We start from the raw sequence: 41,992 nt of genomic DNA, 5'->3' as shown, positions 1-41,992 counted from the left end.
AGTGAGATCCAGGACCTTATCTGAAAGACACGTTTGAGACTGCAAATCTCGGTATTTTTGCAGGATAACGTGCTTTTTTTATGCAACTACAGGGATAATTTACCGCAGTCGAAGCGGTGCTGATGGATTACTAGAAACTGTAAACCATCTTTCCGTAAATAAAACGACCACGCGGATCGTGCTGGCTCTGCACATAACCGTATAGATCGGAATCGCCGTCGCCGATGGCAAAGGGCGGCTCTTCGTCCAGGGCGTTGTCGGCGCCGAGACTCAACACCATATTCTGGAAACCGGTGTAGCGGGCCTGCAGGTTCAGCGTCACAAAAGCATCCACGGTGCGCGAGGAGTTGGTGTCGTAATCCAGGGTGCCGTCGAAGTCGATATCCGGGGTGTCTTCGAACTCGCCGATATAGTTCAGCCCCGCGGTGAATGCGAAGGTATCCCACGCCCAGTCCGCAGATGTGGACCAGCGATGCTGCGGGTACTCATATTCGCCAGCCAGGTCGCGGGTCAGGAAATTTTCGCCGGACGAGTCCAGCTCCACCCGCTCGAACTCCCGCAGGTAGGAGTAATCCAGGCGCAGGCCCAGATCGCCGCCGGCCAACTGCAGTCCTGAGTAGACCAGGCTGAGGTCGACGCCGGATACATTCTGCTCGCCGATATTGATAAAGCTGCTGTTGATGGACTGCAGCGAACCGAGGGAGTCCCCCGGCAGGGGTGCGGAGCGCACACATACGGTGCTGTTCTGGTCGTTACAGAACTGGCTGTACAGGTAGCCGAAGGGCACCTCGTCGATCTTGCCCTCCTGGGTGATTTCCCAGTAGTCCAGCGATAGCTGCATGCCGTCGATCGGCTTCAGAACGCCGCCGATATTGAAGGACTCGGATTCCTCTGCCTCCAGGTCCGGGTTGCCGGCGAACACGATGTTGTAATCGGTGCTGGCGCAGTAGGCGTCGTTGATGGCGCAGCCGTAGCTGTCGGCGAAAAAGATGGACTCCTGCGACGGACCCAATCCTATCTGTGCCAGGGAAGGGGCGCGGAAGCCGGTGCCCCAGGAGGCGCGCAGGGACAGCATATCGCTGGCGGTCCACAGCAGGTTGACCATCGGGTTGGTGGTGGTGCCGAAATCGCTGTAGTCGTCGTAGCGACCGGCGAGGGTCAGGTCCAGGCTGGCGGGCAGCGGTATCGCAAATTCCACGAAGGCAGAGGTGATGTCGCGGCTGGCGGAGGCGGATACCGACTCGGTGCCGAAAATCAGGCCGCGCTGAAATTGGTCGTCGGGGATATCGGAGGCCTCTTCCTCGCGGCGCTCGAGACCCGCGGCCATGGCGACAGCGCCGTTGGCTGTGTCGAACAGCTCGCCGTTGATGGTGAAGTCCACACTGGTGAGTTGCGATTTGCCCTGGCGCACCAGGCTGGTGGTGACGGCATCGATCACCGACCGCGGGTTCTGTACGCCGCCGAAGGGATTGTAGCGGCCCGCGTCGATTTCCTGCTGCAGCAGGTCGGTGCGCACCCAGCCCTGGGAGCGGTCGCCGGTCTGGGTGGACTCGCTGCGCGAGCGCTGTACCGATGCCTCCCAATCCCAGTCCGAGATGTTGCCGCGCAGACCGAAGACACCGCGCAGGTTGTCGGTCTCGATATCCCACTGGCGCGCGCCGGCATCCACGGTGCGGTACCGGAATATGTCAATCTCGCTGGCACCAGTGAAGGGATTGTCCGGGTGGTCCACCGGCGCCGTCAGGCCGGCGCTGTCGTCCAGCGGCGTGGGCGCGCCCTGGGCGACGGAGGTGTTGTGCTGGAAGGCTACTTCGGTAAAGAACTCGACGCTGTCGCTCAGCTGGTTTTTACCCAGCAGCAGCACACCGGTGCGCTCGGCTTCAGGGGTCAGCAGGGTCCAGGGGCCGTAGTCGTAAACACAGACCTCGCCGGCATTGCGTTCAGCCGGGCAGCCCGGATCGGGCACAATACTTCCGTCGACATTAAAGCTGCCCGGATAACCGCGGGATGAGCGGAAATCCATACCGCCACGGGAGGACTGGTCGGCGGTGTCCAGGCCACGGCGCTCCACACTCGCCAGGGTGCTGTTCTTGTGGTGGTCGAAGATCAGGGTCAGGTTGGAATTCTCGCCGTTGATTCCCCAGATGGCAGAGGTCGACTGCTCGTCGTAACCATCGGCGCCGCCGTAGTCGACGGAGATTTCCGCCCCTTCAAAATCGTCGCGGAGTACCAGGTTGACCACACCGGCCACCGCGTCGGAGCCGTAGATTGCGGAGGCGCCGTCCTTCAGCACCTCTACCCGCTCCACCGCCGCCAGCGGAATGGTATTGATATCGACAAAATTGGTGGTGATTCCCTCGGCGAAAGCGCTGATGGCCACGCGCCTGCCGTTGACCAGCACCAGGGTCGCATCGGCGCCCATACCGCGCAGGCTCACCGCGGAGGCGCCGTTGGCGGTGGAGTCCTGGTTGTTGCCGCGGGTGGAGAAAGTCCCGTTGCCCGCCGCCGGGTTTTTTTCGAACATCTGCTGCAGATTGGTGTAGCCGGATTTCTCGATGGCCTCCCGGTCCATCACCTGAATTGGTGTGGCCGTCTCAAATTCGGCGTTGCGTGCGATGCGCGAACCGACAACGGCAACTTCTTCTATGGCGGTATCCTCTGCGGCGAACAGGGTATTGGGTGCGGCTGCCGCTGCGGTGGCGGTCAGTATTGCGGTTACCAGTGCCCTACGATGAAAAATTTGCTTGTCCATGATCGGTGTTCATCCTTAATTTTGATTATGGGTAGGCGACCGAAAAGTGGTCGAAGGTCAACACTAGCAATGCCCGCAAAGCGAGACAATTGGTCGAAGACAGAAAGAGGTTTTATTGCGTGGGTTGGTGATCGGGATCGCAATGTTGTTGTGGCGGCAGATCCAAAATTGTACCGGCGTACAACCGGGTCAGTTTTAAAAGTACGGTACTGTCCAGTAGCAAGGGAACGAAAGACTGGGTGTTGGCGGGTAAAGCCTCGCTTCAAGTTTCGGTGTTCAGATCAAGGCGTCGTGTCGCCTGGTCGTGCACTGTGTCTGCTGTGGGAGCCTGCCCAGCAGGCGAAAAGAAGGTGCTAAATGGCAACGCATTATTCGCCAGCAGGGCTGGCCCCCACAGGGTGCGATCCATGGCTCAACAGCACTAAGGCTGGTTCCGCGAACTCCGAAACTTGAGTTGGGATAACCTTCACCGGTTTGGGCGCAACTGGGCAGCCAGAAATAATACGCCGGCTGCGAGCACAATCGAGGGGCCCGCCGGGGTATCCCAAAGAATCGACGCCAGCAATCCGAAAATTACTGCGCAGCAGCCGATTGCAGATGCGAAGATGGCCATCTGCTCCGGCGTACGCGAGAGCCGGCGGGCGCTGGCGGCGGGGATAATCAGCAGGGCGGTGATCAGCAGTATGCCCACCACCTTCATGGCGATGGCGATCAGCAGAGCCAGCATCAGCATCAGCGCCAGGCGGGTTTTTTCCACCGGTACGCCTTCCACCGCGGCCAGTTCCTCGTGCAGGGTAAAGGCCAGCAGTTTCTCCCACAGGAAATACAACAGCGTGGCGATCACAGCGGCAGCGATCGCCATTAATACCAGGTCCTGGCCGCCCACCGCGAGCAGATCGCCGAGCAGTAGTGATAGCAAATCGACGTTAATGCCGAACAGGCTCACAGTGACGATACCCAGCGCGAGCATGGAGTGGGAGAGGATGCCGAGCAGCGTATCCACTGAGAGCTTCTGCCGGCGCTGCAAGTAAACCAGCAGTATTGCCAGTGCACAGCAGCTGGCGCCCACGGCGATGGTGGGTTGGATCTGCAGGATAAATCCCAGGGTCACGCCGAGCAGCGCCGAGTGGGCCAGGGTGTCTCCGAAGTAGGCCATGCGCCGCCATACCGCGAAGCAGCCCAGGGGGCCGCTCACCAGTGCCACCAGCAGGCCGGCGGCCAGGGCGAACCAGAGAAACTGGGTCTGCAAGAGTTCGCTGAGCTGGGTCACTGCTTGTGCTCGTCCTGATCGTGTGAATGTGGATGAAGGATATCGCCGCCGAAATCGTGTTCGTGGTTGTGCTGGTGGGTATAGGGCACCACCTTGTCGCCGAACAGTTCCAGGTAGGCAGGGTCGCGGCTCACCTGCTCCGGGAGGCCTTCGCAGCAGATATGCTGGTTGATGCACAGCACCTTGTCGGTGGCCGCCATCACCAGGTGCAGGTCGTGGGAGACCAGCAGCACCCCGCAGCCCAGTTCGTCCCGCAGCGCGGCGATCAGCCGGTAGACCTCCCCCTGGCCGCCCAGGTCCACCCCCTGGGTGGGCTCGTCCAGCACCAGCAGCTGCGGCTTGCGCGAGGCGGCGCGGGCCAGCAGTACCCGCTGCATCTCGCCGCCGGAGAGTTCCGCCAGGCCGGTGTCCGCCAGCCGGTCCGCCCCCACCCGCGAGAGCGCCTCGCGCACGTCGACCTGCGGCTGGCCCAGCTGCAGGAAGCGCGCCACCGACATGGGCATGGAGGGGTCGATCTGCAGCCGCTGCGGCATATAGCCCAGGCCCAGGCCGGGGCGGCGCCAGACCTTGCCAGTGGTGGGCTTGCTCAGGCCCAGCAACAGGCGCAGCAGGGTGGTCTTGCCGGCGCCGTTGGGGCCGATCACGGTGACGATTTCCCCCGGTTGCAGCGCCAGGTTGATATCCTGCAGCAACTGCCGCCCGGCGATTTCCAGGCCCAGGTTCTCGGCGGTGATTAGCGGCTCGGTCTGACTCAGGGGGAAAATCTCCGCGGGAAGGTGTATGACTGGCAGGTGAAAGCTGGGTGTTATTATTAACCCGCGCGTCGGGTTAATAATGCGGCGCAGGGACGTGCCGCCGCCGGCCGCAGGCCGGCGCGAGCCCGCGAAATACTAGCAGATCCGCGCATCTGCGAAACCCCTCCCTGGGTTTCGCCCTGCGGGTCAGCTAAAGCTGACCAAAATCGTTCCCGACGATTTTGTGCGCCAGCATTTCGCGGGCGACGACCAAATAGATCAGGGATGATCTATTTGGTCGCCGGGTAATATATCATCGCATTCCTTTTGCCAACCCGTGAGCCAGATGAAGTCCGCCAAGCGCTTTTTTGTTGTACTCCTGTCGATTGTCGTCACCGCCTGCGGCGAGCCCCGGCCGCAGGGCGGAGAGTTGTTGGTCAGTGTGCGCCCACTGGCGCTGATCGCGCGGGAGATCGCCGGGCCGGAACTGCCGGTGCGCGCGCTGATCGCCAACGGCGACCCCCACCACTACGCGCCCAGTGTGGCGGACCGTGCGGCCCTGGAACGGGCACTGCTGGTGGTCTGGGTGGGGCCGCAGCTGGAGGATGTGCTGGCGAAACAGATGGCGCTGCTGCCGGCGGAGCGCCAGCTGCAGCTTCTGGAGGCAAATGGCTACGAGTATTCCGGGGCCTCGGTGAATGACGCTCACCTATGGCTGCGCCCGCGCAACGCCGCGGTGATCGCGGCGCAGATTGCCGAGCGGTTGGCGCAGTTGCAGCCGCAGCAGGCGGAGGTGTACCGCGGCCGCGCGCGGGATTTCTCCCGCCGTATGGCCAACCTGCAGAAAGTGCTGGAGCGGGCGCTCTGGGGTTACCGGGACGTGCCGGTGGCGGTGACCCACGATGCCTACGGTCACTTCTTCGGCCCCGCCGGGGTGAAGACCCTGGCCCTGAGTGACAGCAGCTTCAGCCGCCGCGGTGCCAAAACCCTGCTGGAACTGCGCGGTGTCGGGGATGGCTGCCTGTTCGGCGAGGTGCCCGCCAACAACCGCGATCGGCAGATCGCCGCCAACCTCGGCCTGCGCTACGCCACCCTGGACCCGCTCGCCACCAACCTGCCGGCGGATGCCGATTACCAGGCGCTGGTTGAGCAGCTGCTGGCGGACGCGCGCAGCTGCCTGGCGCAGATTCCCGACCGCTAAGCGGGTATGCTATCGACCTGACATTGGCCTGCGGCCAATATCCGCACATCCGTGTGCGGAAGGATTAACCCGTCGGGAAAAAATTTTTCAGTACAGAATCACTATGAGTAAAAACCAGTCCAATCGACCACCACTGATCCTGGTGGACGGCTCCTCCTATCTCTACCGTGCCTTCCACGCCCTGCCGCCGCTGGCCACCAGCAAGGGCAACCCCACCGGCGCGGTGCGCGGGGTGATCAGCATGCTGCGTCGTCACCTCAAGGAGCATCCGGACAGCACCGTCGCGGTGGTGTTCGATGCGAAGGGCAAGACCTTCCGCGACGAGCTCTTCGCCGAGTACAAATCCCACCGCCCGCCCATGCCCGACGACCTGCGCGAGCAGATACAGCCGATCCATGACCTGATCGATGCCATGGGCCTGCCGCGGCTGGTGATCGACGGCGTGGAGGCGGACGATGTGATCGGAACGCTTGCCCTTGAAGCTCTCCGGGAGGGACAGGAGGTGATTATCTCCACCGGCGACAAGGACATGGCGCAGCTGGTGCGCCCGGGCATCACCCTGGTGAACACCATGTCCAACACTTCGCTTGACAGCGAAGGTGTAAGAGAGAAGTTCGGCGTGGGCCCGGAGCTGATTATCGACTTCCTCGCCCTGATGGGCGACAAGTCCGACAACATCCCCGGAGTTCCCGGTGTCGGCGAGAAAACCGCGCTGGGTCTGCTGCAGAATCTCGGTAGCTTGAAGAACATCTATGCCAACCTGGACGCGATAGCATCATTAAGTTTTCGCGGAGCGAAAACTCTCGGCAAGAAAATGGCCGAACACCGCGAGGCCGCGGAGCTATCCTACAAGCTCGCCACCATAAAGACCGATGTGGAAATGCCGGTCCATCCCCGGGACCTGCACCACGGCGAACCGCACAAGGAACAACTCAAGCAGCTCTACGGTGAACTGGAATTCCGCGGCTGGCTGGAGGAACTGGATGGCGACAGCGTACAGGAAGTGGCACAGCAGGCTGCCGCCGAGCGGAATTATGAAATCATCACCGATATGGGGGATTTCGACCGCTGGCTGGAAAAACTGAAAAACTCGGAAGTTTTCGCCTTCGATACCGAGACCACCAGCCTCAACTATATGCAAGCCCGGCTGGTGGGCCTGTCCTTCGCCGTGGAACCCCAGGAGGCCGCCTATGTGCCCCTGGCCCACGACTATATGGGCGCGCCGGACCAACTGCCAATGGAAACGGTGTTGGAAAAACTCCGGCCGCTGCTCGAGGACCCGGCGCAGAAAAAAGTCGGGCAACACCTGAAATACGACAGCCATATCCTCGCCGGCTGCGACATCCAACTGCGCGGCGTTTACCGCGATACCATGCTCGAATCCTACGTGCTCGACAGCACCGCCAGCCGGCACGATATGGACAGTCTCGCGCTCAAGTACCTGGGCGAGCACACGGTGCATTTCGAGGACATCGCCGGCAAGGGGGCCAAGCAGCTCACCTTCAACCAGATAGAGCTGGAAAAGGCCGGGCCCTACGCCGCCGAGGATGCCGACATCACCCTGCGTCTGCACAATGAGCTGAGCACGCGCCTGGCCCGCGAGCCCTCCCTGGAAAAGGTGCTGGACGAAATCGAGATGCCGTTGGTTCCGGTGCTCGCGCGCATGGAGCGTTACGGCACCTATATCGACGCCGCGATGCTCGCCAAACAGAGCGGGGAACTGGAAAAGAAAATGCGCGACGTGGAGCAGCAGGCCTTTATCGTCGCCGGTGAGGAATTCAACCTCGGCTCCACCAAGCAGCTGGGCACCATCCTGTTCGAGAAACTGCTGATCCCGGTGATCAAGAAAACTCCCAAGGGCGCCCCCTCAACCGCCGAGCCGGTGCTGCAGGAACTGGCCCACAGCCACGAGCTGCCGGCGCTGATCATGCAATACCGGGGCCTGGCGAAACTGAAAAACACCTACACCGACAAACTGCCGCTGATGATCGATCCTGCCAGTGGCCGCGTGCACACCTCCTACCACCAGGCGGTGGCGGCTACGGGACGGCTTTCCTCCAGCGATCCGAATTTGCAGAATATCCCCATCCGCACCGAGGAGGGCCGGCGCATCCGCCAGGCGTTCGTGGCCCCCGAGGGCCGCGTGATCATCGCCGCGGACTACTCGCAGATCGAGCTGCGCATCATGGCGCACCTGTCCGGCGACAAGGGACTGGTGGATGCCTTTGCCCAGGGGGCCGACATTCACCGCGCCACCGCCGCCGAGGTGTTCGAGGTGGCGCCGGAGGCAGTCGACGGCGAGCAGCGCCGCCGCGCCAAGGCGATCAACTTCGGGCTGATCTACGGCATGTCCGCCTTCGGCCTGGCCAAGCAGCTGGGCATCCCCCGCGCCGACGCCCAGACCTATATCGAGCGCTATTTCGAGCGCTATCCCGGCGTGCGACAGTATATGGACAGCACCCGCAAGCAGGCGGCGGAAAAGGGCTATGTGGAAACCCTATTCGGCCGCCGGCTCTACCTGCCGGAAATCAACTCCCGCAACGCCATGCAACGCCAGGCCGCCGAGCGCACCGCGATCAACGCGCCCATGCAGGGCAGTGCCGCGGACATCATCAAGCGCGCGATGATCACCGTGGACGCCTGGCTGGCGGAACAAAAGCTGGCCAGCAAGCTGATCATGCAGGTGCACGACGAACTGGTGCTGGAAGTTCCGGAGGATGAGGCCGCGCGGGTAAGCGAAGGCATCACCGGGTTGATGCAGGGCGCTGCCAAGCTGGCAGTGCCGCTGATTGTGGACCTGGGGCGGGGGGCCAACTGGGACGAGGCGCACTAGCGGCCCCGCCCGCTTCCCGTTGTCTGTAGGAGCGGCGGGGCGGCCATCCGCCGTTGGCCGCGATCGTACGCGCTACGTAGCGGGATCGATCGCGGCCATGGGCCGCTCCTACGAGGGCTCTGTAGAGAGGGAAGAGAAATGCATCCTCAAAAGGGGCATTGTTCTACCGCCGTGCGCGGTGCCGCCAAAGGAACTGCCCCCTTTTGTAGGAGCGGCCGCTGGCCACGATCATGCGCGAGATCGATCGCGGCCAGCGGCCGCTCCTACAGATACTCATTCCCGCAGATAAAAAATTTTCTTTTTTTTACGATTTTTGGGGAACCGTTCCGGCGGCAGGCTCTCTAAACAGGCAAGATCGTTGGAATGCGTCATCATCCCCCAAGGAAGTCAGATGTTTCGCCCCGGTGCCCCCCCAAGCCCGGGGTGTTTTTTTATCTGCAATAGGCCAACGCAGCGTCCAGGTAGTCGCGGGTCTTGCGCCGCCATTTGTCCGGTTCGGGCACCTCGCCGTCCTGAAGGTGCGCCGCCGCCAGCTGCGCGCGCAGGAAGGCGCGGCGGCCTTTGTAGAAGCGCAGCAGCGCTTCCGGGACCTCGTCGCCGGCGTCACGGCAGTAACCCTCCAGCAGCACCTCTCCCAGATCCTTTCGCCCCAGCAGCTCGCACTCCAGTGCCAGGTAGCCCAGTTCGTCCACCGGGTCCAGGCAGCGCAGGGAGCGGCTGAATTCCAGGCAGTCGATGATCTGTGGCGGGTCGGTCAGGAAGCAGTGCTCCGGGCGCAGGTCGCCGTGGCCCTCGACGATTTTCCCGCCGTCCGCGCGCCGGGCCAGCAGTTCCGGCTGGTGCCGGATAAAGGCCAGCAGTGCCCGCGCGATATCTTCTATCTCTTCCTTCGCCAGCCCCAGTTCCGGCGCCAGCAAATCCCTGCGCAGCTGCTCGCAGTGGCGGCGCAGGCGCTCCAGGTATTGCTTCCCAATCAATGGAATCACTTCGGCGGTGCGGTAGAAATCGCACAGGCGCCGCAGCAGGGGGGCGAGGGTTTCCGCCGTGGTACTGTCGATGCGGCGGGGCAGGCTGGCCTCCTCCGGCAGTCGGCGCATCTTTACCAGCCACTCCACTGGCGCCCCGGGTCCGCCCAGGGTCAGCTGGTTCTCCGCAGTCAGTCGCAGGGCCAATACATCCAGGTAGACGCCATCGGTCAGGCGTCGGTTCAGGCGCAGCTCCTCGCGACAGTCGCCGTAGCGCTTTTCCAGGGTGCTGAAATCCAGATAGCTGGAGCGCACCGGCTTTTTCATTTTGTAGGCGAAGCGCTCGGTCAGGAATACCCGTGCCATATGGGTTTCCACCAGTTCCACCCGACGGGCGCCCTCCGGGTAGCTGGTGGGCGAGAGCAGGAAGCGGGTCTTCTCGCTTAAGCCCGGTGTCTTCACGGGGAAATCTGTCATAAGTCGGATTTCTAAGGCGCCTGTTTGCTAGTCTAGTTTTATCGACCACTCAATGAGCTGTACGAGGGCCGGGTTGTGATGACGCCCTTCGAGAACCGCACCGAGGCCGGCCGTCAGCTGGCTGAATCTCTCCGCCACTCTTTTGGTGACCGCAAAGACCTGATCGTCCTCGCGCTGCCCCGCGGCGGCGTACCCGTGGGCCTGGAGGTGGCGCGCGCGCTGAAGGCGCCGCTGGATCTGATACTGGTGCGCAAACTGGGGGTGCCCGGCCACAAGGAGCTGGCCATGGGGGCCATCACCAGCCACGCGCGGGTACTCAACGAAGAAGTGATACGCAGCTGCGGTGTCAGCGATGAGGCGTTGGAGGAAGTGGCCCGCGAGGAACAGCGGGAACTGGAGCGGCGCGCGGGGCGCTACCGCGGCGACAGGCCCTGGCCGGAGCTCAAGGACCGCTGCGTGATCCTGGTGGACGACGGCATCGCCACCGGTGCCACCATGGAGGCGGCGGCGCGCGCGGTGCGCGAGCAGAAACCCGCATCCCTGGTACTGGCGGTGCCGGTGGCGCCACCCGAAACATTGCGGCGGTTTTCCTCCCTGGCGGACAAGGTGGAATGCCTGATGACCCCGGAAGCCTTCTGGGCAATCGGCGCCTGGTATCGCGACTTCTCCCAACTGAGCGACGAACAGGTGATCGCGATGATGCGCGAGGCGGAGGAACAGCCATGAGCGAGGCGGGAGGATCAGCCATGAGCGAGGCGGAGGATGTAGAGCCATGAGCGAGCGCGAAGTAACCGTCGATGCGGCCGGTGAACGGCTGGAGGGATTCCTTTCATTGCCGCCGGGTACGGAGTCCCTGGTGCTCTTTGCCCACGGCAGCGGCAGCAGCCGCTTCAGCCCGCGCAACCGCATGGTGGCGGAGCAGCTGAACCAGGCGGGTATCGGCACCCTGCTGTTCGACCTGCTCACCGCCGACGAAAACCGGGTCGACGAGGTCACCCGCGAATTCCGCTTCGATATCCCGCGCCTGGCCCGGCGCCTGGCGGCGGCGGTGGACTGGGCGGCGGGTGAGCCGGACACCGCGGAGCTGAACTGCGGCCTGTTCGGCTCCAGCACCGGCGCCGCGGCGGCGCTGATCGCTGCTGCCGAGCGCCCCCGGCGAGTTGGGGCGGTGGTGTCCCGCGGCGGTCGCCCCGACCTGGCAGATGAGGCGCTGCCGAAAGTGCAGGCGCCAACCCTGCTGATCGTCGGCGGGGAGGACCTCCAGGTGATCGAACTCAACCGTGACGCGGCGGCGTGCATGACCAACGATCCGCACCTGGAGATAGTGCGCGGTGCCACTCATCTGTTCGAGGAGCCCGGTACACTGGAAGAGGTGATTCGCCTCGCCATCGACTGGTTTCAGCACTACCTGCGCCATGCCACCGCTAAAGCTGTTTAGCCTGGATTCCGGCGCCGACTTTGCCCGCAAGGTGGCAGACGCCCTCGGCGAACTCCTGGCTGAACACGAGGAGCGGGACTTCGTCGATGGCGAGCACAAGCTGCGCCCCCTGGACGACGTGGAGGGAGCGGATGTCTACCTGGTGCAGTCCCTGTACAGCGATGGCGAACACAGCGTGAACGACAAGCTGGTGCGCCTGCTGTTCTTTATCGGCGCGCTGAAGGATGCCGGCGCCGCCCGGGTCAGCGCGGTGATTCCCTACCTCTGCTACGCGCGCAAGGACCGCCGCACCAAGCTGCGCGATCCCCTCTCCATCCAATACCTGGCCGGGCTGTTTGAATACACGGGGACGGACTGCGTGGCGACCCTGGACGCACACAACCTGGCCGCGTTCGAAAACGCCTTCCGCTGCCGCACCCTCCACCTGCCGGCGCAGCCGCTGTTTGTGGACTTCGCCGAGGCGCAGCTGCGCGACGACGACGGACCGCTGGTGGTGGCGTCGCCGGACGTGGGCGGGGTCAAGCGCGCCGAGGCTTTCCGCCAGGCGCTGGGCGAGCGCCTGGAGCGGGAAATCGGCAGCGCCTTTGTGGAGAAGTACCGCAGCGCGGACCAACTGAGTGGCGGCACCCTGGTGGGTGAAGTGCGCGATGCCAGCGTACTGATCGTCGACGACCTGATTTCCGGCGGGGGCACCATCCGCCGAGCCGCGGATGCCATGCACAAAGGCGGCGCCAGGCGCATCTTCGCCCTGGCCAGCCACGGCCAGTTTTGCGGCGACGCCCTGGAAAAGCTCGGCCGGCTGCCGCTGGAGGCGATCGCAGTCACCGATTCGCTGCCGCAGGCGGACGGCTCGGACAAGCTGCAGGTGGTCAGCTGCGCGCCACTGCTGGCGGAGGCCATCCGCCGCCTCCATGAAGGGGGTCCGGCGGTGGAGTTGAGCCTCTGATATGCACCATTTCGAGGCGGAGATATCCCGCTTTATCTGGGACACCAAATACCGCCACCGCAACGGCGAACAGGTATTCGACAAATCGGTGGAGGACAGTTGGCGGCGGGTGGCCAATGCCCTGGCCGGGGTGGAGCCCGCGGATCGGAACCTCTGGGCCCAGCGCTTCTACCGCAACCTGGAGGGGTTCCGCTTCCTGCCCGGCGGGCGCATCCTCGCCGGCGCCGGTACCGGCCATCAGGTTACCCTGTTCAACTGCTTTGTGATGGGGGTGATCGAAGATTCCATGGACGCCATCTTCGATCAGCTCAAGGAGGCCGCGCTGACCATGCAGCAGGGCGGCGGTATCGGCTGCGACTTTTCCACCCTGCGCCCGGCGGGCAGCCGCGCCCACAAAACCGGCACCATCGCCTCCGGCCCCGTGTCCTTTATGCGCATTTGGGACAGCATGTGTGCCACCCTGTTATCCACCGGCAGCCGGCGCGGCGCCATGATGGCCACCCTGCGCTGCGATCACCCGGATATCGAGCGCTTCGTGGCGGCCAAGAAGGACCCTCGGGAGCTGCGCCATTTCAACGTCTCGGTTCAGGTGAGCGATGACTTTATGGCCGCGGTGGATGCGGATCGCGACTGGCCATTGGTGTTTCCCGAACAACAGTTGGAGGGGGAGGGTGGTGAACTGCTGCCGCGCCGTTGGACCGGTGAGCTGGCCGCGGTGCCCTGTCGGGTGCTGAAGCGGGTGCGCGCCCGCGAACTGTGGCACAAGATCATGCGTGCCACCTACGACTACGCCGAGCCCGGAGTGCTGTTTGTCGACCGTATCAACCAGCACAACAACCTCCACTACCGCGAACAGATCACCGCCACCAATCCCTGCGGCGAAATCCCCCTGCCGCCCTACGGCGCCTGCAACCTGGGGTCGGTAAACCTGACCCGCTTTGTGCGCGAGCCGTTTACCGAGCACGCGGACCTGGATTGGCCCGGCATCCGCGACTGCGTGGGCCTGGGAGTGCGCATGCTGGACAATGTGATCGACCTGTCCCGCTACCCGCTGCCGGCCCAGGCGGAACAGGCCCGCGGCAGCCGGCGGCTGGGGCTGGGAATCACCGGGCTGGCGGACGTGCTGATTATGCTGGACCTGAACTACGACAGCGAGGCCGCGCGCACACTGGCCTGGCAGGTGATGAAAGTACTGCGCGACACCGCCTACGGCACCTCCATCGAGTTAGCGGCGGAGAAGGGCAGCTTCCCATTCTTCGAGCGCGAGGCCTACCTGGATGGTGCCCACGCCCGCGCGCTGCCGGAGATGCTTCGCGAGGGCATTGCCGCCAAGGGCCTCCGCAACAGTCATCTGGTGGCCATAGCCCCCACCGGCACCATCAGTCTGCTCGCCAACGGCGTGTCCAGCGGTGTGGAGCCGGTGTTCGACTTCCAACACCGCCGACGGGTGTTGACCCCGAACAGTGACTACCGGGAGTTCGATATCACCGATCCCGCCTACCGGCTCTGGTGCGAGCTCGGTAACGACCCGGAGACGCTGCCGGAAACCTTTATCTCCGCGCGCAAGCTGTCGCCGGGCGCCCACCTGGAGATGGAGGCGGCGCTGCAGCCCTATGTGGACAACGCCATCTCCAAGACGGTGAATATTCCCGAGGACTATCCCTTCGAGGACTTCGAGTCCCTCTACCGGGAGGCCTTTGAGCTGGGCCTGAAAGGCTGCACCACTTTCCGCCCCAACCCGGTCACCCAGGCGGTGCTGATCGGGGCGGACGATATTCCCGCGAGCCATTGCTGCGATATCGAGCGGGAAGGCGAATAATAGTCGGGCGCTTTAATTGACTCATCATACCGGCGCATGCCGGTATCCAGTCTGTTGACTCCTGGGTGTTCATACCGGATCAGGTCCGGCATGACGTTCTGGCGCCGGAACGACGAGAACAGGAAAACAAAAATTTCCCGACTTACCCCGCCTCTATCTCTATCAATACCTCCCCCGGCGTCACCCGATCCCCCTTGGCCACATGGATGGCGGTCACCACGCCGTCGATGGTGGCCTGCACCTCCGCCTCCATTTTCATCGCCTCGGTGATCAGAACCGGCTGCCCGGCGGCGATATGGTCGCCTTCCTTCACCAGCACTTCCACGATATTGCCCGGCATGCCGGTGGTGACGTGGCCCGCCTTGGTGGCCTGTTTTCGACCGCTGCCGCCCTCCGCCCGGTATTCATTGAGCGGTTCGAACACCACCTCCTCCGGCATCCCGTCCAGGGTCAGGAAGAAATGGCGCTTGCCGGTGCCTTTCACGCCCACGCCGGTGATCGCCACCTGGTAGCTCTCCCCGTGCACGTCGATGACAAACTCGGTGGGCGTCCCCCCGTCGGCGGTTTTGAGCTGGATTCCCTCCGGCGGCAGCAGCGGCTCCGGCTCCAGGGTGCCGGCGGCGCGCTGCTCCAGGAAGCTTTTGCCCAGGTCGGGGAACATGGCATAGGTGAGCAGGTCCTCCTCGCACTTCGCCAGCTCGCCGATCTCCGCGCGCAGTTTGTCCAGCTCCGGCGGCAGCAGGTCGGCGGGGCGCACGTCAATGACTTCCTCGCTGCCCACCGCGCGCTGGCGCAGTTCTTCGTTCACCGTGCCCAGGGGTTTGCCGTAGTGGCCCATCAGGTAGCGCTTCACCTCGTTGGTAATGGTCTTGTAGCGGCTGCCGGCGAGCACGTTCATCACCGCCTGGGTGCCGACGATCTGCGAGGTCGGCGTTACCAGTGGCGGGTAGCCCAGGTCTTCGCGCACCCTGGGGATTTCCGCGAACACCTCGTCGATGCGGCCCAGTGCGCCCTGTTCTTTCAGTTGGTTGGCGAGGTTGGACATCATGCCGCCGGGGACCTGGTTGATCTGCACCGACACGTCCTCGCGGGTGAACTCGCTCTCGAACTGGTGGTACTTCTTGCGCACTTCCCGGAAGTGCCGGGCGATGTCGTTCAGCAGTTGCAGGTCCAGCCCGCTATCGCGCTCGGTGCCCGCCAGCGCCGCCACCATCGTCTCGGTGGCCGGATGGCTGGTGCCGTTGGCGAAGGCGGAGATGGCGGTGTCGATGTGATCCACGCCGTTCTCGATGGCCTTCAGCTGGCACAGCGGCGCCAGTCCCGAGGTGCCGTGGCAGTGCAGAAACAGCGGCAGGTCCAGCGCCTGTTTCAGCGCCCCCACCAGCTCGCCGGTGGCGCCGGGGGTGAGCAGCCCGGCCATGTCCTTGATGGCGATGGAATCGCAGCCCATATCCGCCATGGTCTTCGCTTGTCAACGAAGGTGTCCACCCTGTGCAGGGGGCTGGTGGTGTAGCAGAGGGTGCCCTGGGCGTGCTTGCCGGATGCTTTCACAGCGCGGATGGCGGTCTCGATATTGCGCAGGTCGTTCATGGCGTCGAACACCCGGAAGACGTCGATGCCGTTCTCCGCCGCCTTGGAGATGAAGGCCTCCACCACGTCGTCGGCGTAGTGGCGGTAACCCAGCAGGTTCTGGCCGCGCAGCAGCATCTGCAGGCGGGTGTTGGGCAGGGCCTCGCGCAACTTGCGCAACCGCTCCCAGGGGTCCTCCTTGAGGAAGCGCACACAGGCGTCGAAGGTGGCGCCACCCCAGACCTCCAGGGACCAATAGCCCACCCGGTCCAGCTTGTCGCAGACCGGCAGCATGTCCTCGGTGCGCAGGCGGGTGGCGATCAGCGACTGGTGGCCGTCGCGCAGGACCACATCGGTGATCTGTATCGGTTTGGCGTTGCTCATGGTTGTGCTCCGTACTTGTTTTGGAGAGCCACAGGGCTACAGGCCGGCGTGGGCGGCGATGGCGGCGGCGATGGCCAGGGCGACGTCCTCCGGGCGGCTGCGCTCCGAATATTCGAGCAGCTCCGGGTGCTGGTCGACAAAGCTGGTGTCAAAACTGCCGGCGCGGAAATCCGGGTGCTGGAGGATCTGCCGGTAATAGGGCGCGGTGGTCCTGATGCCCTGCAGGCGCATATCGTTGAGGGCCCGCTCGGCGCGGTTCAGCGCCTCCTCCCACTGCAGGCTCCACACGATCAGCTTCAGGCACACATGGAATCGAAGTAGGGTGGAATGTCGTAGCCGGTGTAGATGGCGGTGTCCACGCGCACGCCCGGGCCGCCGGGCGCGTAGTAGCGGCTGATGTGGCCGAAGCTGGGCAGGAAGTTGTTCTTCGGGTCTTCCGCGTTGATGCGCAGCTGCAGCGCGTAGCCGCGATAGCTGATGTCCTGCTGGCGGTAGCCCAGGGGCAGGCCCGCGGCGATGCGGATCTGCTCGCGCACTATGTCCACCCCGGTGATCTGCTCGGTGATGGTGTGCTCCACCTGCACCCGGGTATTCATCTCCATAAAGTACACCTGGTTGCCGGCGAGCAGAAATTCCACAGTGCCCGCATTGACGTAGCCCACTGCCTCCGCGGCGCGCACCGACAGCTCGCCGACGTAGGCGCGCTGCTCCCGGGTGAGCTGCGGCGACGGGGCTATCTCGATCAGTTTCTGGTTGCGGCGCTGCACCGAACAGTCGCGCTCGAACAGGTGGATGGTATTGCCGTGGCCGTCGGCCAGCACCTGCACCTCTATGTGGCGTGGATGGACGATGCACTTTTCCAGGAAGACGTCGGCATTGCCGAACGCCTTGGTGGCTTCCGAGATCACCCGATCGTAGTTGCGCTTCAGTTCCCCCTCGCTGTCGCAGCGACGGATACCGCGGCCGCCGCCGCCGGAGGTGGCCTTCAGCATCACCGGGTAGCCGATGCGCGCGGCCTCGCCGAGGGCGTCTTCGACGGTGGCGAGATTGCCCTCGCTGCCGGGGGTGACCGGCACGCCGGCGGCGATCATCGCCCGGCGCGCTTCGGTCTTGTCGCCCATGCGCCGGATCACCTCCGCCGAGGGGCCGATAAAGACGATGCCGCGCTCGGCACAGATTCTCGCCAGCTCCGCGTTCTCGGACAGGAAGCCGTAGCCCGGGTGGATGGCGTCGCAGCCGGTCTCCACCGCCAGGTTGACGATATGGTGGGGGTTCAGGTAGCCCGCCAGCGGATCGCTGCCCAGGCTGTGGGCCTCGTCGGCGCGTTTGACGTGGAGGGCGTACTGGTCCGTCTCGGTATAGACGGCCACCGAGCGGATGCCCATCTCGGCGCAGGCGCGCACGATGCGCACCGCGATTTCCCCCCGGTTGGCGATCAGGATTTTTTTGAACATGCCGTTTGCTCTCCCGCTGTTTTCCCGGATTTAGGGGCTGGGAAACAGCCGACAAGCTAGCGAATGATGACGGGGAAGAAAAATTGATATTAGGATAAAGATCTATAAGTAATTCTTTATGATATCTATTCCCTCCCTGTAGGAGCGGCCGGGGGGGGGGGGGGGGGGGGGGGGGGGCGCCGCCCCCCCCCCCCCCCCGCCCCCCCCCCCCCCCGCCCGCTCCTACAGGGGGATATCGGAGATCCCGCTATCCACAGTGTGAGTAGTTACTATCTGTGAATGCCCCGGGCATAGGGCCGCAATCGTGAAACCCTCCTACCTCCACCGCCTAACCCTGCGCCAACTGGAAATCTACCTCGCGGTCTGCCGCCTGCGCAGCTACTCCCGCGCCGCGGATGAACTGGCGCTGACCCAGCCCGCGGTCAGCGCGCAGATCCGCCAACTGGAACAGCTGGTGGGCGAGCCCCTGCTGGACTATGTGGGTCGTCGGGTCTACCTGACGCCGGCGGGAGAACTGCTCGAGCGGGCGGCGCGGGAACTGCAGCAGCGGTTGGTGGCGGTGGAGATGGAGCTGGCGCAGTTGCAGGGGGTGACGCAGGGCACGCTCAGCATTGCGATCGAGTCCAGCGCGCAGTATTTCATGCCCGCGGTGATCGCCGACTTCTGTGCCAGCCACCCGGCGGTGGATGTGCAACTGGAAGTGGTCAACTGCGCCCATGCACTGCGGCGGATCGCCGAGCACCGGGACGAACTGGCGGTCACGGGCTCAGTGCCCGAGGACCGGGCGCTGGCGTTTATCCCTTTCCGCGAAAACCAACTGGTTGCACTCGCCGCGCCGGACCATCCCTTCGCCGGGCGCGGCTCCCTGAGCCCGCTGGACTTCGCCGGGGAAACACTGCTGGTGCGCGAGGCCGGGTCCGGCACCCGCCGCATCTTTGCGCAGCATCTCCAGGAGCAGGGAGTGCGCTCTTTCCGCAGTCGCCAACTGGGCTCGCTGGAGGCGGTAAAGGCCGGGGTGCTGGCAAAGCTGGGCGTCGCTGTGCTGCCCCTGGACAGCTGCCGTAGCGAGCTGGAACAGCAGAAGCTGGTGTCGCTGTCGGTTCAGGGATTCCCCCTGCGGCACTCCTGGTGTGCGCTCTACCCCCGCGGCAGGCACCTGACGCCGGTGGGGCAGCGTTTTCTGGACCATTTACTCGGCGGGAAGTGAGCGCCCGGCAGCCCTTTAACGCTTCTTTACCGCCGGCCGGGGAACCCGCGCCAAAACCGCCCCTCTAAGTAGACAGGTCGCAGGATGGTGCCCCTAACCCAGACAGTCAGCTTTCCCCTCGCCCCGAACAATATCGGGGCTCTTTTTTTTGTAGGGTTCCCGATTTGTGAAATAAATTGCCGAGGCAGTTGCACCGCAAATTTTATGGGGAAACCGGTGTCCCCAGCTTAAGCTTCAAATACGATTGGAAGCGGGAAAGATTGGGCGAGAGCCCAAAAAGGCGTATCCGTCCCCCTGGATGCGTCTTAAGTGCCCATCCCCAAGGGCACAGACTCCTGGCCGGCAGTCCCCATCTGCCGGCTTTTTTTTGCCTTCTCAGCACCTTCCATCCCCTCCCTCCTGTAATTCTGGCGGCAAGGGTCTAGCCCGGACATTGCACCACGCCGCTGAGCGCGCAGATCTCGGCGCGATCATCACGGCCCGTGGCGCAATATCCGGACTAGACTTTTGTTGCAAATGATAATGAGTCGCATTAGCATGAATTATGGTTTGGGAGACTTGCTTATGAATTTGAAATTCTTGTGCGCCAACCACCGCCAATGGTTGACCTCTGATACCCAGAGGTCGGAGCGCTATTGGTTGGACTGGATGGAGCAGGGCTGTGCGCTGTTCGACAGCGGAAAATACGGCGAGGCCGCGCCTTATTTCGGCTGTGCTTACGAACTCGCGGATTACCTGCTGGCGGAGAGCTGGCCCAGCTATCCGGTGGCGGTGAGTCGCTTCACCAACTGTGTGGTCTCCCTGATGTCGGCCTACCGGCAGCAGAGAGAGACTGGCCTGTGCAATTACCTGCTGGTGGGCGCCAGCTCACGGCTGGCCCGGGAACTGCAGCGCGACCGCAACTGCCAGGTCACCGCGGACTGTATTGAGGCGCTGTACCGCAGCGAACCGCGGATTCCGAAACACTACGAGCTGGCCGGCCGCAGCGGGGGCGCGCAGCTGAACACCTATCACTGAACCGGGGTAGCCATGGAATCGCGCTATCTGAAAATAGAGATCAGGGAGGACACCCTGGCGCTGCTGCTGTTGCAGCGGCGCCTGGTCGCGGAGGAATTGCGCGGGCTGACTCCGCGGGCGCGCAGGCAGTTGCGGCGGTTGCTGCTCAATTCCCTGCTGACTCCTTCTATAAGATCTTGATCTTTAGGAGCGGTCAGGGCCCGTGTTATCGGCGGGGAATGATCGCGGCCAACGGCCGCTCCTACAGGGTCTCTGCCAGCCACCCGTTCAGCTTGCGTTCCAGCTTGTCCAGCCCGGTCTTCTTGGTGGCGGAGAAGGTCTGCACCGTCACCCCGGTATCCAGCCCCTGTTCCTTCAAGGCCTTTTCCACCGCGAACCGGGCATTGTTGGCCGGGCCGTTCTTCAGCTTGTCCGCTTTGGTCAGCAGTATATGGACCGCCAGGCCGGCAGTGTTGGCCCAGGTGAGCATATGCAGGTCGAACTCCTTGAGCGGTTGGCGGATATCCATCAGCAGCACCAGTCCGCGCAGGCATTGGCGCTGCTCCAGATAGAAAGCCAGGTGGCGCTGCCACTCGTCCTTCATCGACCGCGCCACCTTGGCGTAGCCGTAGCCGGGCAGATCCACCAGGCGCTGCTCGTCGCTCAAGCGGAAAAAATTGATCAGCTGGGTGCGCCCCGGGGTTTTGGAGGTGCGCGCCAGTTTGCTGTTGCCGGTGAGCGCGTTGATCGCGCTGGACTTGCCGGCGTTGGAGCGCCCGGCAAAGGCCACCTCGGCACCGCTGTCCGGCGGGCACTCCGCCAGGGTGGGAGCGCTGGTCAGGAACTGCACTGTGCGGAAATTGATGGGTTCTGGGGGGGCTTCAGACATAGGAGTGCACCGGGTACCTTCGCTTGGCGCGCAAGTATATAATGCCGCGGTTTTTGCGTCGCAGAACTCTTTTTGTTGGAGTTAGAGGGGGCGGCGCCAGATGGCATATTTCAGCGCGCAACGGGACGACGTATGAACAGCATTATAAAGAACACCGCTCTGCTTCTCGGTCTGGCGATGGCCACGCCCTTCGCCCTGGCGGCCGGGGATGCCGCCGCCGGCAAAGCGAAGGCCGCGGCTTGTGCCGCCTGTCACGGTGCCGACGGCAACAGCCCGGCCCCGACTTTCCCCAAGCTGGCCGGCCAGGGGGAGAAGTACCTGACCAAGCAGCTCATGGATATCAAGAGCGGCGAGCGCAGTGTGCCGCAGATGGTCGGGCAATTGGATAACTTCGACGAGCAAGACCTGCAGGACATCGCCGCCTACTTTGCCTCCCAGCAGGCCCAACTGGCCGGTTCCGAGGCCATGTCGGTCATGCTCAACAACGGCGAGAAGGTGGATGGGCTGGAGCTGGGGCGCAAAATCTTCCGTGCCGGCAACCCCGAGGCAAACGTGCCGGCCTGCATGGGCTGCCACTCCCCCACCGGCAAGGGCAACGCCCCGGCTGGCTATCCTCGCCTCTCCGGCCAGTATGCCGAGTATGTGGAGACCCAACTGAAAGCCTTCCGCGAGGGCACCCGTGCCAACGACGGCGATACCCGGGTGATGCGTAGCGTCGCCAAGCCGCTGTCCGATGCTGAGATCAAGGCCCTGGCGAACTATGTGGCGGGCCTGACTGACTGATTACCCGCTGTCATTCTTCCAAAAGGCCGGTCCGAGACCGGCCTTTCGCGTTTTGAGTTTCGCTTCCTTGCTTCCTGGCCGGGGAACTTCAATAATCTGCGCTGTCCTACTGAGTCGATCGGCCCGTTTGCGGGGTCGCGAGAATAACGATTGGAGAAGACTATGAGAGCCGTTGCCGCCCCCCTTTCCCTGCTGTTCACCCTGCTGCTCAGCCTGACCGCCTGTGCGCAGGAGAGCGGCCAATTCAAAGAGGGCCAGCACTACCAGGTGTTGCCGCAGGCGGTACCGCAAAAGGATGACAGCAAAATCGAAGTGACCGAGCTGTTCTGGTATGGCTGTGGTCACTGCTACCACTTCGAGCCGATCCTTGAGAACTGGAAGAAGGGTGTGCCCGAGGACGTGGCGCTGCTCAAGGTTCCCGCCATCTGGCAGCCGGTGATGGAAGTGCACGCGCGTATGTACTACGTGGCCGAAGCCATGGGCGTGCTGGACAAGATGCACCAGCCTATCTTCAACGCCATCAACAACGAGCGCAAAATGTTCGCCACCCGCGAAGGCCGCGAGTGGAACCCGGACCTGAAGGCCATCGAGGCGCTGTTCAACCAGCACGGCGCCGATGGCGCCAAGGCCGCCAAGCTGATGAACTCCTTCGCCATCAGCAGCAAGGTGAAACAGGGCTCCGCCAGCCAGCGCGCCTACCAGCTTTCCGGCACCCCGGAAGTGGTGGTGGCCGGCAAATACCGCATCAGCACCTCCCTGCCGGGCTTCAAGGGCAAGAGCGACGGCCAGCAGATGATGCTGGAAGTCGCCGACTACTTGATCGCCAAGGAGCGCGCGGACAAGGGCTGAGCCGGCCCCCGCTTCCCCAACCCCGCCCCGTGCGGGGTTTTTAACTCAAGCCTTAGTGCCATTGGGGCATGGGACCGCACCCTGTGGGAGCCAGCCCTGCTGGCGAATAACGGGGTTGCCGTTTAGTACCATCTTTTCGCCTGCAGGGCAGGCTCCCACAGGCAGGGCGGATCTTGTGTTCGCCCCTACGAGCACTGCGGCTGTGCGTCGCATACTGCGGTGCTAATCTGTTGCGAAACCCCGCATAAATACCCGCCTATGCGATGTACCTGGCTGTTTAGTCTCTGTCTACTGACCCTCTCATGGTTATCCGGTGAAGTGCGCGCCCAGGAGTCGCTGGCGGCCGAGGCCAGTAACCTGCTGTCCTACATCGCCGTGGACTACGGCGAGGCGGTGCAGGAGGGCGAGGTGCGCGATCCCTTTCTCTACCGCCAGCAGCGGCGCAATCTGGAGCGCGCATTGGAGTTGGTGCGCCAACTCCCGGATAAGCCGGGCCGCGCAGCGCTGGAAAACAGCATGCTGGAACTGGACGCGGCCGTCGCCGCAAAGCAGGATGCCGAGCAGGTGCGCCGCCGCGCCAACGCCGCCGCCGATCGCCTCGCGGCCCTCTACCAGTTACAGCGCTCGCCGGCGGATGTGTTGCCCGCGGCGAGCGCGGCGGCTCCTCTCTACGCCAGGCGTTGCGCCGCCTGTCACGGGGGACGCGGCGAGGGGGGGACCGGGGGACCCGCGCTGCGCGATCCCGGGCGCATGGCCAATTTCAGCCTCTACGACCTCTACAATACCCTCGACCCCGCCGCGGACGCGGTGCACGGCAGTGACATCGACGGTGACCTCACAAGCCGCCAGCGATGGGCCCTGGCGGTAACCGTCGCCCATCTGGCGGCGGCCGCGTATAAGCCCCCACCGGTGGAGCTGGCCCAGCGCTATCCGGCACTGATCGGCCTGCCCGGGATGGCCACAGCCCGGCCGGTGGAGCTACCCGACGACGCCGCCGCGGCACTGATGTGGTGGCGGGGAAATCCACAACGGGTGCGCGCGCTGGAACACCCCCTGGCGCGTGCCGGCGGTTTGCTGCAACTGGCGGAGACCAGCTACCGCGCCGGCGACAGTGCCGCCGCCTACCACCAGTTGATGCTTGCATTCCGCCAGAGCTACCAGCCAGTGCACGAGCAGTTGGCCGGGCGCGACGCGCCCCTGGCAACACAGCTGGCGGAGCGGTGGCAGTCGCTGCGGGGCGCGATACTGGGCGACGCCCCCAGCACCGAAGTGATCGCCGCTTTCCAGCAACTGCGCGCGGCGCTGGCCCAGGCCCAGGCGCGCCTGGAGCCTCCCGCCGAGAGCGGGCGGGTGACTCTCTGGGCCTGGTTGCTGTTCGCCGCCGCCGCGGCCCTGGGGCTGCTGCTCTGGCTCGGACTGCGCCGCCGGCGTCTAGACTGAACAGAGAGTTTTCGCGCCAAGGGGTTTGCCATGCCGCTACGCTGTGCCCTGTTCGCCGCCCTGCTGCTGTTTACCACCGCCGCCGCCTGCTCCGACCTGGACGCTTTCCCCGAGAGCCTCGACGGCAAGCGGCGCCAGGTGATTCACCTGCCCACGGTGGCGGACGAGAGCCGTTTTATGGTGGAACTGGTGCCCGGCAAGTACGAAATGGTGGACTGTAATCTGCGCGGTTACCGCGCGCCGCTGAAACGCGGGACCCTGTCCGGCTGGGGCTATGGCTACTACGTGTTGGGCGAGCCCCGCCCCGCCCCGACCACGCTCAAGGCCTGCCCCGAAGGCAACGAAGCGCGGCGCTTCGTGCGTGTGCGTGGCGAGGGCCTGATGGTGTCCTACAACAGCGAGCGGCCGCTGGTGGTTTACCTGCCCGAAGGCTTCGAGCTGAAATACCGTGTGTGGCGCGCGGACAAGACCCTCTCGGACGCCCACTCAAAATAGACTCTTCCCCGCGTTCTGTGGCGGATCAATAAGTTTTTTGTCGTTTCCGCTGCCACGGTAGGTTTTTGCGTCTAGCCTTAAATTATGTGGTGGCGTTCACCGCCATTGCCCAAACCCTATCTCTCCGCAGTAACAGAAGAGTTGCGCATGAAGTTTTTGCGTCGCCTGTCCCTCAGCCAAACCCTTCCTTCACTCTGTGCCATCGCTTCGCTGATGTTCCTTATGTCGCCACCGTTGGTCGCGGCGGAGTCCCCCCAGCGCCAGTGGGCCGGCAACTGGCTTGTGGTGGGCGAGGGTGATGAGCAATTGGTGTGGCAACTCCATGCCGATGGCACCGGTTTCGCCTATGGCTTCGGCGATGGCGGCCGCCTGTCCCACGGCTTTGCCATCAACTGGAAGCTGCAGGGCGACCGGGTGCGCGTGCGCACCGGCGCCTCGGTGCGCTGCACCGGTGGCGTGGTTGCGGTGGCTTTTACCGGTTGGAGTCCGGTCACCTTAAACTTCGCGATAGTGGACGGTCGCCACTGGCTCCAGGATGGCGGCGGACTGTTGAGCTTCCAGCGGCGCTTGAGCCGCTGGCAGACCCCGCGGGCGGGCAGTGAGTGCCCGAACCTCGCGAGTTCCTGAGCGATGATGAAAGCCGCCGGTTGAGACTGGAGAAACAGGAAAAAACTTCACGGAAGAATAAAGCGGATTTGGAGTAAGGCTGTGGTACAGCGGCGCTTTATTCTTGCGCTGGTGCTGATGAGTGCCTGCGCTGCGGCCCTGGCGGCTAAAGACGACGAGGACGAGGAGGTCGAGGGCTGGCAGGCCGAATCCCGTCTTTCCGCCAAACAGTGGGTGGGTTCCTGGCTGATCTCCCGCGACGGCGAGGCGCGCCACGTATGGAGCCTGAAAGGAGACGGCAGCGGCCGCTCCTATGCGTTTATCGAGCGCAACGGGGAAATGCGCTTTGTCTACGGCTACGACATCCGCTGGTACTTCGACCCCTTTACCCAGATGGCCAATATCAAAACGGAGCGACGCATCGTATGCCGGGGCGGTAGGCTCTATCCCTATTTCCTCACTCTCAAATCCTACGAGAGCGATTACGCGGTAAAGGGAAAATTCGCTTGGCAGACCACCTGGACAGAAGCCAGTATCGGCGAAAATCACCTGCACAAATCCCTGATCGTATTCGTGGCCCCGCTGTCCGGCTGGCACAACCCGGTGAAAGATGCACCCTGCCCGGAATTTCCCGACGTCGAGCTGGAAAAAGATATCGATCTGGTGCTGGACCGCTGGGAGCGGGAGGCCCGGCGCGATATTGCCGTAGACACTACTCCGGCGGAGGGCGAGCCGGAATTTGAAGGTGAAGAGTTTACCGAGATGCCGGCCGGTGGCACCGACCCCAAGGCGAGTCGGGACTGACGGCCCGCGCCGTTGAAAAAGAGCAACAACCCGGCAACTTAATGTATGAATGCAGAAGTGCGTTTGCAAAAACTGCTACAGAACATGGAGCCCCGTCTGGAGGATGAAACCTATACTTTCTGTCTGCTGGATGAAGAGCGGGCGCGGTCCCTGTGGCAGGACTGCCTGTGCCTGTTTCGCGAAAGAGAGGGGATAAGTGTGATTCTGCCGCAGTCGGTGGCGGAACGCGAGGAGCTGGAGGCAAGCGGCAGTTTTTGCCAGATCACCCTCCGGGTCTACTCCAGCCTCGAGGCAGTGGGCTTGACTGCCGCCATCGCCAACGAGCTGGCGAGCGCAGGCATTAGCGCCAATGTGGTGGCGGCGCTACGCCACGATCATGTCTTCGTGCCGCGGGATAGCGCGCAGGAGGCACTGCAGATCCTGCGTGGCGCCAGCAACCGGGCGCAGTACTCGTGACCGGCCGGCGAAGCCGCGGCAATTCCCATGCGGATCGCCTACCCCCCAGCACAACCCCACGGTAAAATCCGGCGGCTGCTGCCGGAATTCTTCTGCCTGCCGGGCACAACAAAACTCGCTCCCGCCACCGTGGTCAAGCGCAATATGGGCATAGTGCGCTGTGGTGATGACCTGATACTGGTCAACCCGGTGCGCCTGCGCCCGGCGGTGGAGGAAAAACTGCTGGACCTGGGCAATATCCGCCATGCGGTGCGCCTCGGCTATTACCACGGCTGCGACGATCTCTACTACCGCGATAAATTCAATCTCACCTTCTGGCGCCAGCCCAACTCGACCTTCTATCCCGCGCCGGCGGCAGACTGCTGGCTGCAAGAGGGCGGTGATTGTCCGGTGCCCGGCGGGTACTTTTTTGAATTCAGCCGCGGCCGTTTTCCCGAGGCCGCGCTTTGGGTGCCCGGGGATGGCGGCTTGCTGTTGACCTGCGACGCCCTGCAATACTGGGAGAACTGGTGCGGCTGCAGTTGGTGCGGCAAACATTTACTGCGTCTGTCCGGCTTCCGGCGCGGCATGCAGGTGGCGCCCATCTGGCGCATGCGCATGACCCCGGAGGGAAAGGATCTGGCCCACTGGCTGCTGACGGATTTCCAGCGCCTGTTGCGCCTGCCGTTTGCGCACCTGCTGTCGGCACACGGGGATTTTTGTCCGGATACCGCCCACGAGCAGGCGGCGAGAGCGATAGCGAAAAGCTTTCCGGGCGAATGAAATGAAAGGTCCTTCCCACCAGCGCCCTGGGTAATTTGTTATCTTAACGGCCTCAAGTTTCGAAGTTCAAGGCCGCAAAAGGCTACCTCACCCGGCGCCTCGATTTGAACCCCGAAACTTGAGTTAACGACAAACAAAAAACCTCGGAGCACGTCGGTGATAAATCTCCTCCTGCCTGTCAAGCTTGTGGTTATAGCTGCCTGGATACTGCTGGCCCATTTTCTCGCTGGCGCGGCGGTGGGTGAGGGTCCGGAAAAACTGGGGCTGTTTATCCTGATCTCCGCCGCCGGCCTGTGGATGAGCGAGATAATTCCGCTCCCTGTCACCGCGCTGCTGGTGCCGGCGGCGGCCTACTTCAGCGGATTGATGCCCGCGGCCGATGCCCTGGCCCCCTTTTCCAGTACCATTATCTTCCTGTTTATGGGCGGTTTTACCCTGGCCTCGGTGCTGCACACCCACGGTATCGACCGCCGCCTGGCGGCAGGAGTGTTGCACCTGGGAGGGGGCCACTTGTGGCTGACGCTGATCGGCTTTATGGCCGTCGTATCCTTCCTGTCCATGTGGATGAGCAATACCGCCACCACCGCGATGATGCTCCCCATCGCCCTGTCGCTGGTGGACGAAAAGTTTCCGCGCACCCGCACCTACATCGTCCTCGGCACCGCCTATGCCGCCAATATCGGCGGCCTGGCCACCATCGTCGGCAGTCCGCCCAACGCCATCGCCGGACGTGCCCTGGGATTGGATTTTGCCGCCTGGCTGAAAGTGGGCCTGCCGGTAACCCTGGTGATGTTTCCCCTGGTGCTGGCCGCGCTGTGGGTGGTGCTGCGCCCGGGCAGGGAAAACGCGCGGATCATGCACGCCGAAGTGGAGACGGCCAAATGGACGGCTCGCGCCAGCGGCGCGGTGGCGCTGTTTGTGTGTACGGTGATCGCCTGGGTTTTCTCCTCGCAAATCAGCCGCGCGCTGGGGCTGGGGAGGAGTTTCGATGCGATCGTCGGGCTCACCATTACCGCACTGGCGCCGCTGTTTGGGCTGGTCACCTGGCCCAAACTCCAGGAGCACATCAACTGGGGCATACTGCTGCTGTTCGGCGGCGGCTTGTGCCTGTCGGTCATCCTGAAGGAAACCGGCACTTCCGTTTGGCTGGCGCAGTCGCTGCTGGCAGGCCTCGGCAATGCCCCCGGCTGGCTGCTGATCATGGCTGGCATCACGCTGATGATCTTCCTCACCGAACTGGCCTCCAACACCGGCAGCGCCGCCATCCTGGTCCCGGTGATCTACGCCCTGGCGCAGCAGTTCGACCCGGCGATCAGCTACGCGTTGGTATTCGGCGTCGGTATCGCCGCCACTTGCGCCTTTATGCTGCCAGTGGCCACACCGCCCAACGCCCTCGCCTACGGCACTGGCGCAATCCGCCAGGGTCAGATGCTGCGTGCTGGCCTATTGTTGAACCTCGCCGCAATCCCGCTGCTGTGGACCATGGTAACCTTGCTGGCTTAATGGCTCCCTCTCCCCTCCGGGACAAATCGGCAGGACAGCCGATTTGGATGCCGAAGGCGCCGGCGAAGCCGGCGAGCGCCAGGGATGGCGCGAGTCACTGGGCCGGGGAGAGGGGCTTGTCGGACTCTCCCTCTTTCATTGATCCAAGAAAAAAGAATTCCGGATGAGAATAAAACTTCTGCTCGGCGCCCTGCTTACGTGCGCCCTGGGGGCCTGCACCACCTCGCTCGAACCGCTGCCCACCGCCAACAGCGAGAATATCCGCCGGCATGTGGAGTATCTGGCCGCGGACGAACTGGCCGGGCGCGAGACCGGCAGCGCCGGCTACCGCCAGGCGGCGGACTATGTGGCGCGGCAATTCGAGATCCTGGGGCTGCAGCCCGCCGGCAGCCAGGGCTACCTGCAGCAGGTGCCCTTTCGCCAGGCCAGCTGGGGAAATCGCGAACCCACCCTGGTGATACACAGCCGCGACGGCGATATCACGTTCAATTTCGGTGAGGACTTTATCGCCGCACCGCCCACCGTCAGCGAGGACACCGTCACCACCGCCGGCCTGGTATTTGTCGGCTACGGCATCGAGGCACCGGCATACGGCGTGGACGACTACGCAAACCTGGACGTCCAGGGCAAGATCGTGGTGATACTGAGCGGCCGCCCGCAAAAACTGCCCAGTGAAGTGGGGGCTCACTATTCGTCCCGGCGCACCAAGCGCGAGACCGCCGTGCGCCACGGCGCCGTCGGAATCATCAGCCTGAACACGCCACAGCGCGAACAGCGCTGGTCCTTCAAGCGTTCATTGGAACACCTGCACGATGACACTTTGGACTGGCTTCGCGCCGACGGCATTCCCGGCGACGCCATCCCCGGCCTGCACCCCGGCGTCATGCTCGATATGCCGGCGGGGCGCCAGCTTTTTATCGGTGCCGAGCGCAGCCTGGACACGGTTTTTACCGAGATGGAACACGGCCTGGCCCCGCGCGGCTTTGCGCTGCCCTACAGTGCCTCCCTCACCAGCGGCGCGGTGCACAAAAATATCCACAGCCCCAATGTGGTAGCGCTGTTGCCGGGCAGCGATCCCGATCTGAGAGACCAATACGTGGTGTTCTCCGCGCACCTGGACCATATCGGTGTGGACGGCGAGGGGCGCATCAACAACGGCGCCCAGGACAATGCCGCCGGCATCGCGGTGATGCTGGAGACCGCGCGCCTGTTCAGGGAATCCGGCCGCGCGCCGCGCCGTTCGCTGCTGTTCGTGGCGGTCACCGGCGAGGAAAAGGGCCTCCTGGGCTCCGACTACTTCGCCCAGCACCCCCCGGTACCGCCGCAATCCATGGTGGCCAATATCAACCTCGATATGCCCATGCTGCTCTATCCCTTCAACGACATCATCGCCTTCGGCGCCGAGCACTCCACCCTCGGTGCCACCGCCGAACGGGCCGCCGGACGAACCGGCCTGAAGCTGAGCCCCGATCCTATGCCGGAACAGGTGATCTTCGTGCGCAGTGACCATTACAACTTTGTGCGTCAGGGCGTTCCCGCCATCTACCTGATCACCGGCCGCGAAGCGCAGAACCCGGAAATCGACGGCACCGCCATGCAGAACCGCTTCCTGCAAGAGCGCTACCATCAGCCCACCGATGTGGCGGACGAACAGATCAACTACATCGCCGCGCAGCAGTTTGCGGAGGTGAACTACGCCATCGCGCGGGAAGTGGCGGACGCCGATGAGAGGCCGCGCTGGTTTGAGGGGAATTTTTTTGGGGGATTGTTTGGGGGTGAATAGCTTCGTTAAAGAACCGGGGACCAGAATACGCTCGCATTGCCTCCGTGAGCCCAAATGGTGGGCGAGTAGAAAGTGCCGTAAAATCAATGGCTTACCGGTCTTTAAGAGAGGCCTGGATATAAGGTTCGCCGAATGTTTTTTTGATAGTGAGCAAATGCTGGCATTTTGCTGTAAGCTTGACGCTTCAATGGCTCCAAAGCATTGTTATACCCAAAGTGCACCAAGTGAGATTGATGCCGGTTTTTGGGTACGCTATAAATGTTATGTGTCAATTGAATTCACAGACTACTTCCGTAATAGTGGTAGCGGAAATAGAATTTTAAGATCACCACAGTGAGAAAGACGCAATATGATTAAAGGTACAGTAAAGTGGTTTAACGCAGATAAAGGCTTTGGCTTTATTACTCCCGAAGACGGTAGTAAAGATCTGTTTGTTCACCACTCGGAAATTCAAGCGGGTGGCGGCTATGCCACATTGAACGACGGCCAGGCCGTTGAGTTTGAAGTGGGTCAGGGCCAGAAAGGCCCCTGCGCAAACAAGGTTCGCCCGCTGTAAGGGAAAGCCTATAACCAGGCTGGCCACCTACGCCCGCTTGGCGGGCCGGGCCTCCGCAAGCTGCGCTTGCTTTGGTCCGTGCCAGTCTGGACATGCACGAATTCAGATGCAGGAACAGCGGAATTTCTTATTGAACTGTATTAATGCAGTAATGATAAGAAGTTCCGCCGTTTTTGTATGTGTATGATGAAAAATCGGGGCTGATCATATGGCTTCGTTGTTGGATTGGTGGCAGAACTTATGGACACGTGCGTAGATCTCAAATCGGATCTATTTCAGCTGTTTCTATCTGAAGGCGCCCAGGTAAATCCCCAATGCTATGGTGCAGTTAACCGCTCATCACAGATATGACTTGGATAAAATTACATCAGATACCAAAGTATTTATCCCTGATCACCTTTGCAGCCTCTTTAATGCTCGGCTGTTTATTTCCCTATATTGAAGGTCACAAATTTCTAAAAATTTTCTCAACGTTCATGAACGGAACGGTTCAAATTCGCCTGCAAAGCCCTGCCCAGACAAGTAAAGTACTCTCTGAAGGCGGCATTAATGCGCTGGCGATGGTTGCCCGTTGGATAGAGACCCATGTGTGCTTCTTTAGTGGCCTTGGTTCCGGATACGAGAAAATTGTTACTGATGCTGGAATCCTGAACGAAGGCTTCAAATGCCCGGGCACATAGCTCTGCGGGATCGCCGTAATACACACAGCCTTTTTCTTTGTCGAACTGATTGGATATTCGCACTAGATCACTGGGTTTCCCGGTTTCCTCATCCAACATAATGCATCTGAAACAGGCGTATAGGCAATCATTGAGGGGATGCGGCACTGGAGTGGCGTCGCGCAGCCAGGCTTCCGAGGCGAACATTCCGCGGGGAGCATCGCTGAATGTCTTGTCGGCGAGGTAGTGGTCGAGGGCATGGAACCACTCGTGGGCAATAGACCCGGGACCGGCATTTTTCGCCAGTGAGAAATTCCTGGTCGAAGGCTCATAGAAGGCCGATACCCCGGGGCGCCCGCCAATACCATATTGAAAGGATAGCGTTTGCCGGAGGGAGATCAGGAGCGGGGGACCCTGCAGTATCCACATTAAATCGGTGAGGGCATCATAAAAGAGGCCGGCGGCACGATCGCGCTCCTCCTGTGTGACCCAGCGGCCGATAGCGATGGACCTGAAACCAAATTCTCTTCTGACGTCCGCGAAGGTGACCGGATGCTGATCCAGTCGATGGGGTCCACGGCGATAAAACTTTCGGGATGACACCATAAATTTTTCTCACTCAAGTTCCCAGAACCGGCTGAGCCCGTTTGACAGCGCTTCACCACTACTGCAGGTTTGCAGCTGCCAGTGCTCCGGATACAGAGCTCGGTAAAAGGGATCGGCGAAACGGTAATCGGCCAGGATCAACACCCCCCGGTCCGACTCAGTGCGAATCACCCGGCCTGCGGTCTGCAGCACCCGGGTCATGCCCGGGTAGCGATAGGCAATATCGAAACCGCTACCCCCAAGATGGTCTCCGGATGTATCGCAAGCCCGGCGCAGCAATTCCTGCTCCTCGTTTACTTGCGGCAGGCCCACACCCACGAGGATGGTGCCCACCAGCCGTTCGCCCACATAATCCACTCCCTCTCCAAAAACTCCGCCCATAATGGCAAATCCCAGGCTCCGGCGGCCCTCGCTAAAGGATTCCAGAAATACGGCTCGCTCGCGGTCGCTGGTCCCGGGCTCCTGCAGCAGCAGCTCAATCTGCGGGAACCGCTCTGCAAAACGCTGGGCCACCTGCTGTAAAAAACGATAGGACGGGAAGAACACCAGGTAATTGCCCGGGCGACTGCGATAAACCCGGGTCACCATATCTATCAGAGCATCGGTGGCCCGGTGCCTGGCTTGGTAACGGGTGTCCACATAAGAGCAGAGGTAGACCCCCAGCTGTTGGGGCCGAAACGGCGACGGCAACAGCAGGTAGGGCGACTGTGCCCGCAGGCCCAACTGGTGATAGATGTAGGCGGCAGGCCGAAGAGTGGCAGAAAATGCAATCACAGCGTGAAACTCTTGATAACACTGCTGCAGGTAATCGGCGGCGTTCAGGCACAGCAATTTCAGCTGCTGTTCCTGCCAGGGAGTGTCCCGGTTTTCCACCCGAGTGAGGCAACGATGCTGCTCCGCCTGCAACTGTTCAATACACAGGTAGCGGTAGAGCGCGGTTAACCAGTCGCCGATTGCTTCCGGCGGCGGCTGGGACAACTCCCACAGCTGGCTGACCTCTGCCACCACTTTGTGAGCGGCGCGGGTGACGGCTGCCGGGTGGCATTCAGCTTCGGACAGGGGAGTTACCCACAGCTCGACATCCCGGCTCGCAATTGCCTCTGGTGTTGCGCCCTCCTGTCGTCGTTCCGTCACCCATTTATCCAGGGATCTCACCAGTGACTGAATACTCCGGCGCAATCCCGGATGTGAGCTTTTACAGGCCGCCGCGGCGCGGCGACTGTCTCTGCGGTTCAAGGTGGCGCTGTACATCACCCGGGCGCGGTCGCTCAGATTGTGGGCCTCGTCCACTAGCAGTGCCCGCCGCTGCTGGTGATCCTGCAAGGCACTCAGCCGGACCAGGGGATCAAACACATAATTGAAATCGCACACCACCAGATCGACCCAGGGCAGCATCTGCAGCGACAATTCAAACGGACACAACTGCAGGCGGTCCGCCACCTCGGCAATCACCGAGGGTGTTAACTGAGGTTCGCCCAGCAGTTGCCGCCGCGCCGCGGGCAGGCGATCAAAAAAGCCCCGGGCGCGCGGGCAGATGCCATCAGCATCCCGGCTGCACAACCCCAGGCGGCAGGCACAGGTTTTGTCCCGCGCCTGTATTTCCAGCAGTGAAAGCTTTAGTCCCTTGTCGTGCAGCCGCGCTGCCGTTTCCCGCACCATCTGGCGACCGGAATTTTTGGCGGTCAGGTAAACCAGTTGATCCACCTGGGCCTCCCCCAGCGCCTTGATGGCCGGGAACAGGGTGCTGACCGTTTTGCCAATGCCGGTGGGGGCTTCCACCACCAGCTCACCGCCATCGCGCAGGCAGCGGTATGCCGCCACCGCCAGCTCTCGCTGACCGGGGCGATAATCGGGAAATGGAAACGCCAGCGCCCGGGCCGACGTTTGCACCTGCTGGCGATGCTGCTGCCAGCTTCGATGCCAATGGAGATACTCGCTCACCGCTGCGTGGGCGAAGGCTTCCAGCTCAGACCAACTGAACTCGTGCAGCTCCAGGTAGGTTTTTTTCTCTTTCAGGTTGTGCCACAACATCTGCAGAGCCACACGGCCGTCATCGGTAGCGGGGTTCTCCGCATCAGCCCGCCGCTGCAACAGGTAACAGAAGCCGTAGATTTTAAGCTGGGCCCAGTGCAACTGGCGCACCGTCTCCGGCAATTGCCGGGGCGGGTAGTAGGTGGTTTTAATTTCATCCAGTTGTACCGGCCGGTGCAGGTCCGTTTGTGGGTGCAGGATATCCACCCGGCCGTTGAGGATCACCGCCTGGCCCTCGCAGTTCCATTGCACCTGTAGCCTGTACTCGGCTTCACTGCCCGGTGGTCGCTGTTTTTGCAGTTTCTGGTGAGCGCGAATTCCCTCTTGGGCCGAGGGCCCGCCCGGGGTATCGCCGATCAGGTCGCCGCGGCGGCAGGCGAACGCGACCAGTTGCCCCACCGGCAGCTGCAGGGGTGGGGCATCACTCTCGGCTGTCATGTCGCTCAAGGCTGCTGCCACTCCACATGCAAGACCCGGTGGGGGATTTGGTGTTCGGCAAAAAACGCCAGCCAGCGCAGCTGGTTTTGTTGCAGTCGGTCGCCGGGTCCCTTTACTTCCACCAGCTCATAGCCACCCGCCGCCGGAAACAGAATCAGGTCCGGCAGGCCGCTTCGGTGATGGGCAATATCGCTCAGCAGGCGCTGAAACAGCTGCCGCCAGTGCTCAGCGGGGATGCGGGCCAGCGCCAGTTCCAGCAGCGCTTTCGGCAGGGCCTCCCAGGCCACCAGCGGGTTGGCGATACCCTGCTTCTCGCGATAGTGCTGCCACACCCGCCGCGCCAGACTGTCGCTGTCCAGTTCGGCCAGGCGTTGTTCGAACGCGGCTCGGCGCAGCGGATAAAAGTCGGGGGTGCGGAAGTCGCTGGGCGCCGCTTGAAACGGATTAAAAAAAGCCCCGGGCACCGGGGCGAAAACGATGTCCCAGACAAAGAGCCCCAGCACCCCGTTAAACAGGCTGTTTTCCACGTAGAAACACTGGCCTGCTTGCGGGCGGAAAGAACCCTCCTGCAGATAGGCGGCGGCCAGCAGCTCCACCCGCTCCGGCGCCTGCGGCAGTACCGCGGTTTGGGTGGGCGGCTGGTATCGGGCCGGTGGTTCCCAGCCCGCCAGGTGCCCCTCCCGCCTGGCGGTGCGGTAACCAAAACTCTCCGCAAAAACCTGCTCTGCTTCGTTGTGGGGCGCCGCCAGTATCTCCCGGCACAGGGCCAGTCCCGCATCGATATCGCCGCGCTTGATGGCGATACGTGCCCGGCGCTCCCGGGCCGGCGGCCGTGTGCAGCGCCGGTACAGCTGGTCGGCCGCCTCCAGTTCGTCCAGTCGTTCCAGCTGTCGGGCCAGTGCCAGGCGCAGTCGATCCAGGCGCCGGTGCAGGGTGGCATCGCCTTCGACACCATCGGGCAGTTGTTCGGCCAGCGCCAGAATCATGTTCGGCCCCGGGTCCAGTGTGCTTTCCATCTGCCCCAGGCAGTCGTAATAGCGCAGATGCTGGTCGATCTGCGCCCGGCTCTGGAACGGCAGGTGCCGGCGATCCAGTGGGTAATCCTCGTAGCGGTACAGCCCCAGGTCCCGCAGTACATAGTCGGTCAGGTCCTGGCGTAAGTTGCCGAAAAAGCAGAGCTTAAAGGTCTCGAAGTGCTCCGCCGCCTGCACCGCCAACAGGGATTCAGTCGACAACAAGGCATCCAGCAGCACCGCCTGGTCCGCGCCTTGCTCCAGCAAGGCCAGCTCCAGTGCCTGGCGTTTCAGGGTTTTGGGCAGAGGTGTGGAGCTGCAGGCCAACAATTCCGCCTTGCTGAACAGCGGCAGGTATTCCCCCAGGGGCAATTCCGGGTTGCGCCGCAACAAACCGGCTTCAACTAACCGCTCCGCGGCACGGGGCAGATCATCAATTTCGGCGTAAACCAGCTTGCTCCGGCGAAACAAGGACCCCGCAGAAGACGGCACCCCCTTGCGTGACAACAGCCGCACGTACAGCCGCTGGCTGTCGATATCCAACGCCTGGAAAGCGGTGTAAAACCGCCGCTCCCCGTCCGAAAGCAGTGGCTCATAACGCGCCATTACAAAGTCCACCAGGGCGCGGAAGTTGGTCAGGTAGTAATCCGGTGCCAGTTCAACGGGGACAGCCATGCTCTGCTGCGTATTGCTCGTGGTTGATTTTCCAGGGGCTTACTGCCCCAGTACTTCTATTGTGAAGGCTTGTTCGAGGAGCTACTTGGAGAGCTCTCCCTGCCGCCTGAATACTGTACAGTTATACAGGATACTTAGGGCATGGACAAATCCCGGAAGCGACCGTCCAGCCATCCGACGGTCAGATGTGCGCAAGTTTTGTGCGCTTGTCGCGCTTCCGTTTTCCGCAAAGAATACGCACAAATTTAGCCGCGCCCGATTGCGGTGTTGGTCGCCAGAGAGAGTTGTGAGTGCCGAGGCTGCCAAACGCCGTGGTTGAATGGAAGGCCTGCCGAGCGAAGATCAACGGAATAGAGCAAGGAGCAAAAGGCATGAAAGCAAAACAATATGAAGAGCTGCTCAGTATATTGAAATCCCGTTTGCAGAACTTCGCCCCCTTAAATCCTGACCGTGTGGTTTAGAAATTGCAGGCGAAAAAGATATCCGAATCTAGTGGCCAGGTGATTGCTATGCAGAGAGTTGCGGACTATTTCAATTTTCGCCAGTTGGAGGCCGGCCGGGAGCAGTTGGAGGCCGGCTTCTGGCGGCGGGAGGTGTTGGCGGGATTTACCACGTTTCTGGCAATGGCCTATATCTCCATCGTCAATCCGGCGATTCTCTCCGAGGCGGGGATGGATTTCGGGGCGGTGTTTGTGGCCACCTGCCTGGCGGCGGCCTTTGGGTCCATTGCCATGGGGCTGCTGGGCAACTACCCGGTGGCGCTGGCGCCGGGGATGGGGCAGAACGCTTTCTTTACCTACGCGGTGGTGCTGGGGATGGGGCACGCCTGGCAGACGGCCCTGGGGGCGGTGTTTCTGTCCGGGATTCTGTTTGTGGCGCTGAGCCTGCTGCCGTTCCGGGAGTGGCTGATCAATGCCATTCCCCGCAACCTGAAGCTGGGTATCTCCGCGGGCATCGGGCTGTTTCTGGGCATTATCGCCCTGAGCAAGGCCGGGGTGGTGGTGGACAGCCCGGCGACCCTGGTGGCGCTGGGGGACCTGACCACGTTTGAGCCGCTGATGTGCCTGGCCGGTTTTGTGCTGATTGCCGCGCTGGCACAGCGAGGGGTGACCGGGGCGGTGGTGATCGGCATCCTGGCGGTGAGCATTGCCGGTTGGGTTTTGGGGGAGGTGGAGTTCAAGGGATTGATGTCCCTGCCGCCGTCGCCCGCGCCGGTATTTTTACAGTTGGATATCGCCGGCGCTTTCGAGGTGTCCATGGTCACGGTGATTCTCACCATGCTGTTGGTGGATGTGTTCGACACCGCCGGCACCATGGTGGGCGTGGCCAACCGGGCGAAACTGGTGCGCGCCGACGGTTCGCTGCCGCGGCTGGGCAAGGCGCTGCTGGCGGATTCCGGGGCTACTGTGGTGGGTGCCTTGGTGGGCACTTCCTCCACCACCAGCTATATCGAGAGCGCGGCCGGCGTCGAGGCCGGTGGGCGCACCGGGATGACGGCGATTGTCTGCGGCCTGTTGTTTTTGCTGTGCCTGTTGTTTGCGCCCTTGGCGCAGAGTGTCCCCGCCTGCGCCACGGCGGCGGCGCTGCTGTTTGTGGCCTGCCTGATGGCGCGCAGCCTGGCGGATGTGGACTGGTCCGATCACAGCGAGAGTGCGCCGGCGGTGATCACTGCGCTGGCCATGCCCCTGGGCTATTCCATCGCCGATGGTATCGGGTTGGGGTTTATCGCCTATGCGGCGATCAAGTTGTTGAACGGGCAGGTGAAATCCTGCCCGCCGGTTGTGTATCTGGTGGCTGGGGTCTTCATGTTGAAATTCGGGTTTTTGTAGGAGCGGTCCGGCCGGGAGCGGCCGCTCCTACAATTGGGGAGGGCGCGGGGCGGTGAAGCCCTGTTGCTCCAGATAATTGGCTACGCGCAGGCACCAGTCCTCACGCCAGGGGGCGGCGATAATCTGCACGCCGATGGGCAGGCCGCTTTCCTCGTCCAGGGTGGGGACGACGCAACTGGGCAGGCCGGCGGTGGAGATTGGCTGGGTGAAGTAGCCCAGGTTGGGCCGCAGCGGCTGTTCCTCGCCGCGGATACTCAATATTTTCTCCCCCATCCGCGGCGCCACGCAGGGCGTGGCCGCGGCGACAATCACGTCCACATTGGCGAACACCTCGCGCACCTGTTCCGCATACCAGTGCCGTACCTGCTGGGCGCGCGCGTACCAGGCCGCCGGGAGCAGGGCGCCGGCGATAAAGCGGTCGCGGGTGTCCGGGTCGAAATCCTGCGGCCGGGTTTGCAGCCGTGGCAAGTGCAGTCGGCTGCCTTCCACGTTGGTGATCAGGTAGGCCGCGGAGCGGCCCTCCAGGGTGCCGGGCAGTTCGATTTCGTCGGAGCAGTCCAGGGCCCGGCACACCTTGTCCACCGCGCGCTGCGCCTGGGGAAAATCCTCCAGGGAGAAATAGCCAGCGGCGCGGCTGATGCGTAAACCATCCACACCCTTTTGCAATTCGGCCATCGTATCCATGGGGGCCCGATCTGCACAGGCATGGTCGCTCGGGCTGTAACCCTGCATGGCGTCGAAACTGCGGGCCAGATCCTCGCAGCTGCGCGCCAGGGGCCCGACGTGGTCTAGGCTGTCGCAGAACGGGTAACTACCGGTGCGCGGCAGGCGGCCATAGGTGGGCTTGAGGCCGAAGATGCCGCAGAAGGACGCGGGTACGCGGATGGAGCCGTTGGTGTCGGAGCCCAGCGCCAGCGGCACCAGTCCAGCGCCCACCGCGGCGCCGGAGCCGGAGGAGGAACCGCCGCTCATATGTTTGGAGTTCCAGGGGTTGGCGCAGTTGCCGTAGTGGCGGTTCTCGCCGGTAAAGTCGTAGGCGTATTCGCCCATGCCCAGGGCGCCAATCAGTATCGCCCCCTTTTCCTCAAGGCGCCGGATCAGCAGTGCGTCTTCGCGGGCGGGTGGATTGCCGGCATTGATCGCCGAGCCGGCGAGGGTGGTGAGGCCGCGGATATCGAACAGGTTTTTGACTGCAAAGGGCACTCCGGCGAGCGGGCCGGGGTTTTCTCCCCGGGCCGTCATCGCGTCCAGTTGTGCGGCCCGCTGCCTCGCCCGCTTGGCCAGCACCCGGGTAAAGGCGTTCAGTGTCGGATTTTGTTCGGCAATATGGGCCAGGAAAAAATCCACCACTTCGCCGGCGCTGAAGCGGCCGCTGTTTACGCCGTCGGTGATGGCGCTGGCGGAGGAAAAGAGCAGCCCGTTCACGGCGACTTCACCTGGAAAACATTGGCGAGGTCGATGGTGTCCGGGTCTATCTGCGCAGCCTCCACAATCCCCGCCATTTTTTCCGCGGTGGACAGGTGTTGTGCAACGCCTTCCTTCCATTCGTCGCGGACGGGGATGCCTGCGACGGTTTGCATTACTTCCAGGTAGGTATCTGCATCGAACTGGCTTTCGCTAGCCATGGATATTTCCTCACGCGTCGGCTGGTTTTATTTACCCGCGGTACTCCCGTAGGAGCCAGCTTGCAGGCGATTATTTCTAAGCCTTGTTTTACCTCCGCTGTTCGCCTGACAGATTTTTGCTCCTTGCAAAATCTGCATTTCCGTTGGGCGGCACTCCGTTGGGCGGCACTCCGTTGGGCGGCATTCCGCCATCCGTGGCGGTCACAGCAGGCTCCTACAACAGCTGGAAGCAATTTCCGGGCCGGGTGGCATAAGTCTTGCCTGAATTCACGGGTAGTGAAAAAAACGGGTAAAAACACCGTGGAAAAGTTTGCCTCCGCTTTTGATTATCGCCCGCCGCCACCGGTGTCGCTGCTGATTGCACTGCAGCACCTGCTGGCGGTCTTCGGTGCGGTGATCACCCCACCCTTGATACTCGCTCACAGTATGGCGCTGCCGCTGGCGGAGACCAGCTACCTGGTCAGTGCCTCGCTGTTGATTTCCGGTGTCGCCACCCTGATCCAGATCCACCGTATCGGCCCACTGGGCTCCGGGCTGCTGAGTATCCAGGGAACCAGCTTTACTTTTATCGGCCCGCTGCTCGCGGTCTATTTTCCGCTGCTGGAGAATTACACGCCCTCGCAGGCACTGGGTGTGTTGATGGGCAGCTGCGCGGTCTGTGCCCTGATTGTGGGTGTCTGCGCGCAGTTTGTACACCGGCTGCGCGGGGTGATCACCGCGAATGTCACCGGCACTGCGGTGATCCTGATTGGCGCCAGCCTTGTCTACACCACATTGAACAATCTGCTGCGGGAATTCGCCGATTTACAGAAGGCCGGTGATTCCCCCTGGCTGGTACCGCTGCTGGCGGCGGTGGTGCTCGGTATAACCCTGTTCTTGGCCCGGCGGCGGAACCGCTATCTGCGTATCGTCAGTGTTACCGCCGGGCTGGTTGTCGGTTTTGTAATTTCCCTGCTGTTCGGGCTGGTGGATTTTTCCGGGCTGCGGGAGCTGGAACCTTTCTTTCTGCCGCAGCCCAATCATTTTCCGCTGGCGGTGGACGCCGCGGTGGTGGCGGTGCTGCTGCCGGTGTTCTTTATTTCCTCGGTGGAAACCCTGGGAGATCTCACCGCCACCAGCCGTTTGTCGGGATTCGAGGTGGGTTCCCCCGGCTACTGGCGGCGGCTGCGCGGCGGCCTGTCCGGCGATGCGTTCAACTCTTTTCTGGCCGCGGTGTTCGGCAGTTTTCCCAATACCTCTTTCAGCCAGAACAACGGCGTGATCCGGCTGACCGGGGTGTGCAGCCCGTATGTCGGCCGCTACGTAGCCGCTCTTCTCTGCCTGTTGGGCATGTTTCCGTTAATCGGCGGGCTGTTTATCGCTATTCCCGCGGCGGTGGTGTACGGGGCCACGCTGTTGATGTTTTTTATGGTGTTGCTGTCGGGGATCGGTATCGTCAATGCCGGCGACGCGGCGGTGAAGAGCTGGCCTGTGGTGATTGCGGCGATAGCGGTCGGTGTGGCTGTATCGCTGGCGGCGAAGCACCTGACGATTTTCCCGCGGCAGCTGGCGGCGCTGTTGCAGTTTCCGATTTCCACCGGTGCGGTGGCGGCGGTGCTGATCGAACTGAGCCGCAAACTGATTTCCGCTCCCGCATTGAAGGCTGAAGCCTGAGTGGCTTTAAACGCTTCCACCCTGTAGGAATCCCCTCTGGTTTTCGCCTGCAAGCAGGCTCCTACAAGGGGCTCATGAGTTTTGCGGGGAGTGGTGCTTATGCCAGTGCCGGGCAATATCGATGCGCCGGCAAACCCATACATCTGATTTTCCAGCCACATACTGCAAAAAACGCTTCAGCCCCGGCAGCCTGCCCGGGCGGCCCACGATCCGGCAGTGCAGGCCCACATTGAGCATTTTCGGATGGGTTTCGCCTTCCTGGTAGAGCGTGTCGAAGGCGTCCTTCAAATAGCAAAAAAACTGCTCGCCGGTGTGGAATCCCTGGGGGGTGGCGAAGCGCATATCGTTGCTGTCCAGCGCGTAGGGGATCACCAGGTGGGGCGCGTCCGGGCCCGGCACCCAGTAGGGCAGATCGTCCGCGTAGGAGTCCGAGTCGTACAGGAAGCCGCCCTGTTCCAGTACCAGCCGGCGGGTGTTGGGGCTGTCGCGGCC

35 protein-coding genes and 1 pseudogene (1 of these 36 running past the window's edge) are annotated in these 41,992 nt (G+C 62.7%); 22 read left to right on the top strand and 14 right to left on the bottom strand.

Annotated elements, in window-relative coordinates; translation table 11 throughout:
* Positions 1 to 130 precede the first annotated feature (130 nt).
* The 3 genes from FHS09_RS18440 to FHS09_RS18430 all read right to left on the bottom strand — a co-directional run bounded on the left by FHS09_RS18440 (position 131) and on the right by FHS09_RS18430 (position 4,714).
* A complete protein-coding gene (locus FHS09_RS18440; protein ID WP_183462647.1) occupies positions 131 to 2,752 on the bottom strand; it encodes a TonB-dependent receptor in 2,622 nt (873 codons plus the stop codon).
* A gap of 466 nt (positions 2,753 to 3,218) precedes the next feature.
* Positions 3,219 to 4,022 (bottom strand): iron chelate uptake ABC transporter family permease subunit, encoded by an 804-nt coding sequence (locus FHS09_RS18435; protein ID WP_183462645.1) that lies wholly within the window; start codon positions 4,020 to 4,022, stop codon positions 3,219 to 3,221.
* Entirely contained in the window at positions 4,019 to 4,714 is a 696-nt protein-coding gene (locus FHS09_RS18430; RefSeq protein ID WP_246395123.1) for an ATP-binding cassette domain-containing protein, read from the bottom strand. The genes FHS09_RS18435 and FHS09_RS18430 overlap by 4 nt, the downstream gene beginning before the upstream one ends.
* 388 nt (positions 4,715 to 5,102) lie before the next feature.
* Here FHS09_RS18430 and FHS09_RS18425 point away from each other — a divergent pair, with 388 nt between their 5' ends.
* Both FHS09_RS18425 and polA read left to right on the top strand, forming a co-directional pair.
* Entirely contained in the window at positions 5,103 to 5,957 is an 855-nt protein-coding gene (locus FHS09_RS18425) for a metal ABC transporter substrate-binding protein (RefSeq protein WP_183462643.1), read from the top strand.
* A 103-nt stretch (positions 5,958 to 6,060) separates the two neighbouring features.
* Complete coding sequence (gene polA, locus FHS09_RS18420; RefSeq protein WP_183462641.1) at positions 6,061 to 8,790, top strand: DNA polymerase I; 2,730 nt, start codon at positions 6,061 to 6,063, stop codon at positions 8,788 to 8,790.
* Between the two features lie 431 nt (positions 8,791 to 9,221).
* Here polA and FHS09_RS18415 read toward each other — a convergent pair whose 3' ends face one another.
* Positions 9,222 to 10,232, bottom strand: a complete 1,011-nt coding sequence (locus FHS09_RS18415) for a hypothetical protein (RefSeq protein ID WP_183462639.1) — start codon at positions 10,230 to 10,232, stop codon at positions 9,222 to 9,224.
* Between the two features lie 78 nt (positions 10,233 to 10,310).
* On the opposite strand from FHS09_RS18415, the gene FHS09_RS18410 reads away from it, so the two are divergent.
* Genes FHS09_RS18410 through FHS09_RS18395 form a run of 4 tightly spaced genes read left to right on the top strand, consistent with a single transcriptional unit; the run spans position 10,311 to position 14,435 of the window.
* A complete protein-coding gene (locus FHS09_RS18410) occupies positions 10,311 to 10,958 on the top strand; it encodes a phosphoribosyltransferase (protein WP_183462655.1) in 648 nt (215 codons plus the stop codon).
* Positions 10,959 to 11,004: 46 nt separating this feature from the next.
* Complete coding sequence (locus tag FHS09_RS18405; protein WP_183462637.1) at positions 11,005 to 11,670, top strand: dienelactone hydrolase family protein; 666 nt, start codon at positions 11,005 to 11,007, stop codon at positions 11,668 to 11,670.
* The gene (locus tag FHS09_RS18400) at positions 11,648 to 12,616 is read left to right on the top strand and encodes a ribose-phosphate diphosphokinase (protein ID WP_183462635.1); all 969 of its coding nucleotides are present in this window, start codon (positions 11,648 to 11,650) and stop codon (positions 12,614 to 12,616) included. The genes FHS09_RS18405 and FHS09_RS18400 overlap by 23 nt, the downstream gene beginning before the upstream one ends.
* A gap of 1 nt (position 12,617) precedes the next feature.
* Entirely contained in the window at positions 12,618 to 14,435 is a 1,818-nt protein-coding gene (locus FHS09_RS18395) for an adenosylcobalamin-dependent ribonucleoside-diphosphate reductase (protein WP_183462633.1), read from the top strand.
* A gap of 142 nt (positions 14,436 to 14,577) precedes the next feature.
* Here the strand turns inward: FHS09_RS18395 and oadA are convergent.
* The 3 genes and pseudogenes from oadA to FHS09_RS18385 form a co-directional block, all read right to left on the bottom strand.
* A pseudogene (gene oadA, locus FHS09_RS18390) lies at positions 14,578 to 16,388 on the bottom strand (sodium-extruding oxaloacetate decarboxylase subunit alpha).
* Positions 16,389 to 16,424: 36 nt separating this feature from the next.
* Positions 16,425 to 16,676: a hypothetical protein gene (locus tag FHS09_RS23165; RefSeq protein ID WP_343057518.1), complete on the bottom strand. Its 252-nt coding sequence runs from the start codon at positions 16,674 to 16,676 to the stop codon at positions 16,425 to 16,427.
* A gap of 8 nt (positions 16,677 to 16,684) precedes the next feature.
* On the bottom strand, positions 16,685 to 17,842 hold the full coding sequence (locus FHS09_RS18385) for an acetyl-CoA carboxylase biotin carboxylase subunit (protein WP_281383181.1): 1,158 nt from the start codon (positions 17,840 to 17,842) through the stop codon (positions 16,685 to 16,687).
* 304 nt (positions 17,843 to 18,146) lie between these two features.
* On the opposite strand from FHS09_RS18385, the gene FHS09_RS18380 reads away from it, so the two are divergent.
* The 3 genes from FHS09_RS18380 (at position 18,147) to FHS09_RS18370 (ending at position 20,246) form a co-directional block, all read left to right on the top strand.
* Entirely contained in the window at positions 18,147 to 19,049 is a 903-nt protein-coding gene (locus tag FHS09_RS18380; RefSeq protein WP_183462631.1) for a LysR substrate-binding domain-containing protein, read from the top strand.
* A 564-nt stretch (positions 19,050 to 19,613) separates the two neighbouring features.
* Entirely contained in the window at positions 19,614 to 20,066 is a 453-nt protein-coding gene (locus FHS09_RS18375) for a hypothetical protein (RefSeq protein ID WP_183462629.1), read from the top strand.
* A gap of 12 nt (positions 20,067 to 20,078) precedes the next feature.
* Complete coding sequence (locus FHS09_RS18370) at positions 20,079 to 20,246, top strand: hypothetical protein (protein WP_183462627.1); 168 nt, start codon at positions 20,079 to 20,081, stop codon at positions 20,244 to 20,246.
* A 61-nt stretch (positions 20,247 to 20,307) separates the two neighbouring features.
* On the opposite strand, the gene yihA is transcribed toward FHS09_RS18370, so the two are convergent.
* The gene (gene yihA / locus FHS09_RS18365; protein WP_183462625.1) at positions 20,308 to 20,934 is read right to left on the bottom strand and encodes a ribosome biogenesis GTP-binding protein YihA/YsxC; all 627 of its coding nucleotides are present in this window, start codon (positions 20,932 to 20,934) and stop codon (positions 20,308 to 20,310) included.
* 132 nt (positions 20,935 to 21,066) lie between these two features.
* Between yihA and FHS09_RS18360 the strand changes: the two genes are divergently transcribed.
* From FHS09_RS18360 to FHS09_RS18310, 11 genes are all read left to right on the top strand, one after another.
* Positions 21,067 to 21,717 (top strand): c-type cytochrome, encoded by a 651-nt coding sequence (locus FHS09_RS18360; protein ID WP_183462623.1) that lies wholly within the window; start codon positions 21,067 to 21,069, stop codon positions 21,715 to 21,717.
* Between the two features lie 162 nt (positions 21,718 to 21,879).
* On the top strand, positions 21,880 to 22,566 hold the full coding sequence (locus FHS09_RS18355) for a thiol:disulfide interchange protein DsbA/DsbL (protein ID WP_183462621.1): 687 nt from the start codon (positions 21,880 to 21,882) through the stop codon (positions 22,564 to 22,566).
* 258 nt (positions 22,567 to 22,824) lie between these two features.
* Positions 22,825 to 24,006, top strand: a complete 1,182-nt coding sequence (locus FHS09_RS18350) for a c-type cytochrome (protein ID WP_183462619.1) — start codon at positions 22,825 to 22,827, stop codon at positions 24,004 to 24,006.
* Between the two features lie 30 nt (positions 24,007 to 24,036).
* Complete coding sequence (locus tag FHS09_RS18345) at positions 24,037 to 24,501, top strand: ecotin family protein (RefSeq protein ID WP_183462617.1); 465 nt, start codon at positions 24,037 to 24,039, stop codon at positions 24,499 to 24,501.
* A 147-nt stretch (positions 24,502 to 24,648) separates the two neighbouring features.
* Positions 24,649 to 25,128, top strand: coding sequence for a hypothetical protein (locus FHS09_RS18340; protein WP_183462615.1), 480 nt, complete (start codon positions 24,649 to 24,651; stop codon positions 25,126 to 25,128).
* Positions 25,129 to 25,209: 81 nt separating this feature from the next.
* Positions 25,210 to 25,911 (top strand): hypothetical protein, encoded by a 702-nt coding sequence (locus FHS09_RS18335; RefSeq protein ID WP_183462613.1) that lies wholly within the window; start codon positions 25,210 to 25,212, stop codon positions 25,909 to 25,911.
* A 45-nt stretch (positions 25,912 to 25,956) separates the two neighbouring features.
* On the top strand, positions 25,957 to 26,367 hold the full coding sequence (locus FHS09_RS18330) for an ACT domain-containing protein (RefSeq protein WP_183462611.1): 411 nt from the start codon (positions 25,957 to 25,959) through the stop codon (positions 26,365 to 26,367).
* Positions 26,368 to 26,394: 27 nt separating this feature from the next.
* A complete protein-coding gene (locus FHS09_RS18325) occupies positions 26,395 to 27,129 on the top strand; it encodes a hypothetical protein (protein ID WP_183462609.1) in 735 nt (244 codons plus the stop codon).
* Between the two features lie 156 nt (positions 27,130 to 27,285).
* Complete coding sequence (locus tag FHS09_RS18320) at positions 27,286 to 28,632, top strand: DASS family sodium-coupled anion symporter (protein ID WP_183462607.1); 1,347 nt, start codon at positions 27,286 to 27,288, stop codon at positions 28,630 to 28,632.
* A 163-nt stretch (positions 28,633 to 28,795) separates the two neighbouring features.
* The gene (locus FHS09_RS18315; protein WP_183462605.1) at positions 28,796 to 30,415 is read left to right on the top strand and encodes a M28 family peptidase; all 1,620 of its coding nucleotides are present in this window, start codon (positions 28,796 to 28,798) and stop codon (positions 30,413 to 30,415) included.
* Positions 30,416 to 30,764: 349 nt separating this feature from the next.
* A complete protein-coding gene (locus FHS09_RS18310; protein ID WP_183462604.1) occupies positions 30,765 to 30,971 on the top strand; it encodes a cold-shock protein in 207 nt (68 codons plus the stop codon).
* Between the two features lie 467 nt (positions 30,972 to 31,438).
* Here FHS09_RS18310 and FHS09_RS18305 read toward each other — a convergent pair whose 3' ends face one another.
* Genes FHS09_RS18305 through FHS09_RS18295 form a run of 3 tightly spaced genes read right to left on the bottom strand, consistent with a single transcriptional unit; the run spans position 31,439 to position 36,393 of the window.
* Positions 31,439 to 32,236 carry a CLCA_X family protein gene (locus FHS09_RS18305; RefSeq protein WP_183462602.1) on the bottom strand — a complete coding sequence of 266 codons (798 nt, stop codon included), beginning with the start codon at positions 32,234 to 32,236 and terminating at the stop codon, positions 31,439 to 31,441.
* A 9-nt stretch (positions 32,237 to 32,245) separates the two neighbouring features.
* A complete protein-coding gene (locus tag FHS09_RS18300) occupies positions 32,246 to 34,705 on the bottom strand; it encodes an ATP-dependent DNA helicase (protein ID WP_183462653.1) in 2,460 nt (819 codons plus the stop codon).
* A gap of 5 nt (positions 34,706 to 34,710) precedes the next feature.
* Entirely contained in the window at positions 34,711 to 36,393 is a 1,683-nt protein-coding gene (locus tag FHS09_RS18295) for a VRR-NUC domain-containing protein (RefSeq protein ID WP_183462600.1), read from the bottom strand.
* 509 nt (positions 36,394 to 36,902) lie between these two features.
* Between FHS09_RS18295 and FHS09_RS18290 the strand changes: the two genes are divergently transcribed.
* The gene (locus FHS09_RS18290; RefSeq protein WP_183462598.1) at positions 36,903 to 38,222 is read left to right on the top strand and encodes an NCS2 family permease; all 1,320 of its coding nucleotides are present in this window, start codon (positions 36,903 to 36,905) and stop codon (positions 38,220 to 38,222) included.
* 27 nt (positions 38,223 to 38,249) lie between these two features.
* Here the strand turns inward: FHS09_RS18290 and FHS09_RS18285 are convergent, their stop codons facing one another.
* Together FHS09_RS18285 and FHS09_RS22945 are read right to left on the bottom strand one after the other, a co-directional pair.
* Complete coding sequence (locus FHS09_RS18285; protein WP_343057517.1) at positions 38,250 to 39,647, bottom strand: AtzE family amidohydrolase; 1,398 nt, start codon at positions 39,645 to 39,647, stop codon at positions 38,250 to 38,252.
* On the bottom strand, positions 39,644 to 39,847 hold the full coding sequence (locus FHS09_RS22945; RefSeq protein WP_246395122.1) for a DUF4089 domain-containing protein: 204 nt from the start codon (positions 39,845 to 39,847) through the stop codon (positions 39,644 to 39,646). Before FHS09_RS22945 ends, FHS09_RS18285 begins: the two co-directional genes overlap by 4 nt.
* 300 nt (positions 39,848 to 40,147) lie before the next feature.
* Between FHS09_RS22945 and FHS09_RS18280 the strand changes: the two genes are divergently transcribed.
* On the top strand, positions 40,148 to 41,500 hold the full coding sequence (locus tag FHS09_RS18280) for a solute carrier family 23 protein (protein ID WP_183462594.1): 1,353 nt from the start codon (positions 40,148 to 40,150) through the stop codon (positions 41,498 to 41,500).
* Positions 41,501 to 41,572: 72 nt separating this feature from the next.
* Here FHS09_RS18280 and puuE read toward each other — a convergent pair whose 3' ends face one another.
* Positions 41,573 to 41,992 carry the end of an allantoinase PuuE gene (gene puuE, locus FHS09_RS18275; protein WP_183462592.1) on the bottom strand. Its footprint extends 492 nt past the window's final position, so the window shows 420 of its 912 coding nt (coding positions 493–912); the start codon falls outside the window, past its right edge; it ends in the stop codon at positions 41,573 to 41,575.

The organism is Microbulbifer rhizosphaerae (assembly GCF_014191725.1).
In the GTDB taxonomy this organism is placed as follows: domain Bacteria; phylum Pseudomonadota; class Gammaproteobacteria; order Pseudomonadales; family Cellvibrionaceae; genus Microbulbifer; species Microbulbifer rhizosphaerae.
This window is presented reverse-complemented; position numbering and strand designations above follow the sequence as displayed.

What these genes read in the sequence shown, in the direction of transcription:
- FHS09_RS18440 (WP_183462647.1), bottom strand. Translation starts at nt 2,752, where the DNA reads ATGGACAAGCAAATTTTTCATCGTAGGGCACTGGTAACCGCAATACTG.
- FHS09_RS18425 (WP_183462643.1), top strand. Translation starts at nt 5,103, where the DNA reads ATGAAGTCCGCCAAGCGCTTTTTTGTTGTACTCCTGTCGATTGTCGTC.
- polA (WP_183462641.1), top strand. Translation starts at nt 6,061, where the DNA reads ATGAGTAAAAACCAGTCCAATCGACCACCACTGATCCTGGTGGACGGC.
- FHS09_RS18415 (WP_183462639.1), bottom strand. Translation starts at nt 10,232, where the DNA reads ATGACAGATTTCCCCGTGAAGACACCGGGCTTAAGCGAGAAGACCCGC.
- FHS09_RS18410 (WP_183462655.1), top strand. Translation starts at nt 10,311, where the DNA reads ATGACGCCCTTCGAGAACCGCACCGAGGCCGGCCGTCAGCTGGCTGAA.
- FHS09_RS18405 (WP_183462637.1), top strand. Translation starts at nt 11,005, where the DNA reads ATGAGCGAGCGCGAAGTAACCGTCGATGCGGCCGGTGAACGGCTGGAG.
- FHS09_RS18400 (WP_183462635.1), top strand. Translation starts at nt 11,648, where the DNA reads ATGCCACCGCTAAAGCTGTTTAGCCTGGATTCCGGCGCCGACTTTGCC.
- FHS09_RS18395 (WP_183462633.1), top strand. Translation starts at nt 12,618, where the DNA reads ATGCACCATTTCGAGGCGGAGATATCCCGCTTTATCTGGGACACCAAA.
- FHS09_RS18385 (WP_281383181.1), bottom strand. Translation starts at nt 17,842, where the DNA reads ATGTTCAAAAAAATCCTGATCGCCAACCGGGGGGAAATCGCGGTGCGC.
- FHS09_RS18375 (WP_183462629.1), top strand. Translation starts at nt 19,614, where the DNA reads ATGAATTTGAAATTCTTGTGCGCCAACCACCGCCAATGGTTGACCTCT.
- FHS09_RS18370 (WP_183462627.1), top strand. Translation starts at nt 20,079, where the DNA reads ATGGAATCGCGCTATCTGAAAATAGAGATCAGGGAGGACACCCTGGCG.
- yihA (WP_183462625.1), bottom strand. Translation starts at nt 20,934, where the DNA reads ATGTCTGAAGCCCCCCCAGAACCCATCAATTTCCGCACAGTGCAGTTC.
- FHS09_RS18360 (WP_183462623.1), top strand. Translation starts at nt 21,067, where the DNA reads ATGAACAGCATTATAAAGAACACCGCTCTGCTTCTCGGTCTGGCGATG.
- FHS09_RS18355 (WP_183462621.1), top strand. Translation starts at nt 21,880, where the DNA reads ATGAGAGCCGTTGCCGCCCCCCTTTCCCTGCTGTTCACCCTGCTGCTC.
- FHS09_RS18350 (WP_183462619.1), top strand. Translation starts at nt 22,825, where the DNA reads ATGCGATGTACCTGGCTGTTTAGTCTCTGTCTACTGACCCTCTCATGG.
- FHS09_RS18345 (WP_183462617.1), top strand. Translation starts at nt 24,037, where the DNA reads ATGCCGCTACGCTGTGCCCTGTTCGCCGCCCTGCTGCTGTTTACCACC.
- FHS09_RS18340 (WP_183462615.1), top strand. Translation starts at nt 24,649, where the DNA reads ATGAAGTTTTTGCGTCGCCTGTCCCTCAGCCAAACCCTTCCTTCACTC.
- FHS09_RS18330 (WP_183462611.1), top strand. Translation starts at nt 25,957, where the DNA reads ATGAATGCAGAAGTGCGTTTGCAAAAACTGCTACAGAACATGGAGCCC.
- FHS09_RS18325 (WP_183462609.1), top strand. Translation starts at nt 26,395, where the DNA reads ATGCGGATCGCCTACCCCCCAGCACAACCCCACGGTAAAATCCGGCGG.
- FHS09_RS18315 (WP_183462605.1), top strand. Translation starts at nt 28,796, where the DNA reads ATGAGAATAAAACTTCTGCTCGGCGCCCTGCTTACGTGCGCCCTGGGG.
- FHS09_RS18310 (WP_183462604.1), top strand. Translation starts at nt 30,765, where the DNA reads ATGATTAAAGGTACAGTAAAGTGGTTTAACGCAGATAAAGGCTTTGGC.
- FHS09_RS18305 (WP_183462602.1), bottom strand. Translation starts at nt 32,236, where the DNA reads ATGGTGTCATCCCGAAAGTTTTATCGCCGTGGACCCCATCGACTGGAT.
- FHS09_RS18300 (WP_183462653.1), bottom strand. Translation starts at nt 34,705, where the DNA reads ATGACAGCCGAGAGTGATGCCCCACCCCTGCAGCTGCCGGTGGGGCAA.
- FHS09_RS18295 (WP_183462600.1), bottom strand. Translation starts at nt 36,393, where the DNA reads ATGGCTGTCCCCGTTGAACTGGCACCGGATTACTACCTGACCAACTTC.
- FHS09_RS18290 (WP_183462598.1), top strand. Translation starts at nt 36,903, where the DNA reads ATGCAGAGAGTTGCGGACTATTTCAATTTTCGCCAGTTGGAGGCCGGC.
- FHS09_RS22945 (WP_246395122.1), bottom strand. Translation starts at nt 39,847, where the DNA reads ATGGCTAGCGAAAGCCAGTTCGATGCAGATACCTACCTGGAAGTAATG.